This window comes from Burkholderia sp. AU32262 (genome assembly GCF_020419985.1).
GTDB lineage: Bacteria > Pseudomonadota > Gammaproteobacteria > Burkholderiales > Burkholderiaceae > Burkholderia > Burkholderia semiarida.
Genome location: NZ_JAIZRS010000013.1, coordinates 166,614 through 209,946, shown reverse-complemented (window position 1 = coordinate 209,946; position 43,333 = coordinate 166,614). Strand labels below are relative to the sequence as shown.

Genomic DNA, 43,333 nt, shown 5'->3' with positions numbered 1-43,333 from the left:
CGAGCGTCGCCTTCGCGCTGTTCAGCGCCGCGATGTACGGCGCCGGATCGATCTTGTAGAGGCGCTGACCGGCCTTGACGTCGGTGCCTTCGGTGAATTCACGGCGCAGCACGATGCCGTCGACCCGTGCACGCACTTGCGCGACGAGGAATGCGCTGGTGCGGCCCGGCAGGTCGGTGAAGACCGGTACGGCTTGCGGCTGGACGGTAACGACGCCGACTTCCGGTGTTTGCGGCGGCGGTGCCGATTCTTTTTTTCCGCAGGCAGCCAGGAAAACGGCAGCCGTTGCGGCAGTGATTAAGCGGTATGGAACCCGTTCGACGCGCATGGAGCGACCTCTCACAATTAGACGACCTTCAATGGGAATCATCAGATCTCCTCATGGCCCTGACGCGCGGCGGACCTGCAGCTTCCTGTCCGCCGCGGATGCGGACGCGTGTTGCGGGTGTGCGTTGCACCCTGCGGAGCGTTCGTGTGCCGAACTGCTTCCGAAAAAGAACGGCGAGCCCGCGCCTCCGGCGGGATCGCGTTGCCATGGATTCGGCCAGACCGCTAGCGCGCGGGTCGAAATGCGGCGCCGGCGAATTCGATGAACGCGCGCGCGGCAGCCGGCAGACGCGCGGCACGCGCATGCGCGAGCTTCAGCGTGACGGGCGCGAGCGGGTGGACCGGGGCCACGCGCACCAGCGTGCCGGCCGCCAGATCGGCATCGACGAGATACGCGGGCAGCACCGCCGCGCCCATGCCGGCGACGGCGAGTCGTCGCACCATCTCGAGATGGCCGACGCCCGTATTGCCGGGTGCTACGCCGGATCGAATCCCGGCCGCGCGGTCGTCGTCGGCCGCGGCCCGCTCCAGCCGCACGGCCGCGATGTCCGGCCAGTCGCCCGACGCAGCCGCGCCGCCGTGCGCGGCGACGTAAGCCGGCGCCGCGACGCGCACGGATTCGTACGCAGTCAGCGTATGCAACGCATGCGCGCCGGACACCGGCATGCCATCCGTCAGGAACGCGACGTCGATGTCCTCGGCGGTCAGGTCGACATGGGCATCGGTCAGCGTCACGGTCGGCCGCACGTCCGGAAACCGGTGCACGAAACGATCGAGCAACGCGCTCAACTGGCTGAGCCCGAACGCAACCGGCGCGGCCACGCGCAATACGCCTTCCGGCTTGCTGCCCATCGCGACGAAACGGCCGTCGATCTCGTCGATCGCACCGAGGATCCGCTCGACGCGCGCGAGATACAGTTCGCCGATTTCGGTCAGCGACTGATGGCTCGTGCTGCGTTGAAGCAAACGCGCGCCGAGGCGCGTCTCGAGCGCTTCGACGAGCCGGCTCGCCATCGCCGTCGACACGCGCAAGCGCGTCGCCGCCCGACGAAACCCGCCTTCCCTTGCCACCGTCACGAATGCCCGAATCGATTGAAGTTGGTCCATTTCTCCGGATTCCCCTGCGCGCACGACTGCCCGTATACCTGCACCGGACGCCGCGCCGCGCGCCGGCCCGCATCGAGCCGGCCAATGCGGCGGCCCCGACGCCGGCTCATCCGGATCGGTCGGCCCGTGCGCGACAGGCGCGATCCGGCTTGCAACGGACGCAAACCGGCCTCGGCAAGCCCGATGCACGATCGTTCAATAGCAGTCCTGAGTCTTTCCCGGCGATTCGCCGCGGCGACGCACGCGACAAGGCCGGCGGCGACCGCGCATCACGCGCACGGTATTGCCCGCGCCATCCGGGCACGCTGAATCGCATTTCTTCAGCAGGTGCAATGGTAGGGAAATCGCCGGGAAATGGCTTGCCCGATCCTGCGATTGTTTTGCCTTAATTTCCGAATTTGTGCACCGCACACCGTGCAACGGCGCGTGACGCATCCGTCGAGCATGCAGGTCCGGATGATCGGGCTAATTTCGGACAGGTTTAGGCAATCCCGCGCACGCAACTTCACAGTACGATTGATCGCCGTGCCAGCACCTCGACAGGGGACGGCAGCCGCGCATCGCATCGCCCACTCCGTCAACCGCTCATGCAACATGGAAATCGACGCCCGAACGCCACCGCAACCGCGCACGCCGTCGGATCATGATGGTTGGTCGCCAGCCCGGTCGCCTGCGGCCCGGCTCGCGGCGCTGATCGCCGCGTACGCGCCGCACGACGGCATGTTCGACCTCCCGCTGCGCGGCATGCGCATCGCGCGTGCTTGCGCGCCGCCGGCGCAGTGGAGCCACGGCGTGCACCACGCGTGCCTGAGCATCGTCGGGCAAGGCGCGAAGTCGATGCGGGTCGGCGACGATACCTACACGATCGACGCATCGCGGATGCTGGTCGCAACCGCCGACCTGCCCGTGACCGGACGCGTGACGCGCGCGAATCCGGCCGAGCCGTTCCTTTACGTGCAGCTCGCACTCGATCCGCATCGCATCGCGGCGCTCACGCCGCGCGTGTTTCCGCGCGGGCTGCCGAAAGCCGTCGACTGCCGGGCACTCGCGACGCACGACGCGACGCCGGAAATCGTCGACGGCATCGCCCGGCTGATGCACCTGATCGCGCAACCGGACGACCTCGATCTGCTCGCGCCGCTGATCGTCGACGAAATCCTGATCCGGCTGCTGCGCGGCCCGTCGGGCGCGCGCGTCGCGCAGATCGGCGACGCCGGTTCGACCACCCAGCGCATTTCGCGCGCCGTCGCCTGGATTCGCGACCATTACCTCGACCCGATGGCGGTCGACTCGCTCGCGCGGCAGGTGGGGATGAGCCCGTCGACCTTCCACCATCACTTTCGTGCGGTCACGTCGATGAGCCCGTTGCAATGCCAGAAGGTGCTGCGGCTGCAGGAAGCGCGCCATCTGATGTGCCTCGCGTCAATGGACGCGCGGCAGGCGTGCCGAAGTGTCGGCTACGTGAGCGCGTCGCAGTTCAGTCGCGAATACGCGCGGCTGTTCGGCGACGCGCCGGGCCGCGACGTCGCGAGGCTGCGCGACGAAGCCGTGCCGCTGTCGCGCGTCATACCGTGAATGGATATCGCGTGCGAGGCGGCGGTTCGTCACCTGCTCGATCGTCGGGCGGCTGCGCCCTCACGCGAATCAGGCATGACGGGACGCGCAGCAAGCATTCGATGCAGCCTCGTCGGCGGCCAGCATTTCGGGCACGCACTCCCGCAGGAAATCGACGAACGTGCGGATCTTCGCATCGAGATACTGACGCGACGCATACAGCGTGTAGACCGTCAGCTTCTGCAGCCGGTAATCGGGCAGCACGCGCACCAGTGCGCCGCTCGCGAGCGCGGGCAGCGCCGCGGACATCGGCAGCGAGCCGATCCCGAGCCCCGCGCGCAGCGCGGCGCCGAGCGCATCGGCGATATTCACTTCGAAATCCGGTACCGGCAGCTCGAACGTTTCGCGGCCGTTCGGGCCGTCGAGATGCCAGCGGTCGCGCGGAAAGAGCGGCGTGACGAGCCGCAGGCACGCATGCCCGGCGAGATCGCTCACCGTGCGCGGCGTGCCGCGCGCCTTCAGGTAGGCAGGCGACGCGCACAGCACGCTGCCCACGTCGCCGAGCCGCTGCGATACCAGCCCGGAATCGGGTAGCTCCGTCGTGCTCAACTGCAGCGACACGTCGTAGCCTTCGTCGATGATGTCGGGCACGTGCTGCGACAGCGTCAGCTCGACTGCGACGGACGGATAGCGCTCGCGGTAGCGCACGACCGCAGGCACCACGTAGGACTGGCCGAAACTCGTCGTCGCATGAACGCGCAGTCGTCCGGACGGCTTCGCCTGTGCATCGGCCGCCTCGGCTTCCGCTTCGTCGATATAGCCGAGGATGCGCTGGCAGCGGTCGAGATAGCGCTGCCCGGCGTCGGTCAGCGCGATGCGGCGCGTGCTGCGGTTGAGCAGGCGCGTGCGCAGATGCGTTTCGAGTTGCGCGACCGAGCGCGACGCGTAGGCCGTCGTGATGTCCAGACGCTGGGCCGCGCTCGTGAAGCTGCCCTCCTCCGCGACCCGGACGAAAATGCGCATCATCTGTAACGTGTCCATCGACCTGTTCCCGGGGATTGTCACGTCGCACCGCCGTGCAGCCACGGTGCCGACAACGCCGGCACACGCCGGTCCGGCGCGAATTGTGCGGAACAGTACAGCAGCGTCGCAGGCGTGTCCAGTTCGTCGTAGGCGGCGTGATCCGGCTGCCGAATCGTGCTGCCGGGCGGCTCGCCGGACGGCATCGGGACCGTGCATACACGCGTATCGGACGTACCGACGGGCCAACGGCATCGACCGCCGAAAACGACCCGCAAACCGTCATGCCGCCAGCCGCTCGATTCGCGCCGTTCGCATCTCGCGCGTTACGCAGCGCCCGCCGCATCGAACGGATTGCGCAACACGATCGTGTCGTCGCGCTCCGCGCCGGTCGTGATCATCGACACCGGCGCACCCGCCACGGCCTCGATGCGCGCGATGAAATCCCGCGCGGCCCGCGGCAGTGCCGCACGCTCGCGCACACCCTTCACGGAGCCTTGCCAGCCTTCGAACCGTTCGTAGAGCGGCTTCGCGCGCGACTGCGCATCGAGGCTCGCGGGCAGATGGTCGACGCGCGCGCCGCCGAATTCGTAACCGACGCACAGCTCGATCGATTCGAAACCGTCGAGCACGTCGAGCTTGGTGAGCGCCAGCGAATCGATGCCCGAAATCCTGACGGCCTGGCGCAGTTGCGCGGCGTCGAGCCATCCGCAGCGGCGCGGCCGGCCCGTGTTGACGCCGAACTCCTGTCCACGCGCGCGCAGCGTTTCGCCGGTGGCGTCGGTCAGCTCGGTGAGGAACGGGCCGCCGCCGACCCGCGTCGCATACGCCTTCGTGACACCCAGCACGTGGCCGAGCTTCGCCGCACCGAGCCCGGTGCCCGCCGCCGCGGCCGACGCCACGGTGCCCGACGACGTCACGAACGGATACGTGCCCCAGTCGATGTCCAGCATCACGGCCCGCGAACCCTCGAACAGAATGCGCTCGCCGCGGTCAGTCGCGTCGTTGAGGTCGGCCCAGACCGGACGCACGAACGGCAAGATCTTCGGTGCGAGCGCAACGAGTGTCGCCAGCATCGCGTCGCGATCGTACTCGTCGAGCCCCAGGCCGCGGAACCACGCGTTGTGATGATCGACCAGCACGTCGAGCCTGGCGGCGAGCCCGTGCAGTTCCGCGAGATCGCCGACGCGCAGCCCGCGACGCCCGACCTTGTCCTCGTAGGCCGGCCCGATTCCGCGCAGCGTGGTGCCGATGGGCTCGCGGCGCAGCCGCTCCTGTGCCTGGTCGATCGCGCGGTGAATCGGCAGCACCAGCGTCGCGTTCTCCGCGATCGACAGGTTCTCCGGCGTCACCGGCAGCCCGAGCGCGGCCATCCGCCCGATTTCCGCGAGCAGCGCTTCGGGGTCAAGCGCCACGCCGTTGCCGATCACGCCGCGCTTGCCGCGCACGATACCGCTCGGCAGCAGCGCGAGCTTGTACGTGTTGCCGTCCACGACGAGCGTGTGCCCCGCGTTGTGGCCGCCGTTGTAGCGTGCGACGAGATCGGCCTGTGCCGACAGCCAGTCCACGACGCGCCCCTTGCCTTCGTCACCCCATTGGGCGCCCACGACCACCACGTTCGGCATGCTCCGCACTCCATGTGAGAAATTCAGACACTCGTTCGGCCGAATCGGCCGTTTATGTGCCATATTGGCGCAGCAGGAACACCCGATCAACCGATTAAACCTGAACCATCGTGTGAGTAAATTTCACACGAAACGATGCAATGGCCCGACGTCTCCCTCCGTTGAATTCGCTGCGCGCGTTCGAAGCCGCCGCGCGGCTCGGCAGCTTCACGCAGGCCGCCGACGAGCTTTGCGTGACGCACGGCGCGATCAGCCGGCACGTGCAGCAACTTGAAGCGTGGCTCGGGCGGCCGCTGTTCGAACGCCACAACCGGCGCGTCGAACTGACAGCGTCCGGACGCGCGTACCTCGCCGAGGTCGGTGCATCGTTCGACCGGATCGCGCTCGCCACCGCGCAGCATTTCGGCCACGCGCAGCAGCGCGTGTTGCGCGTCAGCGCGCCTGCGACGTTCTCGCTGCGCTGGCTCGTCCCGAAGCTGTCGTCGTTCCAGGTCGCGCATCCGGCCATCGAGGTGCGGCTGTCAACGTCGAACGAGCCGATCGAAAAGTTGCGCGACAAGGTCGATCTGATCGTTCGCGGCGGCGCGCAGGCCGTCGACGGATACGTCGCGGAGGAATTCCTGTCCGAAGTCCGGCTGCCGGTGTGTGCACCGAAGTTGCTGGAGGGCCGGTCGCTGGATACGCCCGCCGATCTCGCCGGCTTCACGCTGCTGCACGCGGCGACCTATCCGGGCATGTGGCCGGAATGGTTCGCGGCCGCCGGGCATCCGAATCTCGTCCCGCGGCACTCGCTCACGCTCGAGCATTTCTACCTGACGTTGCAAGGCGCGCTCGACGGGCTCGGCGTCGCGATGGGACCGATCGCGCTCGTCGCCGACGACATCGCCGAAGGCCGGCTCGTGCAGCCGTTCAGCGAACCTGCGCTGCCGCCGTGGCGCTACTTCACGTATGTGGCGTCCGCGCGAGCGGATGACGACGCCGTACGCGCGTTCAAGGACTGGCTGAAGGTGGCGGGGAGCGCGACTGCGTCGGACGGGCAGGATTGATCGCACCCGCCCGCGGGGCGTGCATCGTCACGACATACAGGATTCCGAATTAAATGGAATAAACCTGCCGAACGTTCTTGCCTTCACGCATCGCGTGATCGCGATGCACGCGGCAAGCCGCGGATCGAGCCGCGGCTTGCCGCCGAACGACGCTTACTGGCTTGCCGCACCGGCGGCCTTCTTCTCCGCGTTCTGCAGGTTCTGCGGATAGTTCGGATCGTTGGCCGCCGGCTTGTAGCCGGCGTCTTCGAGTTTCTTCAGTTCGGCGTTGTTCTTCGCACGCGCGGCCTTGCGCTCGGCTTTGCGTTTAGCCCTGGCCGCCTTGCGCGCTTCGCTCTTCGCTGCCTTCGCGTCCTGTGCAGCCGGCGCGCTGGCAGCATCGGTCTGCGCAAACGCAGGAACCGCCGAGCCGAACAGGAAAGCGGCTGCAGTAGCAGCCAACGTGAGTTTTCTGATCTGGATTCGCATCGCTGAACTCTCTTTTTTGATAACTATCACGGTTTGAAAGACCATCGAGATACCGCCCCCGCCCTGATCGATCGTCATGTCGCGATCAGGACCTGTGCATCATAACCGTGTCGCAAAAAATGTGGCGCGAACGTGACGACGGAATCGGGATACACGTATGGGAGACAACACGGTTTCCGCGGTCGGTGACGGGAGGAGTCGTATGCGATACGGCGCGACGCGCCGACGGCCGTTTCACCGGTGGTGATATCGATGCGCGCATGCGCGACGTGAAGATCGTCGTCCTTGCTCGATCACCGCAACAGCAGTCGATCCGTACGTCGCATCAGCGGGCGATGCGGCTCGAGCGGCGGTTTCTCCCATAAACGACCACGATTCGGTTCGTCGGCGATCGAGACGACTATGGTGCGTCGTTGCGGTGGGCGGTAATGGGTCCCGCACGCTTCGCGGCATCGTGATGCAGAAAGTACCTGTGGAGGCAAGACGCTTCGTCGATTGGCAGGTCTGACGGGAAAGGTGGGGTTGCGTGAACGGCGAAGACGTCGGTCCGACTGATTGCAGGAATGCACGGGAACCCGATATGAACGAGCAACGCTTGTCGGGTAAATGGGCTCATGTCCGTTCGGGCGACCGTGCGTGTCGACGCGTCGGGCGCAGCGCATGGATGCCGATCGTTTCTGATTGCTCCCATCAATGGTTCCTTATCTGCACGGAGCCGCGATCCGCACAGCCTGCTTATACCTGTGCTCCGCCCGATCGGTGAGCTTTTACGGGATTCCAGATTCTTTGGAAGGTGAGCAGGTGCGGGAGCGGCGGGCCAATTCGATTGCGGTGAGCTTCGGCATCGATGAAGTGTTCACGTTCGCTCGGGTGTTCTCGATGAGTTCCGTCGAGATCGTCCCAGGCACGGGAAATCCGTGCGCGGCATTTTGGCGCCGGGCCTGTTTTCGTGCGGTGGCGCGAGTTTTTCCTTGCCTGTGACTGGTCCCGCACGGTGCCCGGCTCCAAAGGTAGAAAAACGGACGGGACGCACGGAAGAAAAGCAGTCCGGCGCCGGTCCCTCCCGCACAGTCCACAGGCTAAATTTGGCGAGCGGCTTCCCATGCGCGCGGCAAAAAACTTGTCCATGGACGAGGCAGCACGAGGACAAAAAACCACTCGCGTGGCGGTGCAGGATGATTTCGAACTGCCGTGGGGAAAAGTGACGGCATCCGTTCCGCCGCTCCAGCGCACATGGCGGGCTGCCACGGGACAGGTTTCGGGGTCCCATAAACGGGAACCTCTCTGCCGAATCCGAGGATTTCTTCCCATAAGTTTCTACGTTTCGAGGTTTGTGAGTGGGCGCTTACCTCCTCGGAATGCATTGTCAGGCCTGGAGCCTCCCAGAAACGGCGCCTTGAACAGGACCGAGCGGCGTGGACCGAGTGGTTGAAGGGCCTCGCGTCCCACAGACGGCTCCCATTGGTAGCGGTTTATGGGGTTCGTTTTTTTGTGCAAGCACACGTGTGTTTACATCTTTGGTAAACCACGTTTACTTCTTTAACTACTTTTAGACGGCTCACAGCCTTATCTGGAAAGGGTTTGAGCCGTGTTCGGTACCCATTTATGGGACCACAGGTGGAAGGGTTTGGGGTTTCAGGTCTGTGGATTTGGGGTTTGGGGTACCGCGTTGTGGGGAATCAGGGTTGTGGATATGGGGCGAACGTATCCGGTTATGGGAAATCGACCATCCATCTCGTTGGGTAGCCGTCTATGGGAACACATGAAGGTAGCTTTTTATGGGGTTCTTTTCTCGGCCGGTAGTCGGATATGTGCACGGCGATTTCCTTCGGGTAGCCGGTTATGGGGAATCGCGAAGGTACCCGTTTATGGGAGCCCTTCGGAGTCAATTCGCTGTCTAGCGCCCGCAGGTTCCACGAAGCCTTCCCATAGACAGGACCGATACCGTACACAGGTTACCTTTTATGGGGAAACGGAATGGTTGCCATTTATGGGAGCGATTTCCACCTTCGGGACAAACAGCAAGACTATCGAGGATGCTGATAGGTACCCTCCTATGGGAATCGATGAAGGTAGCAAGTTATGGGAGAAAACAGCGGCGGTGCTGCGGGGCACCACGAATCCTCCCGACGATCTCGATTCCGCTCATTTGCCCCCCCATGGATGGCTACCTTCGTCGTGGCAAATCTTGTGCCGGGTTTGCCGGTGCCGACAGGAAAGGTAGCGGCTTTTGGGAGGAATTTTGATCAAAAGGTAGACGGATATGGGGCTCTGCACAAGTCTATCAATTAAAATTTTTCCTTTGTTATCTGATGCTTAAGAAGGATAGTGAAAGTGATGCTGGAGCAAGAGCGTTGCTCCGTCGCGCGAAAAGGTATAAAGTCCGCTCTCAATAAGGCAACCTTACCCGGACACCACGATGCCGCGCAAGCCCGCAAGCAAAGGCTCAGACAAACAGGTTTCGCTGTTTCAGACACCCGAGCCACCCGACTTGCTGCGCAAGGCGGTCCAGGCGATTCATATCGCGCCGAAGTCGGGAAAGATCGGCCTGCAGCAGCGCAAGATGTTCAGCTCGCTGATCAAGAACGCGCTTCGGCAGGAGGCGTTCGAGCCGGGCCGGACGAGTTTCTCGATCTCGATCGCGTCGCTGTCGCACGAGAGCGGGCTGAACAGCAACAACACGAAGTACGTGAAGGACACGGTCAACTCGCTGATCAGCACCGTCGTCAACTGGGACTACCTGGCCGCGGACCGTTCGACGGTCTGGAAAGCGTCAGGCCTGCTCGCCGGCGCCGAACTCGAGCAATCGGTGCTGAAGTACAGCTTCTCCGACCAGATTCGCAGCGAACTGCTCAACCCCGAGATCTACGCGCTGATCGATATGCGGATCGCTCGCGAGTTCCGGCGGTCGCACTCGCTTGCGCTATGGGAAAACACGGTGCGCTACGAAGGGATCGGCATCACCGCGAAGATTCCTCTGCCGAAATTCCGTGACCTGATTCTCGGCCAGGACAAGGCGTCTCAGTCGTACAAGGAGTACAAGCTGTTCAAGAGCAAGGTGCTGGTGCCGTGCATTCAGGAGGTGAACGAAGTATCGGATCACACGCTCGAGCTGATCGAACACAAATCCGGCCGCAGCGTGGAAGCCGTGCAGTTCAAGGTAACGCGCAAGCAGAGCACCGATACGGTCGAAGAAGGCGACGTCAAGAATGAAGCGCTGGTCGAGGAAGTTGCGAAGTTCGGCATTCCGCGTTCGGAAGCGCGCCGGCTGATCACGCAATACGGCGTGCAGCGCATCAAGGCGGCGATCGCCTATACGCTCAATCGAACCACGAAGAAGAATGCGGCGCCGGTCGACAACGTCGCCGCGTATTTCCGCAAGGCGCTGACGCACGGTTACACGCTGGCCGACGGGCAGGGAACCGAAGCGGCCGCACCGGCGAAGGAATCCGCGCAGAGCAAGCAGGAACAGATTCGCGACAAGTATCTGGCGGCGAAGGTCGAGGAAGCCGGCGCGTATTTCCGCGAGCTGGAGATCGACGACCAGACCAAGCTGATCGAGCGTTACAACGAGACGGTGGCCGGTTCGAAGGACCTGACGCTGTCGCCGAAGAAGAAGGCGAGCAAGCTCGCGCAGACGAGCTTCTTCCGATGGCTGGCGCTCGATACGTGGGGCGAGCCTACCTCGGACGACCTGCTGGAATTCCTGCTGAAAAGCAGCCTCGCGGGCAACTGAACGAGGCCCCGCCGTCGTGCGCGCCGTGCACCGGACCGTGTTGCGGTCCGGCTTCGCGACGCAGCGCGCGGAGCGAGGCCTTTTGCCGGGGGCGCGTTACTTTGGCGTGGCCGCCGCCAGATCGGCGACGTACGCGTCGATGACGGTCTTGAGCTTGTCGGCGAGCGCTTCCTGGTGGGATGCGTCGACGCCCTTGAGCTGCAGATCCAGGCGCCCGTCCGGATAAGTCTTCAACTGGCCGATCGCGCGCGATTCGAGCGCAAAGTCATGACGAACGCTGTAGCGCGTGCGGCCGGCCTTCTTGGCGCCGTCGCTCTGCGCACGCAGGAAATTCTCGAGATCGCGGACGGATTTCTTCCGCTCGATCACGGCCGTCAGCAGCCGGTCGGCCGTCGCCTCGCCCAGGCGTTCGAAGATCAGCTTCAGGAAGTACGCGGCCTGCAGGCCGACCACGTCGTTGGCACTGGCCATCCGCTCCAGCAGCGTGTTCGGCAGCGCGTTCAGCGACAGCGTCTTGCTGATCGACGCCTTGTCCTTGCCGATTTTCTCCGCCAGCGTGTTCTGGTCGGCAAAGACCTTCTCGTCGAGGAGACGTTTCCACGCGACCGCATCGTCGAAGATCGTCTGGCGTTCGTGGTCGTGGTTCGCCCGATACGCGATCGTATAGAGCTGCTCGGGCGTGTGATCCGTGCGGAACGTCGCATTGATCGTCTCGTCGCCGTTGATGCTCGTCGCGCGCAGTCGGCGTTGCCCGTCGATCACGACGAGCTTGCCGGGAAACTCGGGGAGCCGAGTGACCTTGATCGGCTCGATCTGCCCTTCCCGTTTCAAGGTCAAGGCAAGCTCGTGCAGGCTCGATTCCGAGTAGAACACGCGCGGGTTGAACGGGTTCGGGATGCAGTCCTTCACCAGCACCTTCTGGGGCGCGCCCAGATCGGTCGTACCGGCGGGCGTGGTCGCGGCCGGGGTACCGGCGGGCGCGGCTTCGGCGACCGCAACCGGTGCGGCCGCCGGCTCGGGCAGCCGCGTTTCGAGCGCCGCATTTTCCTGCGCGAGTCCGCGCAACAGGCCGGCCGCCAGATGCAGGTTGCCGGTCGGCTTCTTGTCTTTCGAGGTGTCCTTAGCCATGGGCGGCTCCGGTAGCGCGCGTCGACGCGATGTATTGGGCCATTTCCGTGACCAGCTTTTCGATTTCCGCGCGGGCTTCCTTCAGGCCCTTCAGGTATCGATTGTGGTGATGGATCGTGGTGCCGAGCGCGAACGTCTGACGATAGACCTCGCGTTGCGCGATCTGGCTGTCGAGCAGATGCTCCCCTATTTCTTCTGCTCTTAAAATTTTTAAAATTTCTTCACGCATTTTAGTTTTTCCATTAACGCTATTCAGCATTAATGCGGAAGAAAGTTGAGGATTTCGAACGGCGCGCATCGACTCGATCATGCGGATCATCGCGACGGTGCTGTACAGATCGGCCGGTGACGGCGAAAGCGGCACCAGGCAGAAATCCGCCACTTCGAGGACGGAGGCGATACGAGGGTCTTCGAGGTTGCCGGGACAGTCGACGACGATCACGTCGAAGTTCGCGTCCTGCTTCTTGATCTCGCCGCCGATGCCGCGGCCGGCGGGAGCCAGCGAAAGCACCGTCATCGGCAGCGTGTTTTCGCCGCTCGTGACCCACCGGACGGAAGTGCCCTGAGGGTCGGCATCGATCAACGCAACCTTGTTGCCACCGGCTTCGAACGCAGCCGCGATGTTGACGGAGATGGTCGTCTTTCCCGTCCCACCTTTTTGATTACTGACGGCGATCTTGAAAGCCATTAAATTCCTCCAAGGAGTTTTGCGTAATATATGCAGTTATTTGCAGAATGTCCAGAAATGCGTTCAATATCACAAACGTTTTATTGATCGCTGTGGTTGTTACGTGACAAATAGGCCGAACGGCCAGGCGTTGCTAAACCATCGATTCGTAAAAAACACGCCATTACGGTTGCAAAAAAAGAACGCCGAAGTGAAAAACTGGATTTTTCTTTGGCGCCATAACGAATTCGGTTGGGCGAAGGCCGGGTGCCTCATCGTGCTTTGGTTTCACTCGAAACTTGATACGACTTCGTGCCGTTGATAGACGCTGATCGGCGCGGTCGCGCGGGCGTCGTCGTTGGCATCGCGAAAACAACCGGTTGTCACGTGACAAGTTGCCGGATATCGACTCTTCTCGGCATGTACGGTGCGCGGAGGCCTTCGATGCGATTACGACGTTGGCCGCGACGAAATCACTTCAATACATCTACTGATGCGCAGCCTGTGGTTACGCATGCTTATGCGGCAGCGGGGTGAGTTGTCACGTGACAAACAGCGCAAAACGGCCTCGAAGATACCTTGACATCGTCAAGGGACAGTTGACATTGGACGATGCTACGCGGCCTAAGAGACATATTGCTCGGGAAGACAGGCGTGGACCATAGATTTCGGTTCGTCAACGAAACCGTGAAGCGGAAGGTGAGTTGTCACGTGACAACCGGAAGCAGAGCCCGGAAGTTCGAGCCACAGGAAACCGTGGGAAGTAAAGAGTCCCGTTGCCATTTCAACGGGACAGTTGGAGGTGGCGACCCCGACTTGATCGGCTGGCCTCCCGGCTCCTTATGTCGCACGTATGCGCACGTACTAGCGCAATACCGGCGAGCGACTGCTGAGGGGTACCCAGATATCATAACGAGTTTGATGTGTCCCCATTTATCAAGAGACATGCAGCTTTGCATGGCCTCTGGTAGTCGCCGATAGGGCGGGGCGTGCTTCGAGGCATGCGCCCCCACTGAAGGGCTCAACCCATCTGGAATCACCGGACGTATGCGCCGCAATTCATGCCGAATTCGTACGTCGAATGCCTGGGACGAGTCCAAACGGGTCAGGTCGTGAAACATTCTGCGAAAATCGGCGCTGGCTGGAAACCCTTATGTGGCAACGACTTGCGCTACCTTCTTCACGTTGTTTCACGAAAAATGAGTGCGTTGATGCTCGAAAATAGGGGCGCATACCTTTTTCGAGCACCCATCGCGAACGCAGGGAAGATCGCCGTCAAATTCGTCATTTTTTATACGTAATTTGTAGTGTTTGATACGACCCGAGATGAGCTATGCACCGTAGGTCCTCGCTATGCGGGCGAGTCCGCGCCTGCTGAGTCACGTGCCGCCCATTCGCTGCACGGTACACCGCCATTTTGCGTCAGTTGTCACGTGACAACGCATGTGTGGGGCGCGATTTACGGAGTCACGGAGCATTACGAGAAGAAGCCGGCGTCGGAAATGTGCGGGAGGAGTCCCGAGCGTGGTCGGTACAACGTAGTCTTCGGAACAGCGTGAGCCCAATCGACGTCGTGTGCGAGAAGCTAATCCCGCACGTTGTGGATGCCGTCAAAGTTGGCACATATCGACCGCCACCCCTCGCGCTCAATAACTCGCGACGATAGACAAAGCGACATCCGCTCTACCTCGCAGGCTGTCGATATCCCTTCGGGGAGAATTACCGAACAGCCGACTGTATTCGCGGTTGAATTGAGTCGGGCTCGCATACCCGACCCTGAATGCTGCCGACGCAGCGTCGAGCCGCTCCGCCAGCATCAGCCGGCGAGCCTCGTTGAGCCGTATCCATTTCTGATACTGCAGCGGACTCATGCCGGTGAGTTGACGGAAGTGGTGGTGGAAGGTCGAACTGCTCATCTGAACCTGTGCCGCGAGATCATCGACGCGCAACGACTCGTCATAGTGAGCACGCAACCACCGGATCGCGCGCGACACGCGGTTGCACTGGCTGCCGGTGGAGGCGATCTGGCGCAGGCGGGCGCCTTGGTCACTCGTCAACAGCCGATAGTAGATTTCCCGCTCGATGTACGGTGCGAGAACGGCAATGGCGTTCGGGTCGTCCAGCAGCGCGACTAACCGGTTGAGCGCGTCGTACAGCGGTTCAGTCATGTCGCCGACGACGAGTCCACGGCCTGCTGGTACATCGTCGTGAACCGGCGCGACCTGCATCATCAGATCGGCCATCACGCGGAAATCCAGCTTCAGGCCGAGCCCCAGAAACGGTTTGCCGGGGCTGGCCTCGATGATTTGCGTCGAACCGGGCAGATCGAGAGATGTAATCAGAAAGCGATCGGCGTCGTAAAGGTACGCATCCCCGCACTGCATGACCCGCTTCGCGCCCTGAACGACGAGGCCGAAGCTCGGCTCGACCATGCACTCCATCGGCTGCGTCGGCGCTTCCCGTCGATGAAAGCTCAGATTGGGAATGGCCGTGTTGAGATGATCGACACCATCGGTCCATCTCGCGACGCGCTCCGCGAGCATCTGTCGCAGTTCGTTCTCGCGGCCGCGGCCGGTTGAACGGTGGCTTGCCTGGTCGAGCGCCGCGATGGTGGCGGCGTCGTCTCGTTGGGCGGGCAGGTATCGGAGGGGTACCGGATGCATCTTCTCTATTGAGGTAATCGGGTCGACGGGCTGGCAGTCGACGTGCAGGGGCGGCTGGCAACGAGTGCACCGCCCGGAATCGCGGATAGGTCCGACGGCCCGCTTCCGGAAGGCACGTGCCGGGACTGGCGAACTACTTCGTCGCCTCCGATGCGCAAAGCTGCCAGCGTCGCGATTTCGCCGCCGGCGCTGCCGCGCGCTCGTCGACCGTGCGCCACCAGCGTTCGCCACGATGCGGGGCATCGAGATCGACGCGTTCGCCCATCCTCGGTGTCGACAGCTCGATGCCGCGCACGAGCGCCAGCGCCGTGACGCGCTCGAACGGTTCCTGCCAGCGATGCATCGCGAGGTCGAACGTGCCGTTGTGGATCGGGATCAGCCAGCGTCCGCGCAAATCGATGTGCGCCTGCACGGTTTCTTCCGGTTGCATGTGCACGTACGGCCATTGCGCATCATAGGCGCCCGTTTCGATCAGCGTGACGTCGAACGGCCCCAGGCGCTCGCCGATCTCGCGGAAGCCGTCGAAATAGCCGGTATCGCCGCTGAAGAACAGGCGCAGATCGTCGTCGACGATCACCCACGACGCCCACAGCGTACTGTTGCCGTCGAACAGGCTGCGCCCGGAGAAGTGCTGGGCGGGGGCCGCCGTCAGCGTCAGGCCCGCTACGTCGATGCTTTGCCACCAGTCGAGCTGGCGGACCTTGGTCGCGTCGATACCCCATTCGATCAGCCGATCGCCGACACCGAGCGTCGTCACGAACACGCCGGTGGTTGCAACCAGCGCGAGCACCGTGTCGCGGTCGAGGTGATCGTAGTGATCGTGCGACAGGATCACGCCGCGCAGCGGCGGAAGATCTTCCAGCGCGATCGGCGGCGCATGAAAGCGCTTGGGGCCGATGCGCCGGAACGGCGATGCGCGCTCCGCAAACACCGGATCGGTCAGCCAGAATTCGCCGCGCAGCTTCAGCAACAGCGTCGAATGGCCGAGGCGGTACAGGCTGCGATCGGGCGCCGCGTCGAGTTCCGCGCGGGTCAGCGAATCGACGGGCAGCGCGCCGGCGGGCACGGTGTGGCGCGGCTTGTTGACCAGCATGTTCCACGCGATCCCCAGCGTCTTGCCCAATCCTTCGGCAGGGCGCGGTGCGACATTGGCAAAGCGTTCGCCATTGTGCTGCGGCGAACCGCCGGACAGCGTCCGGCCACGCCGGGCGGCCGCGAAACCCAGCACGCGGTGAATCAAAACGAGAGGCGATGCCATGTCGGTTCATCCGGAGAATAAAGTACACCGAGCAGTGTAGTTTATTTTCGAGATAAGTAAACTGCCCGGTGTAAAATTTCCGCATGGATACCAGTACTCCCCCCCAGCGTCTGACCGACCGCAAGCGCGCGGCGATCGTCGATGCGGCAATCGAGGAATTTCTTGCGGCCGGCTACGATGCGACGAGCATGGATCGCATCGCTGCACGCGCGGGCGTGTCGAAACGCACCGTCTACAACCACTTTCCGGGCAAGGAGACGCTGTTCGCTGCAATCCTGAACAAGCTGTGGGATGCGACTCGGACCGGCAAGTCGCCGACCTATCGCGCCGACGTGCCGTTGCGCGCGCAACTGCTTGCGCTGCTCGACCGCAAATTGCGATTGATGAACGACGAGGCCTTTCTCGCGCTCGCGCGCGTCGCGATCGGCGCGGCCATCCATTCGCCGGAACGGGCCCGCGACATGGTCGAACGCCTCGGCGAGCGTGAGGAAGACGTCACGGTGTGGGTGCGGGCGGCGGCTGCGGCCGGCCGTCTGGCGGTGACCGATCCGGTGTTCGCCGCGCATCAGTTGCATGGCGCCGTGAAGGCGTTCGCGTTCTGGCCGCAGATCACGATGGGGCAGCCGCCGCTGACGGCGCACGAGCAACAGAAAGTCGCGGAGTCGGCTGCCGACATGTTCCTCGCGTACTACGCGCGACCGGACGACGGCGCCGTGTCGCGTCGCACGCAAGACTGAACGCGCATCCGAAAGCATCCGCAGGCGCGGTCAAATCGACATCGTGGTCGATGCACGCGCCGACGGGGCGTCGGCCGACCCGCCGATCCGGGCAACCGACGCAACATGGCGCCCGCATGTGACGGCCGCGCGGCCGGCCAAAACAGCGATATCGTCGACACATCCGAAGCCGAACGTGAGCATCTATCCATGAAGATGCTGTTGATCGTCTATCACACGATGACCGGGGGCACGCAGCAGATGGCCGAAGCGGCTGCCGATGCGGCTCGCGCGCAGCCTGGCGTCGACGTCAGGTTGCAGCGCGCGGACGTGACGAGCGCAGACGACGTGCTGGCCGCCGACGCGTACCTGTTCGCGACGCCGGAGAATCTTGCGGCGATGTCCGGGCTGATGAAGGACTTTTTCGATCGCTGCTATTACGCGGCGCTCGATCGCGTGAATGGCCGTCCGTATGCGGCGATGATCTGCGCCGGAAGCGATGGGCAGAACGCATTGCGCCAGATCGACCGGATCGCGACCGGGTGGCGGCTGAAGAGCGTCGCGCCCGGCCTGATCGTCTGCACGCATGCGCAGACGCCGGAGCGTATTCTCGCGACGAAGACGATCGGCGGCGACGAGCTTGCGCGCTGCGCCGAACTGGGTGCGGGTCTTGCCGCGGGGCTCGTGCTGGGTGTTTTCTGATGACGGATGCGACGGTGCAGATCTGCCGTATCGGCACAGGTCGGATCGGCTCCATTCGCGCAATACCGATTCCGCAAACAACGCCGAATCGGCCGAATGCCAAGGCTTCAACTGTCCTTTGCGGTTGCCGCGGATCGATGGTATTCGGGCCAAAGACGTTTCACGAGGTCGCGCGACGCGCCGTATGCGTAGCAACTGTCGATCTTGAGCGGTTTTCCTTCGCTGTCACGGTAATCGAGCGACGAGCGCCGCATGCTGACCATCGTCTGATAGGCGGTCGTGGCGATCGGCCCGAGCAATTCCTTCAGGTGCGTGCACGTGTCGCAGGACGGCAGGCGCTTGCGCACCTCGCTGTTCCAGCCGGCGCCAATGTTCAACCCGATGAGCGCCTGCAGCGAGTCGCCGCCGCCCGGACACTGCGCATACGGATGCGAACGGATGAACGTCGATACGGCGCGCACGACCATGTCGATGTCGAAGACCAGTGTCACGCCCAGATCATGGAGCGGCGTCAGCGCCGCGACCGTCCGTGTGCCGCCAGGCGGCGTGAAATCGCTGGTCTTGCGGTCCGCGAGGCACGCCGTCACTTCGAACAGGCCATCGCTGCGCCGATATCCGCGCATGTCGATCTGCCGATGGTGAATCTCCTCGCGCGTGATGCCGTCGTGCGGCGTGTCGTCTTGGGAAACCATGCATTCGCTCCATCTCGTGTCGCCGGGCCTTTTCGCAGGCGACGGGATCGCGCCCGGCCGATCGGGCGCGCGGTGAAAAGCACGCGCGCCCTGCCGCCAACGAAGTTGCCTTGGCCATACTACGCACTTTCCGATATCTTCGTCCGCGCCACGATCGATGCGGACGCAACGAGTCGTACAGCGATGCCGGCGCAAACGAGGCGCGGCGTGCGGCGCGATGTCCGAAGGCGACGCAACGCGCCGCGGTTCGACATCCGTCACGCGGAACACCGTTCATCGCATGTCGCCCCGGCCCCGATTTCCGGTAGTGGCCTCTAATGGCGTGACATCCGGAAACGTATCCATATAATGCGCAACACGACCGCGCGGACGCATTTCCGGCACCCTGGATCGGGCAAATGCGGACCGGCGAGTCAGCCGGCTGTCCCGCGTACCGGTATACTTCCACTCCTGCCTTGTCCGGCATCGAGGCCGGGTGCCTGAAAACAGAGTGACGTGCGCGATGCGGCCCCGTAGTGTTCCGCACCGGCGGCAGACCGGCCGCACGCATGGCGGCGAAGCTTGCAAGCCGCGCGGCAGGGCCGCACGAACCACACCTTATATTCCTGGTGGATTGAATTTATGGGTTTTGAACAACTTGCCGAATTGCGGGCGCAGCTCGCAGCGAAGGCCAAGCAGGAGCGCAACGCGAAGCGGCCGGCAGCGCCGACGGACGCCGGCGCGAAGCCGAAGTCCGGCGACCGGCCGTCTCGCGGCGCCAAGCCGGGCGCCGCCGCCCAGGCGCAGCATCGGGCGAAGCCTGCTTCGGCGAAGCCGTCGGCCCCGGTCGATCCGGTCATCGTCGCAATCGGCAAACTGCAGCGGAAGTTTCCGCGCGCATTCCCGAAGAATCCGGCCCCCAAAGTACCGCTCAAGGTCGGCATCTGGGACGATCTCGCACGCGAGGCGCAGGCCATCGGTCTCAACGAAGCCGAATTGCGCGAAGCGATGTCGACGTGGTGCCGCGGCAACCGCTACTGGTCCTGCCTTGTCGAGGACGCGGTGCGCGTCGACCTGCAGGGCAACGAAGCCGGGCGCGTGACGCACGACGACGCGGCGCGCGCGCGCCGGCTGAAGGCTCGCCGTCCGGGCAAGGGCGCAGCACAATCGGCCAAGGGTGCGCCGCAGCAGCCGAAGGCCGAGCAGCAGGCCGAGGGCGCTGCCGCGCCGCAGCCGGCGCAAGCCGAAGTGGAAGCGGAAGCGAAGGTGCAGAACGACGCCGCGCCGCAGGTCGAACAGCAAACGGCCAGCAACGACTAATCGGCATCGCGCCGCGGCTCGTTGCACCGCACATGCCAACATGCCCGCCGCATGCGGCGCATGACACGACAGACCGGCCTGCCTCGACCGAGGCAGGCCGGGACTCCCTCCACCGGCGTCCGATCTGCCGGTACGCATTCCCTCTCACGTTGAACGAGCCACCCGACCGGACAACGAATGTCCGTCGAACGTCGCCGCATGCGCGATGCTCCGCCTTTTTCATATCCCCGCGTAGACGGTTTGCATAGCCGAGCAAATTGCAGCTTCAGTCATATATTTCGGTTTCCGAATTGATCGGCGGGAATCGCCGATTTCCGTGCGTGCGGTCCCATCCGGCCGTCGTGACATGATGGCGCGCGATAATTGCGATTGGATCGTCCGTTTACGGCCGCTCGGCGCGTGCATGCGGCTTGCATCCCGAAAGATAACCGATGCCGGCTGATGCGAAGCCGGGCTCTTCAACGTCAATTCAAACCGGATCATGAACCCGAGACATTCCGCGATTTTCGTCGCGCTCGCCGCCGCCACGCTGTTCGGCGCCGCGACACCGCTCGCCAAGGCGCTGATCGGCGCGATGTCGCCGTTCATGGTCGCAGGCCTTTTCTATCTGGGCAGTGGCGTCGGGCTCGGCATCGGAATCCTGTTGCACGGCTGGTACGGCCGTCGCGCGCCAACCGCGGATGCCGCACCGCTGCAGCGCCCGGACCTGCGTTGGCTGGCCGGCGCGATCGCGGCGGGCGGCGTGGCCGGCCCGGCTTTGCTGATGCTCGGGCTGTCGACCACGCCGGCGGCGACGAGCGCGTTGCTGCTCAATCTCGAAGGCGTGCTGACGGCTGTGATCGCGTGGGTCGTGTTCCGCGAGAACGTGGATACGCAGGTGTTCGTCGGCATGGTGGCGATCGTCGCCGGCGGCGCGCTGTTGTCGTGGATACCGGGCAGCGCCGGTGTGCCGGTCGGTGCGCTGCTGATCGTCGGCGCATGCCTGTGCTGGGCGATCGACAACAACCTGACCCGCAAGGTGGCCGCGAACGACGCGATGGTGATCGCGTGCCTGAAAGGGCTGATCGCGGGGCCGGTGAACATCGGCATCGCGCTGGCGACCGGCGCGACGCTGCCCGCGATACCGGTCACGGCGGCGGCGATGCTGACGGGGCTCGGCGGCTACGGGATCAGCCTCGTGCTGTTCGTCGTCGCGCTGCGTCATCTCGGCAGCGCGCGCACCGGCGCGTACTTTTCGATCGCGCCGCTGTTCGGGGTCGTGCTGTCGCTGCTGATCTGGCCGGCATTGCCACCCGCGATGTTCTGGATCGCGGCCGCGCTGATGGCGCTCGGCATCTGGCTGCATGTGCGCGAACGGCACGAACACACGCATGCGCACGAGCGGCTCGAGCATACGCATCGGCATCGGCACGACGACCATCACCAACACACGCACGACTTCCCGTATGACGGCGACGAACCGCACACGCATCCGCACGTGCATCTGCCGATCACGCACAGCCACGCGCATTTTCCGGACATTCATCACCGGCATCGGCATTGACCGTGTCGTGAGCGACGTGTGCCGGGTGTCGTAAGGTGACCGTTTATGGGAAGCGCGGAAAGCCGGTCATTGGTCCGGCCATGGCGGTTGCCGGCATGTTGCAGAAGCATGCGCCGGCATGCGCGTGCCGCGTGCCGCGCGCGGCCGGATCAGGTTGGAAGCGCGGAACGCGCGCCGGCAACCCGCCCGCGGTTTGACGGGCATGCGCGGCGCACAATGAATCGCCATCGCGATCGTCACGCGATCACTCGACGCCGACGATCACGCTCGATGCCTTGAAGATCGCGGATGCGGCGGCGCCGCTCGCGAGGCCGAGACGATCGACGCTGTCGTTGGTGACGATCGCGATGATCTCCGCGCCGCTCGCGGCCTTGATCACGACCTCCGAATTGACCGCACCCTTCGCGACCGACGCGACGGTGCCCGCGACGCAGTTGCGGGCCGACACCTTGCTGCTGTCGACGCCGACCATCACGATGACCGACGACGCCTTGACGAGGGCGAAAGCGTTCGTGCCGACCGCGAGGCCCAGCGACGCCGCGCTGCCGTGGGTGATCACGGCGACGATCTCGAGGCCGTCCTGCGTGCGCAGCGTGATTTCGTCGTTGACGGCGCCGGGTTTGACGGCGCTGATCTGGCCGGCGAACTGGTTGCGGGCGCTGGTTCGCATGATGACTCTCCGGGCGGGTGCCGCGGCCGGGCCGGCAGCGGCGGCAGATGAATGGAAGTGCATCGGCGAGTGTACCGTCAACGCCGATGCGCGGCGCGCGGCGGATGCCACGGCGCGAACCGGCGAAAACTCGCCGCCACCGCGTGTTCCGTCATACCTGCGTGACGGGGCCGACGGCGCTGGCGCTACGGCGCTGACGGGCCGCTCGCGGGTGCCGCGGCAGCGGAGCCGGCGCCGGCGCCTGTCGCGCCGTCGCTCTCCCAACCTCCGCCGAGCGCGAGGAAGAGCCGCACCTGGTCGGCCGCGACCTGGCCTTCGGCTGCCGCGACCTGCGCCCGCACGCTCGTCAACGTGCGCGTCGCATCGAGATCGGAGAGGAACGATTCGCGGCCGGCCGCATAGAGACGATGCGTTTCGGCGGCGGAATTGCGGGCCGACTCGTAGGCGGTGCGCAGCGCGTCCGTGCGCTGCACGTCGGCCGCGTAGGTCGCGAGGCTCGACTGCGTTTCGCGCAGTGCATTCAGCACGACGCCGTCGAAGTGCGCGAGCGCGCCGCCCGTCGCGGCTTCGGCTTCGCGCACGCGCGCACGCTGGCCGTTGACGGGGAACGACCAGCTGATCAGCGGTCCGAACGACCAGCGATTCGTGGTGGATGAAAACAGGTCGGCGGCGACGCCGACCGAGCCGGCCGATGCACCGATGCTGACCGACGGATACAGCGCGGCGGTCGCCACGCCGATCCGCGCGGTCGCGGCGGCGAGTTGCCGCTCGGCTTCGCGTACGTCGGGGCGGCGGCGCAGCAACGCGGCGCCGTCGCCGATCGGAATCGGCTGACGCAGCTTCGGCAGGCGCTCGCATTCGGTGACGGCTTTCGGCAGGTCGGCCGGCGCGCGCGCGAGCAGCGCGGCGAGCTGGTACTGCGCGATCTTGCGGCGGCCTTCGAAGCGCGGGATGTCGGCGGCGAGCGTGCGTACCTGCGTCACGCCGCGCGTCACGTCGGTCTGGTTGCCGCGTCCTGCATCGCGCAGCCGCTGCGACAGCGCGACGCGTTGCTGCTGCAGCGCGAGCGACCGCTTCGCGATCGCCAGTTCGTCGCCGGCCGAGCATGCTTCGACGTAGGCGCGCACGACGTCGGCCACGACCGTGATGCGCGCGAGGTCGCCGGCCGCCTTGACGGCCTCGCTGTCCGCGCGCGCGGCTTCGACACCGCGCCGCAGCTTGCCGAACAGGTCGAGCTCGTACGACACGTTGATGCCGACCGTGCCTTCGTTGACAACCGGCAGCTTGTTTTCGAGCAGGTACTGCTCGGCCGATTCCTGCGCGCGTTGCACGGCCGCTTCCGCCCCGCCCGAGAATCCGCCCTGTTCGTTCGCGGCCACCAGGGCCGCGCGCGAGCGCGCGAGGTTCGCGGCGGCGACGCGCAGGTCGGTGTTCGACTTCAGCGCATCGCGCACGAGCCCGTCGAGCACCGGGTCGTCGTACAGTTGCCACCAGTTGCCAGGCACCGCGTCGCGCGACACCAGCGCGCCGTTCACGTCGTCGAGCGCGTGATTCGCGAGCGGCGCATTGACGTACGCCTGCTGCGGCAGCGTGTAGTCGGGGCCGACCGATTTGCATGCACCGAGTGCAAGCGCCAGGGGCGCGAGCGTCGCCGCGACGCGCAGGGCATGCCGCCTCATTGCGATGCTCCCGCCGCGCCGGATGCCGCCGGCGCCGTGCCGGCACCGACCACCGGCTTCGCGTCGGCGTTGCGGCGCGCGTCGGCACCGCGCATCGACACGGTCGCAGTGCGGCCCGCGATCATCCGGAAATCGTCCGGCACCTCGTCGAGCACGACGCGCACCGGCACGCGCTGCGCGAGCCGCACCCAGCTGAATGCCGGGTTCACGTTCGGCAGCAGGTTCGCGCCCTGCGTGCGGTCGCGATCCTCGATCGCGGCGACGATGCTCTGCACGTGGCTGCGCAGCGCATGCGGCTCGCCCATCACGATGATGTCGACCGGCTGGCCGATATGGATGCCGCGCAGCTTGGTTTCCTCGAAGTAGCCGTCGACGCGGAACGAATGGCGATCGACGACCGACAGCACCGCGCGGCCGGCCGGCACGTATTCGCCGACGCGCGGCGCGCGGTCGTTCAGGTAGCCGGCCACGGGACTGACGATCGTCGTGCGCTGCAGGTTCAGCTTCGCGGTGTCGAGCGACACCTGCGCATCGGCGACGCCGGCTTCGCCCTGCTCGACGCGCGTGCGGCTTTCCTCGACCTGTTCGCTCGCGACCAGGTTGCCGAGCTGCAGGTTGCGCGCGTATTCGCGCTTCGCCTGCGCCAGCGTCGCGCGGCGCTGCGCGAGCGTCGCTTCGGCGAGCCGCTCCGCGAGCGCGTAGCGCGCCTGGTCGATCACGAACAGCACCTGGCCGCGCTTGACCTCCTGGTTGTCGGCAACCTGCACCGACGTGATGAGACCGGACACGTCCGGCGCGACCTGGATCACGTCGGCGCGCACGTGCCCGTCGCGCGTCCACGGCGAGAACATGTAGTAGTTGATGATGCGCCACAGCACGAGGCCGGCCACGACGACGACGATCAGGGTGAGCAGGACTTGCCCTGCCGAGAGCCAGGATTTTTTCACGTTAGGTAGCCACGAGTTGGTGGGACACGATCACGACGGCGGCCAGTACGAACACGTAGATGCCGAGGTCGAAGATCGAACGGTGCCAGACGAGGCGGTAGAAGCCGACGCGCTCGAGCGCCGCGCGCACGACGATGTTGATCAGGTAGGCGATCAGCATCAGCACGAGCGGGGCCGGCACGAACACGCCGAAGATATCGATTTCGCCGATCATGATCGCGCTCGGAAGGACAAGGTGGAAAGCCGGTTCATGCGCGCGCTCCGTCCGGCGCCTGCGGCGGTTGTGCGGCCGCGGCCGGATACAGCGACAGGCGCAGCCCGACGAGCGCGTGCAGCGTGTCGCGCAGCCGGCGGTGCGCGGCCGGCACCGCGGGTGCGGCGGCGCCGTCGGCCGGCGCGGCGCCCGGCAGGGTGCTGCCGGCCACACGCCGCAGCGCGTCGTCGATCGTCGCGAGCAGCGCGGGCGGCACGGGCTGGCGCGCGTTCGCGGCCGCGCAGCGCGCGTAGTGATCGGTGACGCCGGCCAGCACGCGATCGATCGCGTCGGGTACGTCGCCCGACAGCCGGCGGCGCGAGCGGCGCAGGTCGAGCGCGTTCAGCGCGATGCGCAGGTCGCGGAAGCTTTCGATCGACGGGTGGCGGTGATCGTCGGACGCGCCGAGGCGCGGCAGCAGTTGCGTGACGCGATCGAGCATCCGCGACGCGTGGTTGCGCTGGTCGTCGAGCGGCTGTGTCGACGCGGAGCGCGCGACGTCCTCCCAGCCCGAGCGCAGCAGGCGCCGCACCGCGAGTTCCGCGCCGAACGGGCGCGTCGCGCGCGTCCACACGTACGCGAACAGCAGCCCGGCGACGCCCGCGAGGTTGCTGTTCAGGAACACGAAGAAATCGGCTTCGTACGCGCTCTGGATGCTGATGAAGGTAGCCGTGTTCACGGCGACGAGCATCGTCACCATGTTGAACTGCGGGCGCGGCAGCAGCGTGCCGATCAGGATGAACGGGCCCGCGAACATCAGCACGAGCATCGCGAAATCGTGCACGTGCGGCAGCACGACGAACAGGTACAGGCCGGCGAACACGACGCTCGCGGCGGTCGACAGGAAGAACTTGAACACCAGCGGCGCTGGCTCGTCGAGCGCGGCGAAGAAACTGCACGACACGGCCACGAGCGTGACGGCGGCCGCGCCGTCGTGCCAGCCGGACGAGATCCACAGCCAGCACGCGAACACGATCGCGAACACGACGGTCAGCGTCGAGAACAGCATCATCCCGCGATCGAAGAAGCGCTCGGTGCCGCCGAGCCGCCAGTGCCGGTAGCGCGGCTGCCACACGCCCGACTCGTTCGCGATCAGCGCGCGCAGCGAGCGGCAGTCCTGCCAGATGTCGATGACCTGGCGCAGCCGCCACAGCGCATTCGACAGCAGCGCGCCGTCCCAGCTCGCCAGCGCGCTGGCGGGCGGCTGCAGCGCGGCGATGCGCGCGCGCAGGTCGTCCGCGACCGGATCGTGCGCCATGTCGCCGTCGGTGCCGGTCTTCACGGCCGGCAGCGGCGCGTCGAACCACTTCGCGGCGTCGGCCAGCAGCGCGTCGAGCGCGGGCGGGCGCACGTGCAGGTCGCGCATCAGCGCGACCAGCGGATCGGCGAGCGACGACATCAGCGGCAGGAACAACTGCATCCGGCCCGCGAGCGCCTGCGCCCGCGCGAGCAGGCGCGGATGCGCATGGTCGTAGCCCAGCTGGCTCAGCAGGAACTCGAGGCCGGTGATGGTCGCGGCGAGCCGCTGCCGGCACGCGGACAGCGCCTTGCCGGCCAGATGCCCGGACAGCGTTTCGCGGCCGTAGAACGCGGCGTCCTTGAACCACGCGTCGGTGCGCTCGATCAGCGTCGGCGCGAGCCGGTTCGGAAACACGGTGCTGCCGACCACGCTCGCGCAGACGATGCCGAGCACGATTTCCTCGGTGCGCGCGATCGCGACGTCGAATATCGTGGACGGGTCGGTGACGGTCGGCAGCGCGACCAGCGGCATCGTATAGCCGGCGAGCATGAAGACGTAGCTGCGCGCGGTGCGATCGGAGATCGCCAGGTACAGCAGCGTGCCGCACCAGGTCGCGACGATGATGCTGAACAGGAGCGGCGTCTCGACGAACGGCGGCACGAAGAAGATCGCGGCGGCCGCGCCGAGCGCGGTGCCGAGCGCGCGGTACAGCGCTTTCGAGCGCGTCGCGCCGACGAATGGGTTCGACACGATGTACACGCTCGCCATCGCCCAGTACGGGCGCGGCAACTGGAAATACAGGCCGAGGTACAGCGCCAGCATCGATGCGGCAAATGTTTTGCCCGAGAACAGCCAGTCGCGGAGGCTCGGATAGGTCATGACGCGGAATCGGCGGAGTGGGACGGGGGCGAAGCCGGAGGGGGTGCGTCGGCTGCGTTGAATGCGTTCAGTACGCGCAGCGTGGCTTCGAGATCGGCGCGCGACACGCCTTTGAGCACCTGTGCACGCAGCGCGCGCAGGTCTTCCTCCATCTTCGCGGTGACTGCGCGGCCGGCGGCCGTCAGCGAGATCGTCTTCGCGCGGCGGTCGTGCGGATCCTCGTCGCGGCGCGCGAGGCCGGCCGCGCACAGCTGGTCGAGCAGGCGCACGAGCGACGGCCCTTCGATGCCGACGTGTTCGGCGAGCGTACCTTGCCGCACGCCTTCGCCGAGGCGCCCGGCGATCAGGAGCGGCGTCGCGCAGGCCTCGGACACGTTGTACGCGGTCAGCACGCCGTCGCTGGTGCGGCGCCACTTGCGCGCGGTGAGCACGAGCAGGCTGCTGACGGCGAGGCGGAGGTCGTGCAGATTGGTCATGGGCGAGATGATAGGGGCAAAAACATTCGATAGCAAACTATCGTTTTTGCCGGCCGGATGACACATCACAGGCGGCACGGCCGGCCCCTGTGAAGCAATCCAGGCGGCGTGCCGGCCGTGGTCAAGCTGCAAGGCTGGCGCCCGCGAACCGCGCATGTCCGGCGCGGCGACCATATTGAATAGTCGGGACGAGAACTGTCCGGCAACGCGAAGTACGCCCGCACGTGCCGCATTCCGCGAAGCCGACCCCCGACATTCGTCCGATCAATAAAGAGAGCCGGGCTCGTGCGCATGCCGGGCACGCCGCTTGCGCGGCCCGCTTCGACCCGCAACGTCCTGCTTTCGCGCGCGATTGCACTAGGACAATATTTTCAGGGTGTCTTTCTGAGCGACCATGCGGAAGCCATGACGGAGACATCGAGATGGGACGGACCGAGGTATCGGCAGGCTGGCGCGACGCGATCGGCGCCGTGCACGGCATCGAGTCGAAATACAAGCGGCTCGTGAAGGCGATCGCCAGCGACATCGAGACCGGCGCGCTCGCGCCGGGCGCACGGCTCGCGCCGCAGCGCGACGTCGCGTCGAGCCTCGGCGTCAGCGTGCAGACCGTCACCAACGCGTACAAGGAGCTGGAGCGCCAGGGGCTGATCCGCTGCGAGGTCGGCCGCGGCAGCTTCGTGGCCGCCCGCGTGACCGAATCGATGTCGAACTACATCCTCGATACGACCGAGCGCGAACTGGTCGACTTCTCGATCGCCCGCATCGTCCACACGCCGGAGCACGATGCCGCGTGGCGCAGCGTGTGCGCGGCGCTGGCGGGCGCCGACGATCAGCCATGGATCCGCTCGTTCCGGCCGATCGCCGGCCTCGATGCGCATCGCGACGCCGGCGCCGCGTGGCTCGCGTCGCTGAACATGCCCGTGCACCGCGAATCGCTGCTGGTCACGAACGGCGCGGCGCACGGGATCTTTCTCGCGCTCGCGTCGATCGTCGGGCCGGGCGATACCGTGTTGTGCGAGAGCCTGACCGATCACGGCGTGATCGGCTCCGCGAACGTGCTCGGCTTTACGCTGAAAGGGCTCGAGATGGACGAGCACGGCATCCGTCCCGAACATTTCGAGGAGATGTGCGACGGCGAGCGGATCAGCGCGCTCGTCTGCACGCCGACCCTCAATAACCCGACCGTGTCGATGATGACCGAGTCGCGGCGGCGGTCGATCGCGCGTATCGCGACGCGCTACGGCGTGTACGTGATCGAGGACGACGTGTATGGTCCGCTGCCCGAGAAGACGGCCACGCCGATCGCCAGCCTGATTCCGGAGCTCGGCTTCTACTGCACGAGCATGACGAAATCGGTGCTGACGGGCTTGCGCACCGGCTATCTCGCGATGCCGCGGCGGCTCGCGTTGCGCGTCGAGAGCGTGCTGCGCGTGAGCAGCTGGATGGCGACGTCGCCGATCGCGGAAATCGCGACGCGCTGGATCGCCGACGGCACCGCGCGGCGGCTCGTCGAACTGCAGCGCCAGCGGCTCGCCGTGCGTCAGGCGATGGTGAGGGCCGCGCTGGGGCCGTATGTGCTGGGCGCGCATCCCAATGCGCTCTCGGCATGGCTGCGCGTGCCCGACTACTGGCAGGCCGAGCGGATCGTGCGCGAATTGCGCACGCGCAAGATCGCGGTGACGTCGCCCGATCCGTTTCTGGTTGGCGGCACGGAGCGGCCGAACGCGGTGCGCGTGTGCATCGGCGCCGAAACCACCGATGCCGCGTGCAACGCCGCGCTCGAGACGATCGCGGGCGTGTTCGAGCAGTATCCGCACCTGAACGATTTCCACTGAACCGGCGGCGCCGCCGCAACGTCGCGCGCAATGTATCAGGACATTCGAAAGCGCGATTTGGAACATTAGACTGGATCGCATCACATTCGTCGCGAGGCGTGCGTTCCATGTCCTTCCTGTCGCTGTCCGACGTCTACCGCGCGCGCCGCCGCCTCGCCGGGCGCGCAGATGGTACGCCGCTCGTTGCATCCGCCGCGCTGTCCGCGCGCGTTGGCGCACCGGTCTACCTGAAGCTCGAAACGCTGCAGCCGACCGGCAGCTTCAAGCTGCGCGGCGCGACCAACGCGCTCGCGGAACTCGCGGCGCAGCGCGTGACGCGCGTGGTCACCGCGTCGACGGGCAATCACGGCCGCGCGCTCGCGCATGCGGCGCGCGCGCTCGGCATCGACGCGGCCGTCTGCATGTCGTCGCTCGTGCCGGCCAACAAGGTCGAAGCGGTCGCGGCGCTCGGCGCGCGCGTGGTGATCGTCGGCGACAGCCAGGACGACGCGCAGGCCGAAGCAAGGCGCCTGGTATGCGACGAAGGCTATGCGTACGTGCCGCCGTTCGACGATCCGCGCATCATCGCGGGCCAGGCGACGATCGGCGTCGAGATTCTCGAGGCGCTGCCCGATACGGCGACGCTCGTCGTGCCGCTGTCGGGCGGCGGCCTGTTCAGCGGGGTCGCGTTTGCCGCGAAGGCGATCCGGCCGGCGGTCGAGGCAATCGGCGTATCGATGGCGCGCGGCGCCGCGATGCATGCGAGCCTCGCGGCCGGCCGCCCGGTCGACGTCGCCGAGCAGCCGACGCTGGCCGATTCGCTCGGCGGCGGCATCGGCCTCGACAACCGCTACACGTTCGACCTGACGCGCGCGCTGGCCGACGACGTCGTGCTGCTCGACGAGCCGTCGATCGCGCGCGGCATCGCGCATGCGTATCGGGAAGAACGGCTCGTCGTCGAAGGCGCCGGCGCGGTCGGCCTCGCCGCGTTGCTGGATGAACGGATCGCGCGCCGCGATCGCGGCGGCCCGATCGTGGTCGTCGTGAGCGGCGCGAACATCGACATGGCCGCCCATCGCCGGCTCGTTTCGGAGAACTGACATGACCCGTCCCGTCACGTTGCTCGGCCAGGCGCAACTGCGCGCGCTGGTGCCGCTCGATCTCGCCGCGATCGACCAGATCGAGGCCGCGTTCGCGTCGCTGGCGACCGACGCCATCGTGATGCCGCCGATCCTGAATCTCCCGCTGCCGGAGCGCCACGCCGAAGTGGACGTCAAGACCGCTTACCTGCCACGCTTCGACAGCTTCGCGATCAAGGTCAGCCCCGGCTTCTTCGACAACCCGTCGATCGGGCTGCCGAGCCTGAACGGGCTGATGCTCGTGCTGTCCGCGCGCACCGGTCTGACCGAGGCCGTGCTGCTCGACAACGGCTACCTGACGGCCGTGCGCACCGCGGCGGCCGGCGCCGTGGCCGCGCGCCGGCTCGCGCGCGCCGATGCGCGCCGCGCGGCGATCGTCGGCGCGGGCGAGCAGGCCCGGTTGCAGCTCGACGCGCTGATGCTCGTGCGCGACATCACGCACGTGACGGTGTGGGCGCGCGATGCCGAGCGTGCCACGCGATTCGCGGCCGACGTGCGTGCCGCATACGGGATCGACGCGATCGTCGCGCGCTCGGTGCACGCGGCGCTCGCCGACGCCGACATCGCGGTGACGACCACGCCGAGCCGCGCGCCGCTCGTGCAGGCGGAGGATCTGCATCCCGGGCTGCACGTGACGGCGATGGGTTCGGACGCCGACTACAAGACCGAACTCGCGCCGTCGGTGTTCGGCGCCGCGCACTACTTCTGCGACCGGTTGCAGCAGACCCGCGTGGCCGGCGAACTCGCGCATGCGATCGCGGCCGGCGTGGTGCCGGCCGATGCCGTGTTCCCCGAACTCGGCGAAGTGATCGCCGGCCGCCGCGACGGCCGCACGCATCGCGACGACATCACGATCTGCGATCTGACCGGCACCGGCGCGCAGGACACCGCCATTGCCGTGCTTGCGCTGCAGCGCGCCCGCGCGGCGGAAGTCGGCACGATTTTCCACAACGACCTCACGACCTGAGAGGAGACAGATGGCCGCAGTCATCGAAACCTACGAAGCCGCGCCGCGTCTCGCGTTCGATCGCAGCGAATATGCTGCGCGGATCGCGAAGACGCGCGCGGCGATGGAGCGGGCCGGCATCGACCTGCTGATCGTCACCGACCCGACCAACATGGGCTGGCTCACCGGCTATGACGGCTGGTCGTTCTACGTGCACCAGTGCGTGCTATTGGCGCTGGACGGCGAACCCGTGTGGTTCGGCCGCGGCCAGGACGCGAACGGCGCGAAGCGCACCGCGTTCATGGCGCACGAAAACATCGTCGGGTATCCAGATCATTACGTGCAGTCGACGGCCCGTCATCCGATGGACTACCTGTCCGCCGAAGTGATCGCGGCGCGCGGCTGGAGCACGCTGCGCATCGGCGTCGAGCTCGACAACTACTACTTCAGCGCGGCGGCGTACGCGTCGCTGCAGCGGCATCTGCCGGCCGCGCGCTGGGTCGATGCGACCGCGCTCGTGAACTGGCAGCGCGCGGTGAAGTCGCCGCGCGAGATCGAGTACATGCGCGTGGCCGCGCGCATCGTCGAGCGGATGCATGCGCACATCGTCGAGACGATCGAGCCCGGCATGAAGAAAAGCGACCTGGTCGCGCAGATCTATGCGACCGGCATCGGCGGCGCGGAGGGCTTTGGCGGCGACTATCCGGCGATCGTGCCGCTGCTGCCGACCGGCGCGGATGCCGCCGCGCCGCACCTGACGTGGGACGATTCGACGTTCGCGCGCGGTGCCGGCACGTTCTTCGAGATCGCCGGTTGCTACCGCCGCTATCACTGCCCGCTGTCGCGCACGGTCTACCTCGGCAAGCCGCCCGCGCACTTCATCGAAGGCGAGCGCGCGGTGGTCGAAGGGATCGAGGCCGGGCTCGCGGCCGCGAAGCCGGGCAACGTGTGCGAGGACGTCGCGAATGCGTTCTTCGCGGTGCTGCGCCGTGCGGGCATCGAGAAGGACAGCCGCTGCGGCTACCCGATCGGCGCGAGCTATCCGCCCGACTGGGGCGAGCGCACGATGAGCCTGCGTCCGGGGGACCGGACGGTGCTCGAACCCGGCATGACGTTCCATTTCATGCCGGGGCTGTGGCTCGACGACTGGGGGCTGGAGATCACGGAAAGCATCCTGATCACCGAGACCGGCGTCGAGACGTTCTGCAACGTGCCGCGCAAGCTGTTCGTGAAGGAGTAGGGCGATGCGTGCTTCCCCGATTACGCCGACCGTCGATTTCGACGCGGACGGCGAACAGCACGGCTTCCTGAAGCTGCCTTACTCGCGCGACGATTCCGCGTGGGGCGCGATCATGATTCCGGTGACCGTCGTGAAGCGCGGCGACGGGCCGACAGTGTTGCTGACCGGCGGCAATCACGGCGACGAGTACGAAGGGCCGGTCGCGCTGTCGAAGCTGGCCGGTTCGCTGAAGGCGGCCGACGTGACCGGCCGCGTGATCGTCGTGCCGTTCATGAACTATCCGGCGTTTCGCGCCGGTTGCCGCACGTCGCCGATCGATGCGGGCAACCTGAACCGCAGCTTCCCGGGCCGGCCGGACGGCACCGTGACCGAGAAGATCGCCGATTACTTTCAGCGTCACCTGCTGCCGCTCGCGACGCACGTGCTCGACATTCACGCGGGCGGCCGCACGCTCGACTTCGTGCCGTTCGCGGCGATTCACGTGCTGGCGGACCGCGATCAGGAAGCGCGCTGCGAGCGCGCGATGCGCGCGTTCGGCGCGCCGTATTCGATGCGCATGCTGGAGCTCGACAGCGTCGGCCTCTACGACAGCGCGGCCGAGGAGGCCGGCAAGGTATTCGTGTCGACCGAGCTGGGCGGCGGCGGCACGTCGACGGCCGCGAGCGTCGCGATCGCCGAGCGCGGCGTGTATGGATTCCTCGCGCATGCGGGCGTGATCGCGAAGGACGTGATCGACGGCAACGCGCCGCGTACGACGACGCTGCTCGACATGCCGGACGGTTCGTGCTTCACGACGAGCGAGCATCACGGGCTGCTCGAGATGTGCCGCGATCTCGGCACCGAGGTCGACGCCGGCGACGTGCTCGCGCGCGTGCACGACATCGATCGCACGGGCGTCACGCCGATCGAATACGTCGCGCGGCGGCGCGGGCTGCTCGCGGCCCGGCACTTCCCGGGCATCGTGCAGCCCGGCGACACGATCGCGGTGGTGGCCGACATCGTCGAGCGCAACATTCCGGTGGCCGTATGAGGACGCGCACGACGTGATCAAGCTCGACCGATACGACCTCGCGATCCTGCGCCTGCTCGAGCGCGACGGGCGCATCACGAAGTCGAAACTCGCGGAAGCCGTGAACCTGTCGATTTCGCCGGCATGGGAGCGCGTGCGCAAGCTCGAGGAAAGCGGCGTGATCCGCGGCTATCGCGCGGACGTCGACTGGATCGGCGCGTGCGCCGGCAGCCGCATCGTCGTCGAGGTCACGCTGTCGCGGCATACCGCGCCCGACATGCGGCGCTTCGAGGATCGCGTGGCCGCGGCGCCCGAGGTCGCGCAGTGCTACGCGACGGGCGGCGGCGTCGATTACGTGCTGCACGTGGTCGCGCGCGACATCGACCATTACCAGCGCTTCATCGATGCGTTGCTGATGGAAGACCTCGGCATCGAGCGCTACTTCACGTACATCGTGACGAAGGTCGTGAAGTGCACCTCCGGCGGCGTGCCGGACTGGTTGTGAAAGTTCGCGCCGGTGCGCGGCAATACGGAAAAAACCGGCATTTCCAGCCGTGCAAACCGAAATTTCCGCATGCGCCGGCGCGACACAATGAAGTCCGTGCCCACCAACGAGGAGACGCAGCATGCTGCCCGGACACCCCGTTCTGTTCAAGTCGACCTGCTACGTCGACGGTCGCTGGATCCACAGCGACAGTGCCGCGACGGTCGCCGTCGTGAACCCGGCCGATCAGGCCGTGATCGGTCACGTGCCGATGCTCGATCGCGCGCAGATCGTCGCGGCCGTCGATGCCGCGCAGCGCGCGTACGGCACCTGGCGCTGGACATCGCAAGCGGCGCGCAGCGCGGCATTGCTGCGCTGGCATGCGTTGATGCTGCGTCACGTCGACGATCTGGCCGCGCTGCTGTCGCTGGAACAGGGCAAGCCGCTGGCCGAAGCGCGCGGCGAGATCCGCTATGCGGCGAGCTTCGTCGAATGGTTCGCGAACGAGGCCAAACGCGTCGCGGGCCGCACGATTCCGACGCATATCGACGGTGCGCATCTCGGCACCATGATGGAGCCGGTCGGCGTCGCGGCGCTGATCACGCCGTGGAATTTCCCGGCCGCGATGATCACGCGCAAGGCGGCGGCCGCGATCGCGGTCGGTTGCACCGTGGTCGTGAAGCCCGCGCACGAAACGCCGTTCTCGGCGCTCGCGCTCGCGCAGCTCGCCGACGAGGCCGGCTTCCCGGCCGGCGTGTTCAACGTCGTGCTCGGCGAGCCGCAGATGGCGATGGAAACGCTGGTCGGCGACGCGCGCGTGCGTGCGGTGAGCTTCACCGGCTCGACGCGCGTCGGGCGGCTCGTGACCGAAGCCGCCGCGAAGGCCGGCATTCGCAAGATCGCGCTCGAACTGGGCGGCAACGCGCCGTTCATCGTGACCGAGGACGCGGATCTCGACCAGGCGGTGCCGATCGCCGTCGGCGCGAAGTTCCAGACGTCCGGCCAGGACTGCTGCGCGGCGAACCGGATTCTCGTCGCGCGCCCGCTGTACGACGCGTTCGTCGAACGGTATGCGAACGCGGTGCGCGCGTTGAAGACGGGGCCCGCGTTCGAGCAGGGCGTCGACGTCGGCCCGCTGATGCATCAGGCCGCGTTCGACGCGACCGTGGCGCGCGTCGAGGATGCGCGGGCGCGCGGTGCGCGCATCGTCGCGGGCGGCCGGCCGCATGCGCTCGGCGGTTGGTTCTACGAGCCGACCGTGATCGCGGATGCCGCACCCGGCATGCGCGTGGTCGACGAGGAAAACTTCGCGCCGATCTCGGCCGTCGGCGCGTTCGACACGCTCGACGAGGCAATCGAAACGGCCAACGACACCGAATACGGCCTCGCCGCCTACGTATGCGCGACGCGCGTCGACACGATCTTCCAGCTCGTGCGGCGGCTCGATTTCGCGATGGTGTCGGTCAATGGCGTGAAATTCACCGGCGCGCCGATCCCGTTCGGCGGGATGAAGGCGTCGGGCCTCGGGCGCGAAGGCGGCGCCGAAGGCTTCGAGCCGTTCACCGAAACCAAGTACTTCTGCCTCGGCAATCTCGGCCTGCCTGTCGCGGCGACGGCCTGACCCAATCAAAGGAGCACATCATGCAAAAATCGATCGACGCACTGCTGCGCGAGGACCGCGCCCACTTCATGCACCCGTCGACGCACGCGTACGACCACGAGACCGGCGCGCTGCCGGGCAAGATCGTGCGCGGCGGCGAAGGCATCCGCATCGAGGATCACCAGGGCAAGCGCTATATCGACGCGTTCGCCGGCCTCTACTGCGTGAACATCGGCTACGGCCGCACCGAAGTGGCCGACGCGATGCACGAACAGGCGAAGCAGCTCGCCTATTACCACACGTACGTCGGCCACGCGTCGGACGCGATCATCGAGCTGTCGTCGCGCATCATCGACTGGTCGCCGGCGGGGATGAAGAAGGTCTACTACGGGATGTCGGGTTCCGACGCGAACGAGACGCAGGTCAAGATCGTCTGGTATTACAACAACGTGCTCGGCCGCCCGAACAAGAAGAAGATCATCTCGCGCGAGCGCGGCTATCACGGCTCGGGCATCGTGACGGGCAGCCTCACGGGCCTGCCGAGCTTCCACCAGCATTTCGACCTGCCGATCGACCGCGTGAAGCATACGGTGTGTCCGCACTGGTACCGCAAGGCGCCGGCCGGCATGAACGAAGCGCAGTTCGTCGCGTACTGCGTCGACGAACTCGAGAAGCTGATCGCGCGCGAGGGCGCCGACACGGTCGCCGCGTTCATCGCGGAGCCGGTGATGGGCACGGGCGGCATCATCGAACCGCCGGCCGGCTACTGGCCCGCGATCCAGGCCGTGCTGCGCAAGCACGACATCCTGCTGATTTCCGATGAAGTCGTGTGCGGGTTCGGGCGTCTCGGCTCGAAGATGGGCGCGCAGCACTTCGGGATCGAGCCCGACCTGATTACAGTCGCGAAGGGGCTGACGAGCGCGTATGCGCCGCTGTCGGGCGTGATCGTCGGCGAGAAGGTGTGGGACGTGATCGCGCGCGGCTCGCAGGAACACGGGCCGATGGGGCACGGCTGGACGTATTCGGGCCATCCGGTATGCGCGGCCGCGGCGCTCGCGAACCTCGCGATTCTGGAGCGCGAGAACCTCGTTGGCAACGCGGCCGAGGTCGGCGCGTATTTCGGCGCGAAGCTGCGCGATGCATTCGGCGCGCATCCGCTCGTCGGCGAAGTGCGCAGCGTCGGGATGCTGGCCGCGCTCGAGTTCATGGCCGACAAGGACGCACGTACGCCGTTCGATCCCGCGCTGAAGATCGGCGCGCAGGTGTCGGCTGCGGCGTTGCAGCGCGGCGTGATCGCGCGGGCGATGCCGCACGGCGACATTCTCGGCTTTGCGCCGCCGCTCGTGATGACGCGTGCGGAAGCCGACGAGATCGTCGCGATCGTGAAGGATGCGGTGGACGAGGTAGCGGAGCGGAATATTTCGGCCGTCGCGTGAGTTGTCAGCGATCCTGATGCGCGTTCCGGCGCGCGAGGCGACGCCGCCGCATGCAAGTGCGGCGGCGTGTTTTCTTGCCGGTCCGGGTGCAGGTCCGGTTCAGCAAAACCGTCGTCGCATCGCCTACGGCGCGCGTCGGCTATCGCCCGTCACTCAGTAATCCCACACGACCGGGACGAACCGGAAACCGTCGCCGTCCCGGGCAACATGGCCGATGGACGGGAACGCGACGTGCGCGGCAGCCAGCATCGAGCCGGTGTCCGCGGCTTCGTTGAACAGCGCGAGACGCACGTCGACCGCCGCTTCGGGATCGTGTTCGAAGCCGTTTTGCCAGTCGGGATTGTCGAAGTTGACTTCGAAAATCGCATCGCCCGCGAACGTCAGCTTTTCTCCGTTCGATGCGATGTCGACCACGCAGTGCCCCGGCGTATGCCCGCCCGTCACCCGCGCCGACACGCCCGCGGCGACTTCCACGGTGCGATCGAACTGCACGACGTGTTCGCCGTAGAGCTCCATGAACCTCGCTGCCGCCTTGCGCAGCGCGGGCGGAACGGTTTCCGGCATCACCGTCTTGCTGAAGTCCGGATGCTTCCAGAACGCCACTTCCGCGGCCGACACGTGAATGCGTACGTCGGGGCGCAGCTTCGCCTTGACGCCGTTGACGTTCAGCCCGCCGACGTGATCCATGTGCATGTGCGTGATCACGATATCGGTGATCGCGGCCAGATCGATGCCGGCCGATTCCAGACGCATCACCGAGCGCCCGGCGCGCGTGAAGTATTCGAAACCGTCGCCCACGCCCGAATCGATCAGGATCAGGCGATCGCCGCTGCGCACGAGCGCGATGTTGAGCGCCCAGTCGAACATGTCGCGTTGCAGGAAACGGCCGTCGAACCACGCGTTGCGGTCCGCTTCGCTCACGTTGGTGGACATGGTGGAAGTCGGCAGCGGCAGCACGCCGTCGCTGATCAGCACGACATCGACGTCGCCGATGCGCACCGCGTAGCGGGACGAAACGAGCTCGCCCGAAGATTCGTTGCCCAGGCGGGCGGTAACCGGCCGGACGTTGCGGATGGGTGCGTTCATGTTCAGTAATCCTGTTCGTCGAGTGAGGTAAGCCGCGCGGCACGGCGCGGCTCGCTGGCGCGATCGTGAAGGCCGCGCTTCGGTTCGCCCGGATTCCGGTCGAGCGTGTCAACGATTGTAGTGACGGCCGACACATGCCGACAGCGCCGCGCGGGGGCACATCGTGTTGTCCGGACGACAACAATCGGGCCGCAGCTTCGGTGGCCCGAAATGCACGTCGCCCGCCGTCCGTTGCCGGACGGCGGGCGACGCAATGGTTGCCGTTTATGGGAAGCCGGGCGCGGCCGGCGCGCGGGTCAGCCCGGCTGGCCGGGGAGCGTGTCGCCGCGCAGCGAACATCCGCGCGTCTCGATCACCGCCAGCAGCGCGATCAGCCCGACCGCGCAGGCGGCCATCATGTAGTACGCGGGAATCAGTGCGTTGCCGGTCTTGCCGATCAGCCAGTCGTTGACGATCGGCGCGGTGCCGCCGAACAGCGACGTCGACACGTTGTAGGCGATCGCCATGCCCGCGTACCGGACGTGGGTCGGGAACATCGCCGGGAACATCGCGGAAATGGTGGCGAGCTGCGGCACGTAGAGCACGCCGAGCACCGCGAAGCCGACGAACGCGCCGAGCGGGCCGTGCGTCATCAGCGTGAACATCGGCACGGCCGCGACGAACAGCCCGACGAGCGAGATCCACCACATCGTCTTGCGGCCGACGCGATCCGACAGCCAGCCGGCGAACGGCAGCAGCACCATCATCGCGAGCATGCCAATCAGCGGAATCAGCAGCGACATGTTTTCGCTGACGCCGAGCTCCTTGTGCATGTAGGTCGGCATGTACGCGAGCAGCACGTAGTTGACGACGTTCAATGCGACGACGAGCCCGCCGAGCAGCAGCAGCGGCTTCGCATAGCGCACCAGCAGCAGCCGGATCGGCAGCGCGGCGGCGACGCTTTTCTCGCGGCGGTGCGCCTGCTCCTCGAGTTCGCGGAACACCGGCGTTTCCTCGAGGCGCGAGCGCAGGTAGAAGCCGATCAGGCCGAGCGGCGCCGCGACGAGGAAGGGCAGGCGCCAACCCCACGCATGCATCGCCGAATCGCCGAGCAGCAGCGCGAAGCCGAGCATCAGGAACGCGCCGAGCGAGAAGCCGGCGAGCGTCGCGAATTCGAGGAAGCTGCCGCACAGGCCGCGCCGCGAATCGGGTGCGTATTCGGCGATGAAGGTCGCCGCACCGCCGTATTCGCCGCCGGTCGAGAAGCCCTGCACCATGCGCAGCACGATCAGCGCGGCCGGCGCCAGCCAGCCGGCCGTCGCGTAGCTCGGCAGCAAGCCGACGAGCAAGGTTGCGCCCGACATCGTCAGGACCGTCAGCGCGAGCACGCGCTTGCGGCCGAGCCGGTCGCCGAGCGGCCCCCAGAACAGGCCGCCGAGCGGGCGGATCAGGAACGAGATCGCGAACGTGCCGAGCGCGAACAGCGTCGCGCTGGCCGTGTTGCCGGGAAAGAGCGCGGCGGAAATGTACGCGAGGCCGTACGCGTAAATACCGTAATCGAACCATTCGGTCGCGTTGCCGAGGGCGGCGGCCGTGATGGCGACCCGCGGCAGGCTGTGCGGCTCGTCGCCGCGCTGGGTGGTTGTATCGTCGGGAATCGACGACGCGGCGGAAACGGAAGTCCACGATGGCACGTATCGCATGAGGGTCCTCGCTATCAGCATGCGCCCGGGCGGGCGCCGACGAGGATCAAAGTAATCCCGCCAATTAGCGATGCCCGATGTCATAGGACGATGTGGAGATCGGGGTTTTCCCGCGCCGTGGCGGGGGGCCGGCTGAGGCCGGGCCGGCTCGCCGCGGCGCCGGCCGGCGAATGGCGGTAAGCTGCGCGCAGCCATGCGGGATTCGTCGGAGTGTGCGGCGCGTGGCGTCCCTTTTTTCACCCTTCATCAGGAGCGCATATCGTGGCGACCTACATCGTCTTTACACGGGAAAGCACGCAGGACCAGCATGAGCTCGACCTCTACTCGAGCCAGGTCGGAGCGACCCTCGCCGGCCATCCGGTGAAGGTGCTCGCCGCTTATGGGCCGCAGGAAACCCTCGAGGGCGAAGGCCCGGAAGGCGTCGTGATCGTCGAGTTCCCGTCGAAGGAGGCCGCGCACGCGTGGTATCACGGCCCCGAATACCAGAAGGTCGTCCAGCACCGGTTCAAGGGCGCGCGCTATCGCGCGGTGCTGGTCGAGGGCGTCTGAGCGCGGCCGCGCGCGCCCGTTACCGCACGTGCGGCAGCAGCGCGCGCAGCCAGTACGCGACGGCCACCGCGCCGCCATCCGGCGTACCGATCGCGCGTTCGCCGAGATAGCTGGCCCGTCCCGCGCGCGGCGTCATGCGTGCCGTTTCCTGCGCGCCTCGCTCGGCCGCGTCGACGGCCGCCGCCCATGCGCTCGCGGGATCGCGATCGCCGTCGAGCGCGCGGCCGAATGCGTCGACGGCCGGCACTAGCGCATCGAGCATCGTCCGGTCGCCGGCCTGCGCACCACCGAGTTCACTGATCGAATCCACCGCCGCGCGGAACGCCGCGGACCAGTCGCGCGGCGACGGCTCGGCGATATCGGCCAGCCGGCGCGACGCGCGCAGCAGCGCGGTCGCATAGAACGGGCCGGAGCTGCCGGCGATCGCGCGACGCAACGCGGCGCCGAGCGCCGCGAGCGCACCGGACGGCGTGCCGTACGCGGTGTCGGGTAGTTCGAGGATCGCCTGCGCGGCGCGCCGCATGCTCGCGCCGAGATCGCCATCGCCGGCTGCCGCATCGAGATCCGTCAACGTCTGCTCGTGGTCGATCAATGTTTGCGCCACCGCGTGCAGCGCCGGCTGCAGGCGCGCGGCCCACGCGCGGCCGGCTGCGTCGAGCGGCGGCAGCGGCGCGTCCTGCGACGCGGCCGCGGCCACGCGAATCCGTGTGTTCACGATGCCGCCGCCCGGCCATGCACGCGCCTGCGTCGGCGCATCGAGCAGCGCCGCGCGCTCGTCGTTCAGCCGCAGCACCGAGATCGAGCAGCCCGGCATGTTCAGCGCGGACAGGAACGTGCCGGCCCATGCGCGCGCGACGACGATGCCGCGCCGGCTCAGGTTGTCGAACGCGGCGCGCAGCACGATCGCGAGTTCCATGTCCGGCGTCGCGCCGAGGCCGTTGACGAACAGCGCGACGCGCTCGTCGCGCTCGAGCACGAGATCGGCGACGATGCTCGCGAGCAGCGTGTCGGCCAGCGCGTCGGCCGGCAGCGGCGCGCGGCGCTCGACGCCTTTCTCGCCGTGGATGCCGAGGCCCAGCTCGATCTCGTGATCGGCGAGGCTGAAGCCCGATTTGTCGGCGCCCGGGATCGTGCAGCCGTCGAGCGCGACGCCCATCGTGCCGAGCTCGGCCGCCGCGTCGCGCGCGATGCTCGCGACGCGGGCAAGCGGCAGCCCGCGCGCGGCGGCGGCGCCCGCGAGCTTGTGGATCAGCACGGTGCCGGCGATCCCGCGCCGCTGGCCGCGCTCGACGCGGCCGCGCAGCGCGACGTCGTCGGCGACGACGACGGTTTCGACCGGAATGCCTTCCGCGCGTGCGAGCTCGGCGGCGAGCCCGAAATTGAGGCGGTCGCCGGTGTAGTTCTTCACGATCAGCAGCGCGCCGTTCGGGCCGGCGCTCGCGCGAATCGCGGCGAGCACGGCGTCGGTCGACGGCGACGTGAACACTTCGCCGCACACGGCCGCGCTCAGCATCCCTTCGCCGACATAGCCGCCGTGCGCGGGCTCGTGGCCGCTGCCGCCGCCGGACAGGATCGCGACCGGCCGCTGCGACGGCTCGGGCAGCGGCTGGCGGACGAGCACGTGCTCGTCGCCGAGGATCGCGAGATGCGGCGATTGCCGCGCGATGCCTTCCAGCATCTCTCGCACGACGTCGGACGGGCGGTTTACTAGCTTTTTCATGGCGACGGGTTCCGGACGGGTGAACGGGGCTCGGCCGGACGCGCACGGGCGCCGGACGGCTTTCGTGTTGCGGAGGATCGTGCGTGAGCGGTTGCCGGTCGCAGGCGATCGCATAACCGACGACCGGATGCGGGGCGGGCAACGAAGCGTACGCCTGGCGCCACGATACATCAGGTTCGGACGTCGCGACACGGATCGCGACGCGATCGCGCCGGGGCGGAACGGCGGCGCGCGCCGGATGCCGCTACTTGAGCGCGGCGATCGCCTTCGCGCGAATCAGCCGCGCACGCAGCACGTTGCGGCTGATGCCGAGCAACTGCGCGGCCCGGATCTGGTTGCGATGGCTGAATTCGAACGCGACGCGCATGACCGTGTCCTCGATGTGTTCGAAAAGATTGCCGTGCCCTTCGTCGAACAGGTCGCGCAGCGCGTGTTCGAGCGCCGCCTGTGCGTCGGCGGGCGAATCGGCTGCTGGCGCGGCAACGGTCGGCCGGCATGGCGGCGCGATGTGCAGGTCGGTGTCCTGCAGCGCGTCGTGGCGGCTCACGAGCAGCGCGTGATGGATCACGTTCTCCAGTTCGCGGATATTGCCCGGCCAGCCGTGCGCCTCGAGCCGACGCTCGGCGCGCGGATCGATGCGGCGCGGGCCGCTGCCGAGCCGGTCGCGGTACATGTCGAAGAAGTGCCGCGCGAGCGGCAGGATGTCGCCCGGGCGCTCGCGCAGCGGCGGGACCGCGAGCTGCACGACGTTGAGCCGGTAGAACAGGTCGCCGCGAAAATGTCCGGCCGCGACGGCCTGCTGCAAGTCGACGTTGGTCGCCGCGACCACGCGCACGTCGACCGGAATCCCCGTGCGCGAACCGAGCCGCACGACCTCGCGTTCCTGCAGCACGCGCAGCAGCTTGACCTGCATCGCGAGCGGCAGGTCGCCGA

Annotated in this window: 37 protein-coding genes (1 of these 37 running past the window's edge); 17 read left to right on the top strand and 20 right to left on the bottom strand. The window is 66.7% G+C overall.

The genetic code is table 11. The annotated features are described in order from the left end of the window. Together LGN10_RS17890 and LGN10_RS17885 are read right to left on the bottom strand one after the other, a co-directional pair. On the bottom strand, positions 1-328 hold a 328-nt coding region (locus LGN10_RS17890), incomplete at its 3' end, for a biotin/lipoyl-binding protein (protein ID WP_226224486.1). 224 nt (positions 329-552) lie between these two features. Continuing rightward, on the bottom strand, positions 553-1,434 hold the full coding sequence (locus tag LGN10_RS17885; RefSeq protein ID WP_226224480.1) for a LysR family transcriptional regulator: 882 nt from the start codon (positions 1,432-1,434) through the stop codon (positions 553-555). Positions 1,435-2,028: 594 nt separating this feature from the next. Here LGN10_RS17885 and LGN10_RS17880 point away from each other — a divergent pair. Beyond that, positions 2,029-3,009 carry an AraC family transcriptional regulator gene (locus tag LGN10_RS17880; RefSeq protein ID WP_179231815.1) on the top strand — a complete coding sequence of 327 codons (981 nt, stop codon included), beginning with the start codon at positions 2,029-2,031 and terminating at the stop codon, positions 3,007-3,009. A gap of 69 nt (positions 3,010-3,078) precedes the next feature. On the opposite strand, the gene LGN10_RS17875 is transcribed toward LGN10_RS17880, so the two are convergent. Further along, complete coding sequence (locus LGN10_RS17875; RefSeq protein WP_059579558.1) at positions 3,079-4,029, bottom strand: LysR family transcriptional regulator; 951 nt, start codon at positions 4,027-4,029, stop codon at positions 3,079-3,081. Between the two features lie 305 nt (positions 4,030-4,334). Next, positions 4,335-5,633 carry an adenylosuccinate synthase gene (locus LGN10_RS17870; RefSeq protein WP_226224477.1) on the bottom strand — a complete coding sequence of 433 codons (1,299 nt, stop codon included), beginning with the start codon at positions 5,631-5,633 and terminating at the stop codon, positions 4,335-4,337. Positions 5,634-5,773: 140 nt separating this feature from the next. On the opposite strand from LGN10_RS17870, the gene gcvA reads away from it, so the two are divergent. Next, a complete protein-coding gene (gcvA, locus tag LGN10_RS17865; RefSeq protein WP_226224475.1) occupies positions 5,774-6,679 on the top strand; it encodes a transcriptional regulator GcvA in 906 nt (301 codons plus the stop codon). Between the two features lie 153 nt (positions 6,680-6,832). Here gcvA and LGN10_RS17860 read toward each other — a convergent pair whose 3' ends face one another. Then, positions 6,833-7,147: a hypothetical protein gene (locus tag LGN10_RS17860; RefSeq protein WP_059579550.1), complete on the bottom strand. Its 315-nt coding sequence runs from the start codon at positions 7,145-7,147 to the stop codon at positions 6,833-6,835. A gap of 693 nt (positions 7,148-7,840) precedes the next feature. On the opposite strand from LGN10_RS17860, the gene LGN10_RS17855 reads away from it, so the two are divergent. Both LGN10_RS17855 and LGN10_RS17850 read left to right on the top strand, forming a co-directional pair. Then, complete coding sequence (locus LGN10_RS17855; RefSeq protein ID WP_226224474.1) at positions 7,841-8,128, top strand: hypothetical protein; 288 nt, start codon at positions 7,841-7,843, stop codon at positions 8,126-8,128. Between the two features lie 1,438 nt (positions 8,129-9,566). Then, complete coding sequence (locus LGN10_RS17850) at positions 9,567-10,883, top strand: replication initiation protein (RefSeq protein ID WP_059579547.1); 1,317 nt, start codon at positions 9,567-9,569, stop codon at positions 10,881-10,883. 96 nt (positions 10,884-10,979) lie between these two features. Here the strand turns inward: LGN10_RS17850 and LGN10_RS17845 are convergent, their stop codons facing one another. From LGN10_RS17845 to LGN10_RS17830, 4 genes are all read right to left on the bottom strand, one after another. Next, positions 10,980-12,011 (bottom strand): ParB/RepB/Spo0J family partition protein, encoded by a 1,032-nt coding sequence (locus LGN10_RS17845; RefSeq protein ID WP_226224473.1) that lies wholly within the window; start codon positions 12,009-12,011, stop codon positions 10,980-10,982. Next, entirely contained in the window at positions 12,004-12,699 is a 696-nt protein-coding gene (locus LGN10_RS17840) for a ParA family protein (protein ID WP_006497839.1), read from the bottom strand. The genes LGN10_RS17845 and LGN10_RS17840 overlap by 8 nt, the downstream gene beginning before the upstream one ends. 1,625 nt (positions 12,700-14,324) lie before the next feature. Further along, positions 14,325-15,341 (bottom strand): AraC family transcriptional regulator, encoded by a 1,017-nt coding sequence (locus tag LGN10_RS17835; protein WP_226224472.1) that lies wholly within the window; start codon positions 15,339-15,341, stop codon positions 14,325-14,327. Positions 15,342-15,474: 133 nt separating this feature from the next. Further along, complete coding sequence (locus LGN10_RS17830) at positions 15,475-16,599, bottom strand: MBL fold metallo-hydrolase (RefSeq protein ID WP_226224471.1); 1,125 nt, start codon at positions 16,597-16,599, stop codon at positions 15,475-15,477. Between the two features lie 83 nt (positions 16,600-16,682). On the opposite strand from LGN10_RS17830, the gene LGN10_RS17825 reads away from it, so the two are divergent. Further along, positions 16,683-17,336: a TetR/AcrR family transcriptional regulator gene (locus tag LGN10_RS17825; protein ID WP_060310037.1), complete on the top strand. Its 654-nt coding sequence runs from the start codon at positions 16,683-16,685 to the stop codon at positions 17,334-17,336. Between the two features lie 189 nt (positions 17,337-17,525). After that, a complete protein-coding gene (locus LGN10_RS17820; RefSeq protein ID WP_226224470.1) occupies positions 17,526-18,017 on the top strand; it encodes an NAD(P)H-dependent oxidoreductase in 492 nt (163 codons plus the stop codon). A gap of 107 nt (positions 18,018-18,124) precedes the next feature. On the opposite strand, the gene LGN10_RS17815 is transcribed toward LGN10_RS17820, so the two are convergent. Beyond that, positions 18,125-18,709: a DUF2889 domain-containing protein gene (locus tag LGN10_RS17815; RefSeq protein ID WP_226224469.1), complete on the bottom strand. Its 585-nt coding sequence runs from the start codon at positions 18,707-18,709 to the stop codon at positions 18,125-18,127. A 621-nt stretch (positions 18,710-19,330) separates the two neighbouring features. Between LGN10_RS17815 and LGN10_RS17810 the strand changes: the two genes are divergently transcribed. After that, entirely contained in the window at positions 19,331-20,008 is a 678-nt protein-coding gene (locus LGN10_RS17810; protein WP_059641113.1) for a ProQ/FinO family protein, read from the top strand. Between the two features lie 481 nt (positions 20,009-20,489). Then, positions 20,490-21,551, top strand: coding sequence for a DMT family transporter (locus tag LGN10_RS17805; RefSeq protein WP_226224468.1), 1,062 nt, complete (start codon positions 20,490-20,492; stop codon positions 21,549-21,551). 244 nt (positions 21,552-21,795) lie between these two features. Here LGN10_RS17805 and LGN10_RS17800 read toward each other — a convergent pair whose 3' ends face one another. The 6 genes from LGN10_RS17800 to LGN10_RS17775 all read right to left on the bottom strand — a co-directional run bounded on the left by LGN10_RS17800 (position 21,796) and on the right by LGN10_RS17775 (position 27,695). Beyond that, positions 21,796-22,221 (bottom strand): TOBE domain-containing protein, encoded by a 426-nt coding sequence (locus LGN10_RS17800; RefSeq protein ID WP_059641109.1) that lies wholly within the window; start codon positions 22,219-22,221, stop codon positions 21,796-21,798. 185 nt (positions 22,222-22,406) lie between these two features. Then, positions 22,407-23,900, bottom strand: coding sequence for an efflux transporter outer membrane subunit (locus LGN10_RS17795; protein WP_226224467.1), 1,494 nt, complete (start codon positions 23,898-23,900; stop codon positions 22,407-22,409). Continuing rightward, a complete protein-coding gene (locus LGN10_RS17790) occupies positions 23,897-24,847 on the bottom strand; it encodes an efflux RND transporter periplasmic adaptor subunit (protein ID WP_226224465.1) in 951 nt (316 codons plus the stop codon). Before LGN10_RS17790 ends, LGN10_RS17795 begins: the two co-directional genes overlap by 4 nt. A 1-nt stretch (position 24,848) precedes the next feature. After that, positions 24,849-25,061 (bottom strand): DUF1656 domain-containing protein, encoded by a 213-nt coding sequence (locus LGN10_RS17785; protein ID WP_060967252.1) that lies wholly within the window; start codon positions 25,059-25,061, stop codon positions 24,849-24,851. 34 nt (positions 25,062-25,095) lie between these two features. Further along, complete coding sequence (locus LGN10_RS17780) at positions 25,096-27,219, bottom strand: FUSC family protein (RefSeq protein ID WP_226224463.1); 2,124 nt, start codon at positions 27,217-27,219, stop codon at positions 25,096-25,098. Further along, a complete protein-coding gene (locus LGN10_RS17775; protein ID WP_059641102.1) occupies positions 27,216-27,695 on the bottom strand; it encodes a MarR family winged helix-turn-helix transcriptional regulator in 480 nt (159 codons plus the stop codon). Before LGN10_RS17775 ends, LGN10_RS17780 begins: the two co-directional genes overlap by 4 nt. A gap of 422 nt (positions 27,696-28,117) precedes the next feature. Between LGN10_RS17775 and LGN10_RS17770 the strand changes: the two genes are divergently transcribed. The 8 genes from LGN10_RS17770 to LGN10_RS17735 all read left to right on the top strand — a co-directional run bounded on the left by LGN10_RS17770 (position 28,118) and on the right by LGN10_RS17735 (position 37,363). After that, positions 28,118-29,530, top strand: a complete 1,413-nt coding sequence (locus tag LGN10_RS17770; protein WP_226224462.1) for a PLP-dependent aminotransferase family protein — start codon at positions 28,118-28,120, stop codon at positions 29,528-29,530. A gap of 107 nt (positions 29,531-29,637) precedes the next feature. After that, complete coding sequence (eutB, locus tag LGN10_RS17765) at positions 29,638-30,609, top strand: hydroxyectoine utilization dehydratase EutB (RefSeq protein ID WP_226224460.1); 972 nt, start codon at positions 29,638-29,640, stop codon at positions 30,607-30,609. Between the two features lies 1 nt (position 30,610). Further along, on the top strand, positions 30,611-31,615 hold the full coding sequence (locus LGN10_RS17760) for a cyclodeaminase (protein WP_226224458.1): 1,005 nt from the start codon (positions 30,611-30,613) through the stop codon (positions 31,613-31,615). A 10-nt stretch (positions 31,616-31,625) separates the two neighbouring features. Next, on the top strand, positions 31,626-32,834 hold the full coding sequence (doeA, locus tag LGN10_RS17755; protein WP_059579502.1) for an ectoine hydrolase DoeA: 1,209 nt from the start codon (positions 31,626-31,628) through the stop codon (positions 32,832-32,834). 4 nt (positions 32,835-32,838) lie between these two features. Beyond that, positions 32,839-33,864 (top strand): N(2)-acetyl-L-2,4-diaminobutanoate deacetylase DoeB, encoded by a 1,026-nt coding sequence (gene doeB / locus LGN10_RS17750; RefSeq protein ID WP_059641092.1) that lies wholly within the window; start codon positions 32,839-32,841, stop codon positions 33,862-33,864. A 13-nt stretch (positions 33,865-33,877) separates the two neighbouring features. Next, entirely contained in the window at positions 33,878-34,348 is a 471-nt protein-coding gene (locus LGN10_RS17745) for an Lrp/AsnC family transcriptional regulator (RefSeq protein WP_226224457.1), read from the top strand. A gap of 121 nt (positions 34,349-34,469) precedes the next feature. Further along, positions 34,470-35,948 (top strand): NAD-dependent succinate-semialdehyde dehydrogenase, encoded by a 1,479-nt coding sequence (locus tag LGN10_RS17740; protein WP_226224456.1) that lies wholly within the window; start codon positions 34,470-34,472, stop codon positions 35,946-35,948. A 20-nt stretch (positions 35,949-35,968) separates the two neighbouring features. Further along, on the top strand, positions 35,969-37,363 hold the full coding sequence (locus tag LGN10_RS17735; RefSeq protein ID WP_060967244.1) for an aspartate aminotransferase family protein: 1,395 nt from the start codon (positions 35,969-35,971) through the stop codon (positions 37,361-37,363). A 153-nt stretch (positions 37,364-37,516) separates the two neighbouring features. Here the strand turns inward: LGN10_RS17735 and LGN10_RS17730 are convergent, their stop codons facing one another. Together LGN10_RS17730 and LGN10_RS17725 are read right to left on the bottom strand one after the other, a co-directional pair. Continuing rightward, complete coding sequence (locus tag LGN10_RS17730) at positions 37,517-38,449, bottom strand: MBL fold metallo-hydrolase (RefSeq protein ID WP_226224455.1); 933 nt, start codon at positions 38,447-38,449, stop codon at positions 37,517-37,519. 296 nt (positions 38,450-38,745) lie between these two features. Beyond that, positions 38,746-40,131 (bottom strand): MFS transporter, encoded by a 1,386-nt coding sequence (locus LGN10_RS17725; RefSeq protein WP_059641089.1) that lies wholly within the window; start codon positions 40,129-40,131, stop codon positions 38,746-38,748. Between the two features lie 261 nt (positions 40,132-40,392). Between LGN10_RS17725 and LGN10_RS17720 the strand changes: the two genes are divergently transcribed. Further along, the gene (locus LGN10_RS17720; RefSeq protein WP_059579480.1) at positions 40,393-40,680 is read left to right on the top strand and encodes a DUF1330 domain-containing protein; all 288 of its coding nucleotides are present in this window, start codon (positions 40,393-40,395) and stop codon (positions 40,678-40,680) included. A gap of 19 nt (positions 40,681-40,699) precedes the next feature. On the opposite strand, the gene dhaL is transcribed toward LGN10_RS17720, so the two are convergent. Then, positions 40,700-42,400, bottom strand: a complete 1,701-nt coding sequence (dhaL, locus tag LGN10_RS17715; protein WP_226224454.1) for a dihydroxyacetone kinase subunit DhaL — start codon at positions 42,398-42,400, stop codon at positions 40,700-40,702. Between the two features lie 244 nt (positions 42,401-42,644). Next, a protein-coding gene (locus LGN10_RS17710; RefSeq protein WP_089465990.1) for a sigma-54 interaction domain-containing protein crosses the window boundary here: on the bottom strand, positions 42,645-43,333 show its 3' portion. The gene runs 439 nt beyond the window's last position; 689 of the gene's 1,128 nt are visible here — the last part of the coding sequence; its start codon lies off the right edge, out of view — the gene reads right to left on this strand; it ends in the stop codon at positions 42,645-42,647.

Bases quoted from the DNA above. Each gene is read 5' to 3' on its own strand.
- LGN10_RS17860 (WP_059579550.1), bottom strand. From the start codon at position 7,147: ATGCGAATCCAGATCAGAAAACTCACGTTGGCTGCTACTGCAGCCGCT.
- doeB (WP_059641092.1), top strand. From the start codon at position 32,839: ATGCGTGCTTCCCCGATTACGCCGACCGTCGATTTCGACGCGGACGGC.
- eutB (WP_226224460.1), top strand. From the start codon at position 29,638: ATGTCCTTCCTGTCGCTGTCCGACGTCTACCGCGCGCGCCGCCGCCTC.
- LGN10_RS17875 (WP_059579558.1), bottom strand. From the start codon at position 4,029: ATGGACACGTTACAGATGATGCGCATTTTCGTCCGGGTCGCGGAGGAG.
- gcvA (WP_226224475.1), top strand. From the start codon at position 5,774: ATGGCCCGACGTCTCCCTCCGTTGAATTCGCTGCGCGCGTTCGAAGCC.
- LGN10_RS17785 (WP_060967252.1), bottom strand. From the start codon at position 25,061: ATGATCGGCGAAATCGATATCTTCGGCGTGTTCGTGCCGGCCCCGCTC.
- LGN10_RS17885 (WP_226224480.1), bottom strand. From the start codon at position 1,434: ATGGACCAACTTCAATCGATTCGGGCATTCGTGACGGTGGCAAGGGAA.
- LGN10_RS17825 (WP_060310037.1), top strand. From the start codon at position 16,683: ATGGATACCAGTACTCCCCCCCAGCGTCTGACCGACCGCAAGCGCGCG.
- LGN10_RS17800 (WP_059641109.1), bottom strand. From the start codon at position 22,221: ATGCGAACCAGCGCCCGCAACCAGTTCGCCGGCCAGATCAGCGCCGTC.
- LGN10_RS17735 (WP_060967244.1), top strand. From the start codon at position 35,969: ATGCAAAAATCGATCGACGCACTGCTGCGCGAGGACCGCGCCCACTTC.
- LGN10_RS17830 (WP_226224471.1), bottom strand. From the start codon at position 16,599: ATGGCATCGCCTCTCGTTTTGATTCACCGCGTGCTGGGTTTCGCGGCC.
- LGN10_RS17845 (WP_226224473.1), bottom strand. From the start codon at position 12,011: ATGGCTAAGGACACCTCGAAAGACAAGAAGCCGACCGGCAACCTGCAT.
- LGN10_RS17880 (WP_179231815.1), top strand. From the start codon at position 2,029: ATGGAAATCGACGCCCGAACGCCACCGCAACCGCGCACGCCGTCGGAT.
- LGN10_RS17740 (WP_226224456.1), top strand. From the start codon at position 34,470: ATGCTGCCCGGACACCCCGTTCTGTTCAAGTCGACCTGCTACGTCGAC.
- LGN10_RS17770 (WP_226224462.1), top strand. From the start codon at position 28,118: ATGGGACGGACCGAGGTATCGGCAGGCTGGCGCGACGCGATCGGCGCC.
- LGN10_RS17775 (WP_059641102.1), bottom strand. From the start codon at position 27,695: ATGACCAATCTGCACGACCTCCGCCTCGCCGTCAGCAGCCTGCTCGTG.
- LGN10_RS17855 (WP_226224474.1), top strand. From the start codon at position 7,841: ATGGTTCCTTATCTGCACGGAGCCGCGATCCGCACAGCCTGCTTATAC.
- dhaL (WP_226224454.1), bottom strand. From the start codon at position 42,400: ATGAAAAAGCTAGTAAACCGCCCGTCCGACGTCGTGCGAGAGATGCTG.
- LGN10_RS17795 (WP_226224467.1), bottom strand. From the start codon at position 23,900: ATGAGGCGGCATGCCCTGCGCGTCGCGGCGACGCTCGCGCCCCTGGCG.
- LGN10_RS17780 (WP_226224463.1), bottom strand. From the start codon at position 27,219: ATGACCTATCCGAGCCTCCGCGACTGGCTGTTCTCGGGCAAAACATTT.
- LGN10_RS17760 (WP_226224458.1), top strand. From the start codon at position 30,611: ATGACCCGTCCCGTCACGTTGCTCGGCCAGGCGCAACTGCGCGCGCTG.
- LGN10_RS17840 (WP_006497839.1), bottom strand. From the start codon at position 12,699: ATGGCTTTCAAGATCGCCGTCAGTAATCAAAAAGGTGGGACGGGAAAG.
- LGN10_RS17835 (WP_226224472.1), bottom strand. From the start codon at position 15,341: ATGCATCCGGTACCCCTCCGATACCTGCCCGCCCAACGAGACGACGCC.
- doeA (WP_059579502.1), top strand. From the start codon at position 31,626: ATGGCCGCAGTCATCGAAACCTACGAAGCCGCGCCGCGTCTCGCGTTC.
- LGN10_RS17805 (WP_226224468.1), top strand. From the start codon at position 20,490: ATGAACCCGAGACATTCCGCGATTTTCGTCGCGCTCGCCGCCGCCACG.
- LGN10_RS17725 (WP_059641089.1), bottom strand. From the start codon at position 40,131: ATGCGATACGTGCCATCGTGGACTTCCGTTTCCGCCGCGTCGTCGATT.
- LGN10_RS17850 (WP_059579547.1), top strand. From the start codon at position 9,567: ATGCCGCGCAAGCCCGCAAGCAAAGGCTCAGACAAACAGGTTTCGCTG.
- LGN10_RS17820 (WP_226224470.1), top strand. From the start codon at position 17,526: ATGAAGATGCTGTTGATCGTCTATCACACGATGACCGGGGGCACGCAG.
- LGN10_RS17810 (WP_059641113.1), top strand. From the start codon at position 19,331: ATGGGTTTTGAACAACTTGCCGAATTGCGGGCGCAGCTCGCAGCGAAG.
- LGN10_RS17815 (WP_226224469.1), bottom strand. From the start codon at position 18,709: ATGGTTTCCCAAGACGACACGCCGCACGACGGCATCACGCGCGAGGAG.
- LGN10_RS17730 (WP_226224455.1), bottom strand. From the start codon at position 38,449: ATGAACGCACCCATCCGCAACGTCCGGCCGGTTACCGCCCGCCTGGGC.
- LGN10_RS17870 (WP_226224477.1), bottom strand. From the start codon at position 5,633: ATGCCGAACGTGGTGGTCGTGGGCGCCCAATGGGGTGACGAAGGCAAG.